Source organism: Algoriphagus aquimarinus (assembly GCF_900112005.1).
GTDB lineage: Bacteria > Bacteroidota > Bacteroidia > Cytophagales > Cyclobacteriaceae > Algoriphagus > Algoriphagus aquimarinus.
The window spans coordinates 170,913-228,583 of record NZ_FOKK01000002.1 but is presented as its reverse complement, the minus strand read 5'-3'; the positions used below and the strand labels follow the sequence as shown (position 1 = coordinate 228,583).

Here is a 57,671-nt window from a genome sequence, read left to right as displayed (position 1 = left end):
GATGCTAATTATATTAGTAGCTGGTAATTACCTCATCATCTATTTCATGCCAGATGCTAGAGTACTTTCTAATGTTGCTGTATTAGGAAGTATTGTTCTCTATCTGATTATACTTCAGTTTTTCAGAAGCCCAATTATCCAATTGCCATCAGACGAAAGTTTGGTATATGCTCCCGTAGATGGGAAAGTAGTGGTGATTGAAGAGGCTTTTGAGGGTGAGTATTTGAAAGAAAACCGTAGACAGGTATCGATTTTCATGTCTCCGATCAATGTGCATATCACTAGATCTCCGATCAAAGGCATTGTGGAGTTTTTTCAATATCATCCAGGAAAATACCTGGTAGCATGGCACCCAAAGTCAAGCACAGAGAATGAGCGTACTACGATGGTGGTGACGCACCAGAATGGCACTAAGCTGCTGGTAAGACAGGTTGCAGGTGCGCTTGCTAGAAGAATTAAATGGTATGTGAAGCCAGGTTCTGAATTGGAACAAGGTGGGGAATTCGGTTTTATCAAATTTGGATCTCGTGTAGATGTTTATCTTCCTTTGGATGCTGAAATCATCGTTGGATTGGAAGAGAAGACTAAGGGCGGTAGAACTCCTATTGCAAGGTTGAAATAGGGTTGCCATTCCTTTATTGAAAATACTTTTAGATTAGTTTGAATTTCTGTAGCGATATTAGTCTTCGTTTCGTAATAGACTTTGTTAGCCAAATTTTTGAATTATGAGATACCTATGCCTACTTGTTATTGCTGCTTGTACAGTGTCCCTTTCTAGTTGTAGCGACGTAGAGGAACCTATATCTCCACTAATAGGAGCTTGGGAAAATAGGGTGTTCGTAGATTCCCTCAATTATTGGATAGTAGAGAGGTATGATTTTGTCAATGATAGCATCTATGATATCAATGTTACAGTCAGAGAGTCAGAAACAAGTAAAGATCTTGGCTATAGGTTCGCGACTCGTGGTTGGTATAATCTGCAGGAAAATGCTTTTACCTTTACGTATTCAGAGATTTATCAAGTAAAGGATTATTATCTCCCTAGTCGCGCTAATTTATACGCCCCTAAAAATGAATTGAGATTTATTGAAATTGACTTTAGCAATACCCCTACTGCCAATTTGACTTTTTCAACAGATCGAAAGCAATTTGAGTTTTTGGCTGAGTGCTTAGAGTATTATTCTGAATGCTCACTCCCAAAAACGTATATTAAAATTAATTAGGAAGTTTTTCTACTTCTATAAATCCAATAGCCTAAGCCCAGCGTGCTTAGAAAAAAAATAGTAGTAGTCCACTCAAATGCCCTTCGTGAACTGAGCATTTTATCAAGTGACTTGTCTCTTTCTGCTACAGCTCTTTTTAGCGCCTGTACATCCTTTTCTTGTTTGAAAGCAATGGCTTTGTAGTCATCTCCAGTTTGAGTAGCCGTGGTGGTCTCTATATCCCCGATCATTCGCAGCTCATCCATGATCAGGTTGTCTTTCTGAATGATTCTCTCCAGCCATTCATTCGTTTCGATCATATCCTTTTTGGTACGATTGCCGAATATTCCAGATTTTCTGCTTTCTGATTGTTTCCATTGCTGCGTGAGGGCATCGCGATCTTTAACCATCTTTTCCAGTTTCGCTTGGCCAGCTTCAGTGAATTGAGGAGAGAATAGGTTTAAAATCAGTAGAATTAATCCAAAGGTCATTTTTGTTGCGGGTATAAGGTGCTATAAGTAAGCGTTTCTTGATGCTCATCAGTTCGCTTGCTTCTAATATAAAGTAAAGCGAAGACAAGCATGCCTACAAAGAAAATCAATGTGGCAGTTTTAGATTTCCATTGATCCAATTCTTGTGTGTAGATCTCATGGTTTTTATGTGCTAGTTGACTCTTTAGCCTTTGAATATCTTTTTCTTGTGAAACTGCAATAGCTTGAAAATTTGCGCTCCTATCTGTAGGTTCGGCGCTAGCGATAAGCTCAGTACTTCCAAGATCCATTGCTTGTGTACTACTCTCTATTCGGTTAGTATTTTGAGTCAAATCTTCCGAGTGACGGGAATCATACCCACTTGCATAAATTTGAAGCGGTAATAAAAATAGCCAAGTAAAAATTGCAGTTTTCATAAGTGTATAATTTGTTTGTAAAGGCCTTATGATATCTCACATGATAAATAAATATGCAAGTGTGTTACACTCGCCATGTTCGATTTCATAAGGCTGGTGGTTTTTTCTATCCACTATCCAAACAGCATTCCACTTGACAAATTATTTTTTCCAACCCCGTGTCATTTCTTTTTTGCCAGGAGGTCCAGGTAAGATTTCCACTTCAAGTCCTACATCTTTCAGGTCTCTTCTCAGCTGCCCAGTAGCGCAGTAAGTTGTTAATATTCCACCGGGGTTTAAGGATGAACAAACCTTGCTTAGAATCTCCTTTGTCCACATTTCTGGTTGTTTACTCGGCGCAAAAGCGTCATAGAAGACGACATCAGTAGGATAGAGGATCACATCTTGAAGGCTTATTTTTTCCTTTTTCATGTTGAAATACTCAGACATAATAAGGCCTTTATCCCAATCGGCTTTGTGCAATCTCTGTAGATATGGCTTGTAATGAAATATAGCATCATCCATATCTCCATAGTTTAACTGGGAATAAATATCCTCAGTTAGTGGAAAGGGCTCAATACTGTGGTAAAGCACTGGAATTTGATTTTGCTCCGCCCAAACTAGGGTGAGCCAAGCATTCAATCCTGTTCCGAAGCCTACTTCGAAAATGCGAATAGGTTTTTTGTTGGGATTATTCATAACCCAAGAGTCTAACCCATAAAGCATACATATATGGATGGATTCTTTGAAAGCTCCACCTGAATTGTGGTAGCTTTCTTTCAGCTCATCGTTGTATAGAGAATGTGAGCCGTCCTCAGTAGTTATAATTCTTAAGTTTCCACTCATACAGAATATATTAAGGCAGAACAATACGCAGAAACACCTTCTTGTCTACCAACAAAACCTAATTTCTCAGTGGTTGTAGCTTTGATTGAAATATCATTTTCAGAAACATTCATCACTTCAGAAAGACATGCCTTCATCGTTGGGATGTGTGGGTTGACTTTCGGGAGTTGCAGGCAGATCGTCGTGTCTAAGTTGCCTACTTCATAACCAGCTTCTCTAATGAGAACCATTACTTCGGCAAGAAGGATTTTGCTGTCTATGCCTTTGAATTTCGGGTCTTGATCGGAAAAATGATGTCCAATGTCACGCAGATTAGCTGCTCCAAGAAGCGCGTCGCAAATCACATGTATAAGAACATCGGCATCCGAATGACCGACAGCGCCTTTTTCATATTCTAATTTGATTCCGCCCAGCCAGAAGTCATAGCCTTCTTTAAGTTGATGGACATCGTAACCGAAACCTATTCTGAATTTGTTCATGCAGGTACAGATTTATAGTATAAGACAGAGGAGTTTTCTTCACGGATCAGGCGATTTGCCCAAGTCATGATTTCTTCTCCTTTTATTTTTGATTTATTTTCGAATTCCTCCCAGTAAAGGTCTGGATTTCCAAGCTGCGCATAATTCGCCAGATTCATTGCTCGATTGAGTACTTGAATAGATTCGTAGGTTTTCATGGCTTCTCCCTGATTCTTCACTTTCTGAAGAGCAAGGTCAGATATTTCCGAAGTTAGGAATTTGGAAACCACCTCGTCTAAAGCCTTTTCGGCTTCTTCCGCAGAAACCCCAGATTCCATTTTTCCTGAGAAGATCAACAACCCGGGATCCACAGATCCTAAGATGTAGGCTCCCACAGATGCGAAAAGCTTCCCGTTTTTTACCAAGGTTTGCTCCAAGAGAGAAGACTTGCCAAAGCCTATGATGTCAGTGATCAGATCCGCTTCCAAATATCCCTCAGCCAGTTTCGCTGGCATTTTATAGGCTTTGTATAGTGCATCAGTTGGGACAGGAGCTTCTACCACCTTGGTGTTTTTGGTAAGTTGGGTTGGCTCGACAGGGATTTGGTGGTTTGATTCTGAAAGGTTCGGTATTGGTTCAAACCATTTCTTCGCCAGTCGTTCTACTTCTGCTTGAGTTACCGCACCAGCAACCACTAATATGGCATTGTCAGGCCTATAATTTGCACGATAAAACTCCCAGACATCTTCTGCTGTATAGTTAATAATGTCATCTAGATTCTGCCCGATGGTAGGCCAGCGGTAAGGGTGGGTATGGTAAGCAAGGTCCCGCAAGTGATGGAACACATCGCCATAGGGCTGATTGATATAGCGCTGCTTGTATTCTTCCATCACTACTTTTCGCTGCGTTTCTATTGTCTTCTCGCTGAGAGTCAATTGAAGCATACGATCAGATTCCAGCCAAAATGCTGTTTCTAAATTCGCTGCCGGAATGGTGATGTAGTAGTTAGTGATGTCGGGACTGGTGAATGCATTGCAAGCACCGCCGACACGTTCTAATTCACGATCGAAAACCGGGACATTGGCAGAACTACCGAACATCAAATGCTCGAAGAAATGGGCAAGACCAGTTTTGCCGAGCTTTTCATTTCGGGATCCGACTTTATATAGCAGGTTGAAAACAGCGATTTTACTGCCGTGATCTTCATGGACGATCACTTCCAGTCCGTTTTCTAGGAAAAATCTTGTGTAGGGTAGCATAATTGTAGCTTGCAAAGCTAAGATAATTGCCAATTCTGGCTAATCGGGAAGGCGTATTTTAAATAAACCTTCTGTCTAAAACTTCAGTTTAACCAGAAACAATCCCATTGATGTAAGCTTACCGGATTTTTTCGAAAAAAAAGCGAACTTTGAAATGATTGCTTAAGTTAGTTACCCATTACAACTCTCCGCTCAGCTTCCTCATGAAATTGAGCATTGCTCAAGTGTCACAAACTATTATGACTAACATGTATGCGAAATTCCATGTGGCCTTTGAAAATCAAATTATAGACACATGAAAAAACATTGCGTAGAACTCCATCAAACGGGACAGTTTTCACAATTTTTTTTGGATTACATAGGAGGGAAGGAAGAGTTGACTCCTTTCTATTCTCATGCTCCGAAGTTGGAAAGTTTCAAGGAAGCAATTGAGCAGAAAACTTTTTCCGAAGGAAATAGAAAAGTACTGGTCGAAGCGCTGCATAGCCAATATGCCAATCAGGAAGTGAGTTATGCGGTATCTTCGAATATTGATTCCTTGGCCTCTGACCGTACGTTTACAGTCACGACTGGGCATCAATTAAATCTCTTCACGGGGCCATTATACTTTATTTACAAAATCGTTTCTACGATCAATCTAGCCAAGAAATTGGCGGAGACTTATCCTAAAAATAAGTTTGTGCCGGTGTATTGGATGGCTACAGAGGATCATGATTTTGACGAGATCAATTACTTCAAGCTAGATGGGAAGAAATATCAGTGGAATTCTGAGCAGACAGGTGCTGTCGGAGATTTTGAATTGGATAAGAGTTTCAAGGAATTTCTAAAGACAGTTTCATTTGCGCCGGAGGTTTTTCAAGAAGCTTATTCCACCTCCAAAACTTTGGCAGAAGCGGTAAGAAAATACGTGGATGCGTTATTTGGAGAGCAGGGATTGGTAATCGTAGATGGTGATGATGAGAATTTGAAAAGAGAATTCTCAGAAGTGATAATTTCCGATTTGTTTGACCATACTCCATTCGTAAAAGCTAGCCAGGCGACTGAGGAATTGGAAGAATTAGGATACAGCAGTCAGATATTCCCTCGAGAGGTCAATTTCTTTTACTTGGAGAAAGGGCTTCGAGAGCGGATCGAAAGAATGGAGTCTGGATTTGGTGTGGTAAATACTGAATTGAGGTTTACAGATGAGGAAATGAAAGTACTAGTGGAGAAGCACCCGGAGCGATTCAGTCCAAATGTGGTGTTAAGACCATTGTATCAAGAAGTGATCTTGCCAAACCTTGCCTACCTTGGTGGGCCAGCAGAAGTGGTGTATTGGCTTCAGTTGAAAGGTGTTTTTGATCATTTTGAAGTTCCTTTTCCGGTCGTTTTGCCTCGTAATTTTGCTTTGCTGATCAACGAGAAAGTACAGCGCAAAATGAAGCAGATGAATTGGGATGTGGAAGACCTTTTCGTGGATATAGAGCATTGGAAAAAAACTTTTGTGAAAGCAGAGGCTAGTATTGATATAGAGCTTGCCAAGCAAAAGGAAGTGATTTCTATGCTTTTTGATGTAAAAGGGAAGGAAGCTGCTCATTTAGAGAAAAGTCTAGAAAATGCTTTTGAAGCAGGGAAAGTACGTTCGCTGAAGATTATCGATCAAATGGCGACAAAGCTTCGCAAAGCTGAAGAGCGCAGATTGCATACGCAGATAGAACGTGCCTGTTGTATTCAGGAGTTAGTGAAGCCAGGTGGTAGTCCACAGGAGCGGGTTGTGAATATGATGCAATTCTATCTGAGTAATCCTGATTTGATATCAGAGTTGTTGGATTGTTTTGATCCGCTGGATTTCAGAATGATGGTATTGGCAAATGAGTCTTGACAAACCACAGCTAAGAACTTTCTATAGGGAACTGCGAGCAGCACTTTCTGATGAAGATCTGGAGAGGAAATCATTAGCGATCACAGATAATGTGATTGTATTTTTAAGTGATAGAAAAGAGCTAACCCAGTTTCATCTATTTTTCCCAATCCCTAAGCAAAGGGAGATCAATACTTATCCGATTAAAGAGTATTTAGAGAAAAGGGGAGATGCTGTTTACACTTCAAGAGTGGAGTTGGATTCCTTGTCATTACAGACTCTACTTTTAAAGCCTAATACAAAATTTCAGTATGATGCATGGGGGATTCCAGTCCCGGAAGAGTTTGAATTGGTGACAAATGAGTCAATTCAAATTGTTTTTGTACCGTTGTTGGCTTTTGATCAAAAAGGAAATAGAATCGGTTTTGGCAAAGGGTATTACGATGTGTTTTTAGCTAGTCTTGATCCTTCGGTATTAAAAGTTGGACTGAGTTTTTTTTCCGCTGAGCTAAGTATTTCGCCAGAATTGCACGATATCCCATTGGATTATTGCATTACGCCAGAAAATATCATTACTTTTTGATCAATTATTAATTGAACATTCCATGCGATTTACTCTTTTTGTGGTTTTTGCCACCCTTTCTCTTGCGTTTTCATCAATCAAAGAATCGAAGGCGCAGATTGTAGATTATAATACCATGATTGGTGTTACAGGCGGGACGAACATTGGAGGAACTGTAAAACAATTTGTGTCAGCACAAGGCGCAGTTGATCTTCTGGTCTATAGAAGATGGAAAGGCTGGGTGGCAGCTGCCCTGTATGAACACCACATGGATATTAGGGAATTCCGAGGTTTAGAGTGGTATTTTGGTGGAGGAGCACACTACGGGATGTGGAAAGATGGAAAGGGAGAGCCACCGTGGGTTTATAAAATTGATCAAGATTATAATGTATATGGGGTAGATGCGATCGTAGGTGTGGAATACAATATCAATCAAAGTAATTTTTATGTAGGGTTATACTGGAAGCCAGCTTATAATTTTAATGAATTCACTAAGGTTTGGGAAGATGACGCGGCCTTTACATTGAGGTATTCCCTTTGATTTAAAGATATTGTAATTCAAAAATGTTTTTTGCAATTGGAGGAAAAGGTTTGCTAAGTCACCGTTTTGATGCAGTCAGTCTTATCTAAGAGGAGATTTTGTCAGTTACTTGCTAGGACATTTCTACGAAACTCGTGGTTTTTTTAGCCTATATCAGGATAGATGAATGGCTGTAGGGAATGACCACAGAAGTTTAGCCCATGAGTTTTACTAATTACAGTGTTATGGCGCAGTAGATCTTTAGTTTATAGGTATTATCTATAAGTCAGATTTGTATATTTGTAAAGGCAAATAGGCAATTTTTTAATATTGATTTAAGAACTTAGCTTTGAATTCTTCTTTAAGAATCAATTATGGATAAGTTTTCTTACATCGCTAACGCTCACGTGTCCTACATCGATGAGCTTTACTCTTCTTTCAAGAGTGACCCAGAATCAATCGACCCAAGCTGGAAAGAGTTTTTTGAAGGTTTTGACTTTGCACTGACTAATTACGGTGACGAAGAAAATACAGCTTTATCGAATGGAAAAGCTACTGCACCTGCGAAGAATGGCGCTCTTGCTACTCCAGGTACCATTATGGACATGGAGCAGCTGCCTAAGGAAATTAAGGTTAGAGCTTTAATCCACGCCTATCGCTCTAGAGCTCACTTGAGATCTAAGACAAACCCAGTAAGAGAGCGTAGAGATAGAAAGGCATTAATTGATCCTCAAGATTTTGGTCTAGGCCAAGAGGATATGAATACTGAATTCCAGGCTGGAAATGAGATTGGAATCGGAAGTGCTAAATTGTCAAAAATTTTAGATTCACTGAAATCCATTTATGAAGGATCGGTTGGATTTGAATATTTATATATAAGAGATCCAGAGATGCTGGATTGGTTTAAAACCAAAGTTGAAAAAGAAGCTTTAGCTTTTAACCCTACTCACGAAGAGAAAAAGAGAATACTTTCGAAGCTGAATCAAGCGGTAGTATTCGAGAATTTTTTGCATACCAAATATCTTGGTCAAAAGCGCTTCTCCCTTGAAGGTGGTGAAAGCACTATCCCATTTTTGGATGCAGTGATTAATACCTCTTCCCAGTTAGGTGTGAAGGAAGTGATGATAGGCATGGCTCACCGTGGTCGACTGAACGTGCTTGCAAACATCATGGGCAAAACCTATGAGCAGATTTTCTCTGAATTCGAAGGAACGGCTAAGCCTGATTTGACTATGGGTGATGGCGATGTGAAATATCACATGGGCTATTCCAGTGATATCGTAACGCATAGCGAGAACAAGGTTCATTTGAAACTTGCTCCAAACCCATCTCACCTAGAAGCGGTGGATCCAGTGGTTGAAGGTTTCCTTCGTGCCAAAATCGATTCAGAATATAAAGGAGATGTAACCAAAGTACTTCCAATTTTGATTCACGGAGATGCAGCTGTCGCAGGACAAGGTATCGTCTATGAAGTGACTCAGATGGAGAGCCTGAAAGGATATAACACGGGTGGTACGATTCACTTTGTTATTAACAACCAAGTTGGGTTTACTACCGATTTTGATGATGCGCGTTCCTCCATTTACTGTACTGATGTTGCTAAAATCATCGATGCACCAGTTATTCACGTGAATGGTGACAATGCGGAGTCAGTAGTTTTTGCTGCTAAACTAGCTGCAGAGTTCAGACAGAAATTCAGTCGTGATATTTTTATAGACATGGTCTGCTACAGACGTCATGGACATAACGAATCAGATGAACCTAAATTTACTCAGCCGGAGCTTTATAATATTATTTCCAAGCATCCAAATCCAAGAGAAATCTACGTGAAGCGCTTAGCAGAACGTGGTGATATTGAAGCAAAATTAGCTTCGCAAATGGATGAGGAATTCAGGCAATTGCTTCAGGATCGTTTGAATCTAGTGAAAGAAAAGCCACTTCCTTACCAAGCTACTCGTTTTGAGCAGGAGTGGAGTAGCTTAAGAAGATCCAAGCCAGAAGATTTTGACCAGTCTCCGGAAACAGGTGTTACTCAGGAGCAAATCGAAAAAGTAGCTGAAGCACTTACTATTATTCCTAAGGGGTTTAAGCCACTTAAGCAGATTGAAGCGCAGTTGAAGCAGCGTAAGGACATGTTCTTCCAGTCCAAATCTTTGAACTGGGCAGCAGCTGAATTGCTTGCTTACGGCTCCTTGACTTTAGAAGGAAAGACCGTGCGACTGACAGGTCAAGATGTGCAGAGAGGTACTTTCTCTCACCGTCATGCTGTTCTTCATGATGCTAATACAAACAAAGCCTACAATTCCTTGAAGGAAATGAAGGAAAGAAAAGGTGAATTCTACATCTATAACTCTCTTCTTTCCGAATATGCTGTACTAGGCTTTGAATATGGTTATGCAATGGCAAACCCTAATTCACTGACTATATGGGAAGCTCAATTTGGTGATTTCGCCAATGGTGCTCAAACTATGATTGATCAGTTTATTTCTTCTGGGGAATCGAAATGGCAGAAAATGAATGGATTGGTGATGCTACTGCCTCATGGCTACGAAGGTCAGGGACCAGAGCACTCCAATGCTCGTCCTGAGCGTTTTCTGCAGCTTTCTGCTGAATACAATATGATCGTGGCAAACATCACAGAACCTTCTAACTTCTTCCACTTATTGAGAAGACAGTTGGCATGGGAATTCAGAAAGCCATGTATCGTGATGTCACCGAAGTCTCTTTTGAGACATCCAAAAGTTGTTTCTCCACTTTCTGAGTTTACCTCTGGTACGTTCAGAGAAGTGCTTCCAGATACTACTGTTGATGCAAAGGACGTGAAGAGAGTAGTGCTTTGCTCTGGCAAAATCTTTTACGACCTTGATGAGGCGAGAGAAAAGGAGAAAGTGAAAGATGTCGCTATCGTAAGAATTGAGCAGCTGCATCCACTTCCTAAGAAACAAATGCTTGATGTGCTAGCAGGTTATCCAGAAGCTGAAATTGTTTGGGTTCAGGAAGAGCCTTCCAATATGGGTTACTGGAATTATATTCTCAGATTGCTTTACAAGGAAATACCAATGGAGGTAATTGCTCGAAAGGCTAGTGCTTCTCCTGCAACTGGATATAACAAAGTCCATGTGGAAGAGCAGAAGAATATTATTGCTCAGGCACTTAAATTGAAATAATCACAGCTCTTTTTTATAAAGACATCCAAAATAATCGTATCATTTTGTTCCTCTCTTTTTGACTAGAAAGAGAAAAAAAGAAAAACTTATGAGCAAAGAAATTAAAGTCCCGGCTGTAGGCGAGTCCATCACGGAAGTTACCATCGGCCAATGGTTTAAAAAAGACGGAGATGAGGTTCAGATGGACGAAGTCCTATGTGAATTGGAATCCGATAAAGCCACTTTTGAGTTGCCAGCTGAAGCTGCGGGCGTACTTAGAATCAAAGCCCAAGAAGGCGATGTATTGGAAATCGGAGCTGTGATCTGCGAAATTGACGAAACTGGAACTCCAGGCAAGTCTGAGCCAGCTGCTGCTGCTCCAAAAGCTGAAGAAAAATCTTCTGGTGCGAAAGCTACAGGAGAAGTAAAAGATATGGTGGTACCTACTGTAGGTGAGTCCATCACTGAGGTTACTTTGGCAAATTGGCTTAAAAGCGACGGCGATTACGTGAAGTTGGATGAGATCATCGCTGAGGTGGACTCTGATAAAGCCACTTTTGAATTGCCAGCCGAGGCATCAGGAATTCTTCGCCATGTGGCGCAAGAAGGTGACGTGCTTGAGATTGGTGGAATGATCTGTAAGATCGAAGTAACAGAAGGCGCGCCAGCTGCAGCTGCTTCTTCTGAATCCTCGACTGCTCCAGCATCTGCTGCGCCGTCAGGAAATACAAATTATGCTACTGGGCATGCTTCTCCAGCTGCTTCCAAGATTTTGGCAGAAAAAGGAGTTTCTCCAGAGTCAGTTCAAGGAACTGGAAAAGACGGAAGAATCACGAAAGAAGATGCACAATCAGCTCAGAAATCAGCTCCTGCACCAGCAAAAGCTGAAAGCAAACCAGCTGCGGCTGCAGCTCCAGCTCCAGTTGCAGGTTCTAGAAATGAGCGCAGAGAGAAAATGTCTTCTTTGAGAAAGACAGTAGCTAGAAGATTGGTTTCTGTAAAAAATGAGACAGCCATGCTCACCACATTTAATGAGGTGAACATGAAGCCGATCATGGACTTGAGATCCAAATTCAAAGAGCAATTCAAAGAAAAACACGGTGTAGGACTTGGATTCATGTCTTTCTTCACCAAAGCAGTTTGCGTAGCACTTCAGGAATGGCCATCTGTCAATGCTAAAATCGACGGAAATGAGATGGTTTTCAACGATTTCTGTGATATCTCTATCGCTGTATCTGCACCAAAGGGATTGGTAGTTCCAGTAATCAGAAATGCCGAAGCAATGAGTTTCGATCAGATAGAAAAAGAAGTAGTTAGACTGGCGATGAAAGCTAGAGACAACAAGCTTTCTATCGAAGAGATGACTGGTGGTACGTTCACATTGACTAACGGAGGAATCTTCGGGTCCATGATGTCCACACCGATCATCAACGCTCCACAATCTGCGATCCTAGGGATGCACAATATCGTGCAACGTCCAATGGCTGTCAACGGTGAAGTTGTCATTCTTCCGATGATGTACTTGGCGCTTTCTTATGATCACAGAATCATCGATGGTCGTGAGTCAGTAAGCTTCCTAGTTAGAGTAAAAGAATTGCTTGAAGATCCGACAAGATTGTTGTTTGGAGTTTAAAAGTATCTAGTCACAAATACAAAGTATCAAGAAAGGGGGCGTTTTCAAAAGAGCTCATTGTTAATGCTCCCAATCCTGACACCCTAGTATTTCAATTATAAGTAAGGGCAAGTCTTGGTACTTGCTACTCACTACTAAAATCTAAAATAATGTACGACGTCATAGTTATTGGTTCTGGTCCAGGTGGATATGTAGCAGCGATTCGCTGTGCACAACTTGGGCTGAAAACCGCCATCGTTGAAAAATACCCTACGCTGGGAGGGACTTGCCTGAATGTAGGCTGTATTCCTTCTAAAGCACTTTTGGATTCATCTGAGCATTACCATAATGCTGCTCATACCTTCGAAACTCACGGAATTAAGTTGAGCAATTTGAAAGTTGATTTGAAGCAGATGATCACGCGAAAGAACGATGTGGTAAAGCAGAATACGGATGGGATCCAGTATTTGATGAAAAAGAACAAGATCGATGTTCATCAGGGAGTGGGTTCTTTTGTAGACAAAACCACTGTGAAAGTGACTAAAGGTGACGGTACTTCTTCTGATATTCAGGGGAAGAATATCATCATTGCAACGGGTTCAAAGCCTTCATCTTTGCCTTTCATCAAATTGGACAAAGACAGAGTGATCACTTCAACTGAGACGCTGAACTTGAAAGAGATTCCAAAACACTTGGTAGTAATCGGTGGTGGAGTAATTGGTTTGGAGCTAGGTTCTGTGTATGCGAGATTGGGAGCCAAAGTTTCTGTGATCGAATTCATGGATTCCTTGATCCCTACTATGGATCGTACGATGGGCAAAGAACTTCAGAAGTCACTGAAGAAAATCGGTTTCGAATTTTTCCTAAAGCATAAAGTAACTGCAGTAGAAAGCAAAGGCAAAGAAGTAACTGTCAAAGCTGAGAACGGTAAAGGTGAAATTATAGAAGTGAAAGGCGATTATGTCTTGGTTTCTATCGGAAGAAAACCTTACACTGATGGCTTGAATGCTGAAGCTGCTGGTGTGAAAATCACCGACAGAGGTCAGGTGGAAGTTAATGATCACTTGCAGACCAATGTGCCAAATATCTATGCAATCGGTGATGTGGTGAAAGGTGCAATGCTAGCCCACAAAGCTGAAGAAGAAGGTGTATTTGTAGCTGAGACTATTTTGGGTCAAAAGCCGCATATCAATTATAACCTGATTCCAGGTGTAGTTTATACTTGGCCTGAAGTGGCTGCGGTAGGATATACTGAAGAGCAACTGAAAGAAAAAGGCATCAAGTATAAAACGGGTAAATTCCCGTTCATGGCTTCGGGCCGTGCGAGAGCTTCTATGGATACAGATGGTTTGGTGAAAGTTTTGGCAGATGCTGAAACAGACGAAATCCTTGGCGTTCACATGATCGGCCCAAGAACTGCTGATATGATTGCTGAAGCTGTGGTAGCGATGGAGTACAGAGCATCCGCTGAGGATATCTCCCGAATGTCTCATGCGCATCCGACCTACACTGAAGCTTTCAAGGAAGCTTGTCTGGCAGCTACAGACAATAGAGCACTACATATTTAGATCAGAATATATATTTTTGAGAAGGAGCCATTCGGAGAGATTCGAATGGTTTTTTCTTTTTGGGGAAAAATAGTTTACTTCCATTATGAAGTTTAAAATTGCCATTATCGGTGCTGGAAATGTTGCTTGGCATTTGGCTCCAGCTTTGGAAGATGCTGGACATGTCATCACAGAAGTCTATGCCCGCACTTTAAAAAGTGCAGGGTTGATCACAGATCGAGTTTATGCAGGTGAACCGAAGGATGATCTTGATTTTTCTACGAGTGAGGCAGAGATTTTTATTCTAGCAGTGAAGGATTCAGCGATCCTTGAAGTAGCAGATGAGATTATTCTGCCTGAGGATAGCATTCTGGTTCATACTTCTGGATCGGTACCCTTGGATATTTTGAACTATAGTTCTGCTACTTATACAGGTATATTTTATCCTTTGCAATCATTTACAAAGGGGCGAAAAATTGAGTTTGACGAAGTTCCTTTTTTGCTTGAATCTGATGATGAGGAAACGTTGCAGAAGCTGAAAAAGCTGGCAAAAAGTTTGACGCCGCTAACTTATACGGTGCGCTCAAAGGATAGGAAAGCCATGCACATTGCGGCAGTCTTTGCGAGCAACTTCTCGAATCATATGATTAGAATTGCTGAGGAAGTGATGCGGAGGCAGGGGCTGGATTTTGAGATGCTCAAACCTTTGATTATTGAAACGATATCCAAAAGCCTCCAAATAGGTGCAAAAGCCGCTCAAACGGGGCCGGCAATTCGTGAAGATTACGAAACGCTGGAGGATCATCATCGATTTTTGAGTTACAATGAAGGAATCGCAGAAATCTATAGACTAGTGTCTCAGGATATTATAGATAGTTGATTAGTGCGTCCAAGTTCCGAATTTACCAGCTTGGTAATCATCGTAAGCCTCGCGGATTTGCTTATGTGTATTCATTACAAATGGACCTTGTGCGACCATAGGTTCCTTGAATGATGCAGCATTTCCAAGAATTAGAATTGAATCTTCACTTGCTTCTACTTCGATTTTTTCACCATTATTTTCAAATTCCACCAAGTGACGAAATTGAATTTCCTGTGCATTTACTTTGAGCTCACCACGAACTATATAGAAGAATATAGCATCTGAAGTAGGAATTGATTTTTCAAATTTGCCACCTTTTCCAAGATAAATCGTACTCATCGTAATCGGGAAATTTCCCTCAAATGCTCCCTTGGTGCCTTCCCACGCTCCAAATAATTGTTGGACTTTTACTTTTCCTCCATCCAATTCGAAAGTAGGAATCTCGGGCTTTTGAAGACCGATATAGCTCGGTTTCATCATCTTTTTATCAGAAAGCAGATTTAGCCAAAGTTGAAGTATTTCCAGATCTCCTCCGTTTTTTTTGAACTCAGCACTGCTCACTTCAGAATGGATCAAGCCGCTGCCTGCAGTCATGTATTGTACACCGCCTGGACCGATTACAGATTCGTGACCAGAGGAGTCCATGTGCATAATGTCTCCTTCCAGTATGAAAGTAACTGTCTCCATTCCTCTATGTGGATGTGGGCCAAAAGGTAGGCCTTGATTATTTGCTGAGTAGGTTTGGAAACCGTGATGGTTCAGGAAAATAAATGGATCAATATGATCAAGTGAACGAGTCGGCATAGGACTGTAAGTCACCAAATCTGCTATTGGTCGGTATTCTGCTTCATGTATTTTCTTGATTGAGCGCATCTTGATCACTAGTTAGGCAGAATTATTTTGGAATGTCTTTTAGCCTAAGTTCGAACAAGTCAGTTCGTCGATCTTTTAGGTTTCGTACACTGCCAAATTGATTTAACTCCCTTAAAAGCGATAGGTCAACATCTGCGATCAGAGTCATTTCATTATTTGGTGTAGCTTCCGCTTTGATACCATTGCTTGGAAAGGGGAAGTCACATGGGGTAATCACCATGGATTGAGCGTATTGCATGTCCATGTTGTGAACCTTAGGCAGATTTCCCACACTTCCAGCCATCGCAACGTAGCACTCGTTTTCTATGGCTCTAGCCATTGCGCAATTGCGGACTCGAGAGTAACCGTTCTGCGTATCAGTCAAAAATGGGATGAATAGGATGTCCATACCTTGATCAGCTAGGATTCTACTCAGTTCGGGAAACTCAGCATCGTAGCATATCAAAATCCCGATTTTACCACAATCTGTGTCAAATGATTTGAGGACGTTTCCACCCTGCATTCCCCATACTTTAGCCTCCAGCGGCGAAATATGAAGTTTCTCGTACGATTCAATTGAACCATCTCTTTTGCAGAGGTAACCTACATTGTACAGCTTGTCATTTTTGACTTTCGGCATGGAGCCGGTGATGATGTTGATATTGTAGGATACAGATAGCTGCGCAAAACGTTTTACAATCTCATCGGTGTATTTCGCCAAGCCACGAACTGCCTGCGCTTCACTTAGGTGATTGAATTCCGCCATTAGCGGTGCATTGAAGAGCTCTGGGAAAAGGGCGAAATCAGAACGATAACCGGAAACAGCATCGATGAAGTATTCTGCCTGTTGCATCAGTTCATCCAAGTCATCATATAAGCGCATCTGCCATTGGATCAATCCAAGGCGCACGATGGTTTTATTTGTTGATGCTTTTTTGTTTGGCTTTTCGTAGAAAATATTATTCCATTCCAGCAATACTGCAAACTCACTGGAGGCAGAGTCGCCTTCCAGGTAATTCTTCATAATACGAGCAGGGTGAAAGTCATTTGCCAGCTGAAAATTCAAAACAGGATCATAAATTTCCTTAAGCTTAACTTTTTCCAAGTACTCTTTTGGCCCCATCTGATCAGCATACTTATGGTAATTAGGGATTCGTCCGCCAAACACGATTCCTTTCAGATTCAGTTTTTCACAAAGCTCTTTTCGGTAATCATATAATCTCCTACCTAGTCTCAATCCCCGAAATTCCGGTTTGATAAAAACGTCAATACCGTAAAGCATATCACCAGTGTCGTTGTGATTTTCGAAAGTGAAGTTGGTCGTAATATCTTTGTAAGTATGTTCTCCCTCTAACTCCACATCATTTACAATGATAGAAAGCGCACAACCAGCCAGCTGATCATTGATTTTGATGACCACTTGCCCAGCAGGAAACTTAGTAATCAACGTTTCGATTTGGCTTTCAGCCCAATATGATCCAGGCATGCTTCTGTATGCTTCGATCATTGCTGCCTTGAGGTCCTTGTAATCAGATGGCTGAAGGTAGGATAATGATATATTTTCTGCTTGGGTATTATCCATTGGTTAAGGTGATTGCGTTGTTGTTTTGGGAAAAGTGTAAGGGGAGTTAATTGCTTTAGCTTTATAGATGCAGGAATTAATCATAAGATAAGCATAGTGCTTTCAACCAAAAAAATCCTTTCCGAAATGGAAAGGATTTGAAATGGTTTTTGTGTTAGGCTATTTAAGCCAAGCTAGTTTTACTTCTTCAGGAGCTTTCATCCTATCTGCTAGCCTCATATATCTATCAGCTAATTTCACGAGGTAATCCTGCGCTTTGGAGGCTACGTCATTTAATCCTGTCAAGCTTTCTATTTTCCATAGATCGACTAGATGTTCTATAATTCTAGCATAATCCCAGCCAGTGTATATACCTACTTTTTGTGTAATAGCGGAGAATTCAGTGAATAGAGAAGGATTTGAACCACCTTCACCCATTAATACCGCTGGCATGACGATCTGCTTTCTCATCAATTTCTCAAACGCTAGAATTGCTCCATTTGGATCAATTTCAAAAATAGCCGACATAAAGCTCTTGTAAGCTTTTTCGTGTCTAGCTTCATCTCCAGCAATTTGCTTACAGATTCTTCCTAAAACAGGGTCTCCAGCGATATCTGCCAATTTCCCCGTATTAACGTGAGAAACTTTGGTAGCTCGCTCTTGAAATGAAGTGTAGACAATCGCCTGATATGGGTCACCGCCAGTATTTGGGTCAAACCCATTGGTAAGCAATCTGTGGATTGTTTGCTCTACAGCTTTCATGTCTACTCTACCAGTCATGTAGAGGTATTTGTTCAGAAGGTCACCATGACGGTTTTCTTCTGCAGTCCAGGATTTGGACCATCTGACCCAACCTGAAGGTGAAAGAAGATTTCTTTCCGGATTGATTCCTTCCAAAAGATTGAAGTATGTCTGATAACTTGGAAGAGCTTCCTCTGTAATCATATTCCCGACTAAGGAAGTTAAAACTGTGTCAGGAATGCCTTCTGATCTTTGTTGAAGTAACTTTACTTGGTCATGAATATCTGGATCTCCAAAATCTGGTAGGAAATCTGATGGTTGCCAGCACTTGTCCGGATCAACGAGGATATTATCTACGGCCTCGCCAACAAGACCATCCAATTGTGAGATGACCTCTATGTTCTTTTCTAGTTCGTAATTTATTTCTCCTGATTTCATCATGGATAAATTTAGGCCCGAATTATAATAACTCGGTCGGATTTTGAATTAGGACAAATTTACTCACAAATAGACAAATTACAGATAGAATGTGTCTATCAATGATTCAAGATTCTATAAGTGACCAACATACAGTTAATTAGAGGGGCAAACAGTTGAATATATCGAGTGAGGTTATCAAATTTTGCCCTTTGCGGCCCCAATTTGGTGATAATTCTGTTGGTCGCTTGCCCATTAATATAAGGAAATTTATGTCCTCTCAGTTCATTAACTAATAAAAAGCCTTCGTATGAAGGCTTTTTTATGTATGGATAAACCTATTCTTAGTAGTCTAATTTGTAGGCTACTACTTTATTTTTGAAGAAAGTTGGGACTAAAACTATGTTGTCTCCAGGAATGAATCCAATATCTGCGGTGTTTGATTCAGCGTCTTTGGTGTCTAACAGAAGCGTCTCGCCACCATCGCTATTTACAAAGTAAATCTCTCCTGCCCATCTTGACGCAACGTAATTACCATCTCCTAAAATCACAAGGCCATCTCCGCCAGTGACAGTTTTATTCAGGTTTGTGGAAGTGCCGTCTTCATTAAGCATTTTCAGTCCTGATTTATCCAACATATAAAGGCTGCCATTCTCAGCGATAGCTATACCATTAATAGATTCATGCCCTTCAGTTACAGTTGAGATTTTACCTCCATCAAGTAGATGAACTTTACCCGTGTTCATATCAGTGAAATATACTTTTCCATTACTGGTGGCAAGATCATTCAAAAAGCCAGCTCCTTCAACTTTGTATTTATTGCTGATTTTTCCTGATTCAAGGTTCACCTCTATGAGCTGATCAATGTCTGTTACATATAAGTTACCATTAGTAATACCCATTCCTTTAGGAGCATTTAGACCAGTAACCCAGTTTTGGTTAACTACTTTTCCGTCCTTGTCAATGATAGAAATAGAGCCTTTTCCGTCTTTACCTCGAGGGTCTCCTTCTATGTTTGATACATATATTTTACCTGATTCAGCATCATACAATACCGACTCGTTGGTGGTTAAAGTGGTGTCTGTCTCCCAGATTTTAGTCAAAGTCGGTGTTTTCACTTCTTCGGCCACTACTACTTCAGTCGTTTCTTCAGTTTTTTGTGGACTACATTGAGCGAATAACAAGGTGGATGATATACCGAGTAGGATCAGTTTTAAATTAGATTTCATGAGTTTAGATTTAGGATTGTCAAAGGTTGATTTTTAGCAGTGAAGATTAATAAATGCTGCGCAAGTAACTTCTATTCACTATGAAAAGTTACGACAAAAGAATCTTGGTGTCAAAGAAATGGGAGTAATAGAGAACGACTTTTAAGTGCTGAAAGTCAAGTTCGCGCCATAAACACAGCTATCTCTTATTTGTGTAAGTTTATATATTCCGGCCAAAAATTGTCATGTATCTGTCTTTCTAATCCAAAGTTTTGTGTTTCGGGGGCATTATTCTTTCATTAATACGTCGATTTTTTGCAACAACTACCAGTGATGGATTTTTTTTACTTCCAAAAAGAAAAAGCACTTATCTTGGGATTAATACTAACCCACCAACTTATGAGAAAATATTTTAACGCTGCATTGCTAGTCACTTTGGCATTTGCATGTGCGCCCAAAGAACAGGGGGCAACAATTGATTACACGACCATGTCTGATGCAGAACGGTTGGAAGTGGCTACCAAAATGGCGCAGGAAACGATTATGGTAGATGGACACGTGGACTTGCCTTACCGTATGAAAGTAGGAGGTTTTACTTTGCAGCGAGAAGTTTTGGACGTTTCGGTTCGTACGCCAGATGGCAACTTTGATTTTCCTAGAGCAAAAGAAGGCGGATTAGATGCGCCATTTATGTCTATATATATTCCTGCTGGTCTTCAGCAGACTCCTGGCTCTTCGAAAGCATTGGCAGATTCTCTGATCCTGATGACAGAGCGTTTGGCGGAAACTTTTCCTAGTCAATTTGCGATGGCCTATAGCCCAGCGGATGTGGAAGCTAATTTTGCCGCAGGCAAAGTCTCACTTCCTATGGGAATGGAAAATGGATCAGCACTAGAAGACGATATATCAAATGTGGCCTATTTTCACGAAAGAGGGATACGTTACATTACACTTACTCATGGTAAGGCAAATCTGATTGGAGATAGTAGTTATGACACAGTAAGGTTATACAATGGTCTGAGTGAGTACGGTGAGAAAGTAGTGGCTGAAATGAATCGAGTAGGAATAATGGTCGATTTATCTCACGTTTCTGATGATACTTTTAAGGATGCTTTGGCCTTGACGAAAGCGCCAGTAATTGCTTCTCATTCTTCAGTGAGAAAATTCACTCCAGGCTTTGAGAGAAATATGAGTGACGAGTTGATTCAGGCAATGGCCAAAAATGGCGGAGTGATGATGATCAATTTCGGAGGGACTTTTATTGATTCAGCTTATGCTACAGGTGCGGATAAGGTACGTGAGCATCTGATTAACTATATGGCTGAAAATAATTTGAGTAGACGGGACTCTGCTGCTCAAGCTTACATCGCTGAATATTCATCGGCAAATAACCCTTTCCCAACAGTACAGCGAGTAGCAGATCATATTGATCATGTGAAGAATTTAGTTGGGATTGATTACGTAGGCTTAGGATCTGATTTTGATGGTGTGGGTGATTCCTTGCCTACAGGATTGAAAGATGTTTCTATGTACCCTAATTTGATTGCGGAGCTATTGAAGCGTGGTTACACGAAAGAAGAGATTGAGAAAATATGTTACAAAAATGTATTCAGAGTTTGGAAAGCAGTCGATGATTATGCTGCTTCTCAAAAGGGATAACATTTGATATAGCTATTTTTTTAGACCCTGCTTCAGTAAAATGGAACAGGGTCTATTTTTTTAATCCAACTTTTCCCGTCTTTCCCAGACTTGGCTTTAAAGTTCTTCTATCATTTGATAGATATAATTGATGTGCTGGTTTTGGTTGGATTCGGCATCTTTCAATGCCTGAATTTTGTCCTGTAATTCTGAATAATTTAAGGCCCATTCCCTGATCCTGACGAATGTCCGAATAATCGAGATGTTTACCTGAATGGCTCGCGTATTATTCAACACTGAAGATAACATCGCCACTCCTTGTTCTGTGAAAACAAATGGAAGAGTTCGTCGTCCTCCCCATCTTGAGGTCACATTTTGTGACTTTAAGTTTTGCCTCTCTTATTCAGAAATTTGAAACATGAAGTCTAAAGGGAATCTGTCAGGGTTTCTCTTGACAGATTGATTAAGAGCTTTGGTCAGACTTAAGAAAATAAAAGAACGATTTTATATGCACAAAATGTCGTAAACCTTTCCTGTTCAGAATATAATTCTGTCAAGTTTTCCGTTTTCGTGTAATTTAAGGAGCTTATTCGGTCATTATGGCTGTTATATGTGATTGGATGTAGTTTTGATAGTAGAGTGGAAGTTGGGTGATGGGAAGTTGCTCTTAGGGCCCAACTAATAAAAATTGAAACCACTAATAACCAACCATACAATGGACTTTAAACAATTCACTATAAAATCTCAGGAGGCAATTCAAAAGGCTGTGGAATTGGCATCATCGGCAGGACAGCCGAATGTTGAGCCAGCGCACTTGATGAAAGGGATTATCACTGAGGATGAAAATGTGATTGAGTTTTTGTTCAAAAAGCTCGGCACCAATAAACAGCTCATTTCTCAAAAGCTTGATGAGCAATTAGCGCGTTTGCCAAAAGTGACAGGCGGACAGCAACAGCCATATTTGTCGAATTATTCGAATCAGGCATTGACGAAAGCCAAGGATTATCTCAAGACTTTCGGTGATGAATATGTTGCAATTGAGCATTTGTTACTAGCTATACTAGCTGGCGGCGATGCTACTTCACAACTTTTGAAAGATCAGGGGATTGCTGAAAAGCCTTTGATTGAAGCTATCAAAGAACTTAGAAAAGGAAATAAAGTGACAGATCCAAACGCAGAAAGTAAGTACCAGGCATTGGAGAAATACTCCAAAAACCTAAATGAAATGGCTAAGAAGGGTAAAATTGACCCTGTAATTGGCCGTGATGAGGAGATCAGGAGAGTACTCCAGATCTTGGCTCGAAGAACCAAAAACAATCCGATTCTGCTTGGTGAGCCTGGTGTAGGTAAGACTGCCATTGTTGAAGGGCTTGCTCAAAGAATCGTTTCTGGTGATGTGCCCGAAAACCTGAAGTCAAAGACTTTGATTTCCCTAGACATGGGTCTATTGGTAGCTGGAGCTAAATACAAAGGTGAATTTGAAGAGCGCTTGAAAGCAGTCATCAAAGAGGTGACAGATGCTGAAGGTGAGATCATCCTTTTCATTGATGAGATACACACGCTGATAGGTGCAGGTGGAGGCGGAGAAGGAGCGATGGATGCGGCAAACTTGCTGAAACCTGCTTTGGCACGCGGAGAACTCCATGCCATCGGTGCTACTACACTTAAGGAATATCAGAAATACATAGAGAAAGATAAAGCGCTTGAACGTCGATTCCAGACTGTAATCGTGGACGAGCCAGATGCTGCGGATGCGATTTCAATTCTAAGAGGAATTAAAGATAAATATGAGTTACACCACGGTGTGCGAATTAAAGATGATGCGGTAATTGCAGCTGTAGAGCTTTCTCAGCGATACATTTCTGATCGATTTTTGCCAGATAAGGCGATTGATTTGATGGATGAAGCTGGCGCAAAATTGCGGATGGAAATAGATTCCTTGCCGCAGGAGCTAGACGAATTAAATCGTCGAATCATGCAATTGGAAATCGAACGCGAAGCGATTCGTAGAGAGAAAAACAAAGACAAAGAAACTGTCCTAAGTAAAGAGCTAGCTGAGCTCGCCGAAAAGCGGGATAGCGTGAAAGCCAAGTGGGAAAGTGAGAAAGCTGTAATCACAGGAATCCAGCGTGAGAAAGAGCGAATCGATAATTACAAACTGGAAGCGGAGCAGGCTGAGAGGGCTGGTGATTTTGGTAAAGTTGCTGAGATCAGATACGGTAAAATCGTGGAGGCTGAGAAGAAACTTGAATCCTTCAAGTCTCAGTTGGCAGAAATGCAGGCAGGGTCTCCTTTGTTGAAAGAGGAAGTAGATCAGGAAGATATTGCTGCGGTAGTGTCTAAATGGACTGGTATTCCGATGAATAAAATGATTCAGTCTGAGCGCGAAAAGTTACTGCATTTAGAATTGGAACTTGGGCATAGAGTGGCTGGTCAGAAGGAAGCGATTACTGCTTTGTCTGATGCTGTACGTAGAAGTCGAGCTGGATTGCAAGATCCAAAGCGTCCGATTGGTAGCTTTATCTTCATGGGAACCACAGGCGTGGGTAAAACCGAGCTAGCGAAAGCTTTGGCAGAATACCTCTTCAATGATGAAAATGCCATGGTGAGAATAGATATGTCAGAATATCAAGAGCGACATTCAGTAAGCCGCTTGGTAGGAGCGCCTCCAGGTTATGTAGGTTATGATGAAGGAGGGCAATTGACTGAGGCAGTTCGTAGAAAGCCGTATTCTGTGATCTTGCTAGATGAGATCGAGAAAGCACACCCCGACGTGTTCAATATTCTCTTACAGGTTCTGGATGATGGTAGATTGACTGATAACAAGGGTCGTGTGGCTAATTTCAAAAACACCATTATTATCCTGACTACTAATATTGGGTCGCATTTGATCCAAGAGCGTTTTGCGGAGATGGAAGAATGGAACAAAGATGAGATACTCGATAAGACCAAGAAAGAGGTTTATGAGCTTTTGAAAAAGTCCGTTAGACCTGAATTCTTGAACAGAATAGACGAGACGATCATGTTTGAGCCGCTAAATAAAAAGATCATTCGTAAGATCGTGGATATTCAGTGGAAGGAAATTCAGAATAGATTAGCTGAGTCTGGAATTGAAATCGAAGCGACCAAAGAGGTGTTAGATCACTTAGGAGAAGTTGGTTTTGATGCAAACTTCGGAGCTAGACCACTGAAGAGAACTATGCAGCGATTGGTTCTGAATGAACTTTCGAAGCAGATTTTGTCTGGATATATAAAAAATGATTCTGCAGTGATGGTAGACTTGGATGCTGATAAGCAGGTTTACTTTAAAAATGTAGGTACAGAAATAGAAGTGTAATTTAGGTTAATGGTTAGAGTTAAAACCTCGGAGCGAATGCTTCGAGGTTTTTTTGTGGGAGATTACCCTCCGATCCAATCTAAGTAATTCCCCGTATGAATGGTTTCGTAACTGGCGTGGGGATACGCTTTTGCCCATGCTCCAGGGACTTTGGACCCTTTGCTGTTTTGATATTTGAATTCAAAAGCTCGGAGCTTATCTCCTTCTTCTTCCACCCAGTCGATTTCCTGCTGGTCGTATGTTCTCCAGAAATAGTTATTGCAATGCATCTGGCTGTAATTCTGAAATTTCATTCGTTCTACCGCAAGGTAATTTTCCCAAAGTTCGCCTACGTCGGCTCGAAGATCCAGTCGGTTGAAGTTCTGAATGATCGCATTTCTCACACCATTGTCATAGAAATACCAGCGACTGTTTTTTACGATTTCCTTGCGGAGATTTCTACTATATCCTCCGATTTTGAATACCACAAATACTTTCGAAAGTAGATCCAAATAGCGCTCCACTGTGTTTTTGGACATTCCTAACTGCTTTCCGAGTTCTTCAAGTGAAACTTCCTTGCCAACTTGGAAGGCCACTAAGCGAAGTAATGAGTAGAGTTTGTCTGAGTTTTTTACCCCATCGACCATCAGGATATCTTTCAAAAGATAATCGTTCATGATCTGGTAGAGGTAATCTTCCTTGTCCTTCCAGTCCGAGAAGTGGATGAGTTCTGGGTAGCCTCCGAAAATCAAACGTTCTTCACGTTTTTCTATAGTAGCCTTGAGATCTTCGATTTTAGCAAATTCCATCTGCGCCAGTGGATAAAGGAAAAGCGTGTTTTTCCTCCCTACTAGAGGTTCACCAACCTGCTGATGCATGTCAAATGAAGATGAGCCAGTAGCTATGACTTGTATGCCGTCGATGCTGTCTACGATCAACTTCAGTATAAGACCAATGTCAGGAATGTGCTGAGCTTCGTCGATAACAAGAAGCGTTTTGCCAGCAAGCAATCGACTGTAGTTGGCAACTGATCTTTCTTGTAAAAGCGCAGCATCGAGCACGTCTTCTCCATTTAGAATCAAGCATTGCTGATGATCTACATCTTTTGTAAACTGACGAACGAGCGCAGTTTTCCCAGACCGCCGTGGGCCTAATATCATCAATACCTTGTTAGGCTTGAGTTTTCGATCAAAATCGGCTTGTAAAGCTCTTGGGATATTTTGCATCTGCTATCTTGTTGAACTACAGTGCAAAGTAAATTTTTTTCTTTCAATTAAAAAATGGGACTGACGGAATTAATGTAAATACCGTCAGTTGACTGACTCAATTAACGTTAATACCGTCAGTATATTGACGTAATTGATGTGAATTCCGTCAGTTGAAGAGTATTGTGTATTTGATTACCTTGAAGAATGCTTGAGCACTACTTTCAATGTCCTTACTGTTTAGCTGAGATAACTATGTTGATTGACTCATCAATCTCCTCCCAGCAGTATATCGAAGACTGTGAAGTTTGCTGCAATCCTATAGACATTAGGGTTGATATTGAGGAAGGAGAAATTGTTTCTTTCGAAGCGAAATCAATTGAGCAATAAGTTATTCAGCTTCGCTATTCAAAATGAAATAATCCTAATATTTAAGTTGTTTAATTGACTGGAGTGTGGGTCATTAGATAATTTGTGAGTAGCGTGTATAAATGTAGACTAGTCCCAGCTCCTTCGTTGATCCCATGCGAGCGATTTGGGTAGGGCATCATCTGGAATTGCTTGTTATGCTTGATCAGTTCATTCATGAGCATTTCTGCTCCTTGGTAGTGAACATTGTCGTCGCCTGTGCCATGCACGATCAAAAGATTACCTTCCAACTTTTTAGCATAAGTGATCGGAGAACCATTAACGAAATCTTCCATGTTTTCCTGAGGAAGTCCCATGTAGCGCTCTTGATAGATATTATCGTAAATCAGTTGATTTGAGACAGCAGCCACAGACATTCCTGTTTGATAAACTTCAGGGAATTTGAACATCAGATTAAGTGTCATCGAACCACCACCACTCCAACCCCAAACAGCTACTCTACTTTCGTCCAAGTAAGGGAGCTTCAGTAATTCCTTTGCTGCCAAACCTTGATCCTGCGCATTGATTACGCCGATTTTTCTATAAATGCTTTTCCTCCAAGCGCTTCCTTTCAAGGTCGGTGTGCCTCGGTTATCCATGTCAATGATGAAATAACCTTTTTGCGCAAGCATAATATTGTAAAGTCCAACTTGAGTATCTGTTGCGACAGTACTCCAAGGTTCTCCATAAACATGGAAAAGAACTGGATACTTCTTCGATTCGTCAAAATCAACTGGGTAAATAACCCGAGCATCCAGAGATACTCCTTCGGAAGTAGTCACGGTAGTGAATTTGATTTCAGGAGTTTTCAATGATGCTAGCTTTTGGGTATAAGCTGTGTTTTCGACCAAGTTTTTGACTATAGTGTGTTTTGGTAGGCTGATGAGGCGCACCGTTGATGGCTTCTTCGTACTCTGATTCGTATGTATTGCAGCTAGACCATTTGGAGTGATATCATAGGTGTTTACACCTTCGAAAGCTTCTGGAGTTACTCTACGGAGTTTTCCTTTTCCTACCAAATCAATGGCATAGAGGTATCGTTGAGTAGCATTTTCTGGCGATGCAATAAAATAAACTTCCGTGTCAGTTACTCCACCGAATGAAGCTACGTCAAATTCACCTGGAGTAAGTAATGTCTTATTTCCTGAGGCTATTTCGACTTTGTAGATATGTCTCCAGCCATCATTTTCTGTCATTCGTAGGAAAGCTTTTCCTCCATCTACTAACGGCAAGCTGTTGTCACTCCAGCCATTTTTGGATAAATCAGGATAGGCAAGGTCAACCCAAGTTTCTTCTGATTCGGTATAGACTTTCTTTAGCGCAGCAGAGGAAGGTTGGTATGTCCATATTGTCAAAAGATTTTGCTTGCGATTCATCTGCTGGATCAAAAGTAAATCAGCATTGATCCATTGCATCCCGGGGAGATAATTTTCCTTTTCGCGTCCAGGGACAGCAACCCAAATCTTCTCGTTAGATATCAAGTTAATCAAGCCGATTTTAGCTCCAGCTGGCTCCTGACCCACTTTTGGGTATTGCAGTGGAATAGGTTTTGAGTAAACGGAGTCCGTATTATTGATCATGTAAAACGTCCGAATCTTGGATGCGTCGATCTGCCAAAATGCAATGAGGGCTGCATCTGGGCTCCACGCAAATCCATCTCGTTTTCCAAATTCCTCTTCATAAGCCCAATCAAACGTGCCGTTGATGATTTTGTCCGTGCCGTCGCTGGTGAGCTGAGTAATTTCTCCTGTCTTGAAATTTTCTTTGTACAAATTGAATTTTTGGACGTAGGCTACATATTCATTGTCCGCTGAAAATTTTGCAAACATCAGTGAAGAAGCTTCGAACTTGCTCCCAAGCTGCTTGAGCTCTCTGGAAGCTAGATCATACACCCAGTAGTCGCCTTTAGTATTTGATCTCCAAACTCTGCTAGAGTTAGTGAAAATCAGAACTTTTGAACCATCATCTGATAGTGAAAATGATTCAATTGAAATTGGTTTTCCGCCACTTTGCAATGCTGATCCGGGCACAAAAACACTTTTTTCCAATGTTTTGGAATCCCAGCGACTCAATTCATTTCCATTTTCCACAGTCACATAGGCTTCTCCGTTTTCTATCCATTGGATTGGTTGGAGTCTTTCCTGTACAAATTCTTTGGAGTTGTAAATTCTATCAAGGGAGAGAAGTTCTGGAGCTGAAGTCTGTTGTGCAACTACAGTGAAGATTTGAAAACATACAAAAAGTAAACTAGCGAATAAGTGGAAGCTCTTCATTTTTTCTTAGGATAAATCAATCTTAGTGAGTAATTCCTGAACGGAAATTGCAGGAATTGATGAGGTTTTGAAATCTTTCAAATTCCGGCTAACAATGTAATCAATGTCGCTCTTTGACTCAGCGCATCCTATTTGAATGGCATCCTCAAAGTCTCTATGAGCAGATTTGAGAGATGTTCTTGCGATAGTTTGGGTGATGTCAAGAACTGTAACGATCTCGGAAATTTCAGAAAGTAAGTGTCTTAAATGATTTTCAGAGACTTGTTTTTTTAGAATGTAGTGCGTTGCGGCGATAGAATGTGTGGAAGTGAAAAGTTGAATTTTTCCTTCCTCGCTTAACGCGAAAATTTCTAATGCCTCAGAAGAAAACGGAGGACGATTGGTGAGAAAATCGATTAATATGTTTGTATCAAGAAAAACTTTCATTTCAGATGCTTCTCCTCCATAGCTTTCCGTAACTCTTCCTCATCTTCAAAATTGGGGGGAAGCTCAATTTTGCCCGCAATTGCCTGAAGTCTTTCAGAAATAGTATGGCGTGCGTATGAGCTGGTTATTTTTTCAAAATAATCTTCCACTAAACCTGAGAGGCTATTCCCAGTGTTTTCAGCATAAAGCTTTGCCTTCTTTATGACTTTCTCATTAAGTGATAATGTGAGCTTTTTATTCATTGCACGTGTGGTTTATTTAAATGTACGTACAAATCTACAGATTGATCATTTTTTTAAGATTAATTCAAAGCTGAAATACTGACTATCTTCTGTCTACAAATTCCACCAATAGGTAAACTTCAGCACCAATGATCTGTTTTTAGTGTAAAATGGGGCGGGAAGGTAATTGTCTGTGTAAACCAAAAACAGATCGGAAGCAGGCTTGAATCGCCACTGGAAGCGGGTGTTCAGGTTAATATTTTCTATCTGTTCGTTATACTGAACAAAAGCCGTGAAGAAGAGCGTATTTGTCATAGTGACATCTACCCTAGGACCCACTAACCAGAAGCTGGTCGTATTCCAAGGTTCAGGCAAGTGTATTTCGTTATAGCCAGCATTCATCGTAATGCTTACGTATGGCTGAAACCTATAGCCGAGCTCAGCTGTCACATTGTATCGCTCGCCATTTGCATAGTATCCACCCAAACGTGTGGTGAATGCATAGGTAAATACACTTTGTGGTTTTGATGTGAATTCAGCTCCCATGGCGTACCATTGATGTTCCGTCCCTGTAGCTAGTGTGTCTCCGCTGTAGTTTGTGGGGTCAAAAGGTCGCTGTAGCCTCACATAATCGGTACTCGTCCACATCATGAAAGTGCTTTGACTTCGCCATTTCAAGTTATAAGCCAAGAATGTAGTGTTGTCAGTTTTCTCTCCGTTTTTGTTGAAAAAGAAGGTTGTGCTTACGTCTGGCCCATGGCTTAGGATTTTTTCGCTTTTAGGAAACCAGCGGTAGCCTACCTGTGGATTGGCTTTGTAAAAGCCCCTTCTCGGCACATAGCCTACTTCTGCGGTATAGTTTTCAGATACATATTCATGTTGCCAGCTCCATGTGAGATTTCCGGCGGTGTATTTCAGATTGGCAGCATGGACAAATCCATTGCCTACATTGTCTGGCCCAAAGCTTTGAAGCATCATCGCTTTTCCTGTCCAGAGGTTGTTGGACGAAGCTAGGTTGTATTCCAAGCCTACATTTCTATTGAACTGAGAATAAATTGGTGCTTCTGCGTCTGGGTCAGGATTGTAATTCAGTGATTGCTTATTGATAAAGAGTCCTGTGATATTTGAGCGTGCGCCTACTTGCCGCTGAAGTGCCAAGACAGTGAAGTTTTGAGCTGGTAGTTCATCTTCTTTCACTTTTCCAGTTTGCATATTCATTGCCCCAACGCGCCAGTTTTTATTGATTTTGCCGCTAAGTCTAGCTCCAAATTGTATTGGAGCATTCAGACCTATTCTTCTGGAGAAAAATGGTCGGATAGTGCTGTAGCCAAAGCCTGCGAATAAATCTCCATTTTCAAGAAAAAACTGCCTTCGCTCAGGGAAAAACAATTCAAATCGATCCAGATTCGTCACCTGCCGATCCACTTCCACTTGGGAGAAATCGGGGTTTACCGTAAGATCCAGATTCAAGGAAGAAGTCAAGCCTATTTTAGCATCCAAACCAACTTCTTTTCTATATACAGCTTCTTCGCCTGACGACACGTCTTTACTAAACCCTCCCAATGCGTAAGGGATCACAGAGATATTTGCGCCAGTTTGTGGAGGAGCTTCGTCCCAAACCAAGATTCCTGTATAAGCTAAGGAAGCAGAGGGGAATTGTCGTGGGACTGGAGCCCAGCCTGATTTCTCAGTGGTTTTAAGATCAAGTCGGGAAAAATTAATTCCCCATTCGGTAATCCCTTTTTTGTAGCGGATGGATTTGAAAGGAATTTTGGCTTCAAAAACCCACTTGTCATCATAGTTAGTGACTTTGGATGACCATTTATTATCCCAACTGAGGTCCACACTTCCGCCATTATACATGATTCCATCCCATTGCGCACCTGCAGCATTGGCACCAAAAGAAAATCCATTCGTCTGGTCATCGAATGGATCCATGAAGAGTAAGAAGTTGTCATTTTTGCCAAAGCTGAAATCTCTTCGAAGTGATTCGACCATATATGGGCCTTCAACGGCATGAAAATTCTCAACAAGTAAATAGAGATTTTCATCATCATAGGTCATTCTCACATCAGTTCTTACTCGCGCAAAACTCGTATCCATCGGAGTAATCATGAAGAAATCTGTGGCAACTTCTGCGTCTAACCAGGCTTGTTCATCTAGCGCGCCATCAATAAGGATTTCTGAGCTTGCTTTTTGGATATGTAGTTGATAATCCGAATTGATCTTTTGGGCTGACAGAGATGCCGCTAAGAATAAATTTAGAAAGAGAAATAAGAGGAGTTTGGACATGCAAAAGGAGACTTTCAAAGGTATTTATGGAATACTTGAAGGCGCTGAAATTCATTTTAAACGTACAAGCGTCTCACTTCCAGCAATAAGTTACTGCTTTAGGCGGTAATTCATGGTCAGGTTGATTTGTCTCATTTGACGTTGTGAGCTGCCTTCAGTATAGAAGTTTACTCCCTCCGTGATGTACCTGTTTTTACGGGAGTTTAGGATGTCGATCACATTTAAGGTTAAGGTTCCACGATCCTGGATGATGCCTTTACTTGCAGATAAATCCATGAAGAATATGCCTTTACGGATTCCTTGAGCTGTTTTTTGACGTGCTTCGTAATTCATTCTAAGTTGTAGATCTAGACCGTTGTTCAAGGTGAATCTTGAAGTTTGACGGAGCAACCAGGAATAAGTTTTTGCAGTATAGCCCGCTTGAATATTACTTCCATCAATGTTTGCATGGAAGAAATTCAAATTCATGTCGATTTTCCACCATTCCTTAGGACGGTAATCGCCACTCAGTTCCACGCCAAAAGAGTTCTCACCATTCAAGTTGTAAGGTTTTGTGACCGAATTTCCTTCTTCGTTTACCGTACGAAGTCGTTCGATTTTATCATCTGTGCTTCGGTAGTAAACTGTAGTGAAAAGTGTTCCATTGTCAAAATACTTAATGTGGCCTAGTTCGAAGGCATTAGTGTATTCAGGGTTCAAATCTGGATTTCCACTGAAGAAATTTCTAGAATCAGAGAAGGTAACATAGGGACTTAAATCATTATAAACAGGTCTCTGAACTCTTCTGCTGTAGCTAAGCTGAAAGGCATTTTCTTGCGTAATGTTATAGGTCAAATGTGCACTTGGGAATAGGTTAGTGTAATTCCTTGGATTTTCCTCGTTCGTCTCTTCCAAAGTCGTTTTGACATCGGTGTACTCCGCACGTAAACCTGCCTGATAACTCCAGTTTTTCGTTTTATTTCCTACAATCCCGTATGCGGCCATGATATTTTCATCGTAGAGAAAAATGTTGTCCAAGCCTGGGATCGGTGTAAATTCTCCATCCTCGCCTTTTTCCTTCACGATGTAGTCATTTTTCATTCTTCGAAAGCTTGTTCTAAAACCAGTCTCAAATTTCCCCTCTTTTGCAAAAGGCTTCACATAATCCAACATTGCTAAATATTGATTTTCGTACTCGTCATTTAGCGAAGTTTGTACTTGTCTGAGCGCTGTTTGTTCTATTCCTACTGGTGAAAAAGTATTCTGTGTGAAGAGTTGATCTGAATTCTCCCAGTAATTTAGGTAGGTGAAAGTTGTCGTGAGTTCATGTCCTTTTTGCTCAAAGGTCCGCTTATAATTTGCAGATATTTCTGAGTTTGGCTCCTCTTCGGTTTCATCTTGCCTTCTTAGCGTGTAGCTCTGTAGGTTTTCAGATGTATTCCAAGAATCCTCGTATCGAATGTCTGTAATGCGATGTGCATCGCTTCTTCGCCATAAGTAGGATAGGGTAAGGATACTTTTTTCATTGAAGTAGTAGTCCAATCCACCCCGAATATTGTTGTTTAGGCTAGTAACGTTCCCTTTATTTGACTGATTAAGAATGAAAGTCGTGTCCTGCCCATAAACTTCCTGATACAACTCTCCCACATTTGGGGATCTGCGGTGAGACAACCCGTAATTGATGAACCAATTGATTTTTTTATGACGATAATTCAAATTAGCAGTAAAACCAAGGTTAGTTGGTGTGCCAGCGATTACCTCGAAAGAGCCGTTGAAGCCTTGATTGTTTTCCTTTTTTAGAATGATGTTGATGACTCCCGCCATTCCTTCTGCTTCGTAGCGGGCGGATGGATTCGTGATGATTTCCACGCGTTCTACCATATTGGCGGGAAGTTGACGCAGTCCACTGCTGCCTTTGAAGCTCACCAGTCCGGATGGCTTTCCATCAATGAGGATTCTCACATTCGCAGAGCCTCTCAAGCGAACATTTCCTTCTGGATCTACCGATACTGAAGGCAAGTTCATTAAAATATCATTTGCATTGCCTCCTGCATTTGCAAGATCTTTTCCCACATTGAAAATCCGCTTATCTAGGGAAAGCTCCATAATCGTCTTTTCGCCACGAACAACAACTTCGTCCAAATCACCAGCGGTAGATTTCATTTTAATCTGACCGAGATTATATGAGGGAGAATCTTTTGTGGTAGAAAAGAGATCAGTTCTAAAGGGTTCGTACCCCATGAACTCCACCAACGCATAGAATTGTCCGTTGGTAATTTCGATTTTGAATTCACCGTTATCATCCGATAAACCTCCCGAGATCAAACTATCCGCACTGGTGTAAATACCGATGGAAGCAAAAGGAAGTGGTGAGTCTGTGCCTTCTTCTAGGATAATCCCTGTAAGTGTGATTTTTTTTGGACCTTGCTGAGCTAGGAGGGGAATAGACAAAAACAGGCTTAGGATAAGCACAACGGAACTCTTGCCATAAGAGCGATGTAAGGCAGTAGACATTAGATGTCAGTTAAGTTTAGGTTTGAGGTGATTTTACATCCAAAGCAAATCTTGCTGGGAATTAAAATCATGGAAAGATATTTTGATTTTGCGTAAAAATCAGTTAAAAAATGATCAAAGGTGGATTTATACAGACGAACAGCTTGGGGCTAGTCCAGCTGTTGTAATACTTATTTTCTTTTCAAAAGACTAGCAACTGTTCTTCCTATCCAATCCAAACGCTCAATTGGCCCAATCAACGAACCGTGCATCATATCCATTATTGGCATCCTGCCAGCTTTGGGTTGATTTGGATAGATGAGAATAAAGCTGTGGTTTTTAAGCCAAATATTAATCAATTGAGGTACTCGCTCTAGTCGAGGATGGTAAGACGCTTCTCCTTTGCGACTGAGTACCATTATCAGATTGTCGTCAGGCTTGAGCAATATATTCAGATTCCCAAGTTCATCCCACTCAGGAAAAGGCCTGAAATCTACTCGTATTGGATGCTTTTGGAGAATGTCTCCTAGGTATTCTCTAGTTTCTTCGGAAGCATAAAAGATCATTCTAGCTCCAGAGTTTCTCGCGATGTTCCATACTTTAACTAACCAAAAAGGGAAGCCAAGCTCCTTTTCAGCATAAGGAGGTATAAAAACCAAATGTCGCTTATGCGTGTCAAAAGGCTGATGAGGCTTATAAATAAACGTTGTTGTATTACACCTGCTTAGCAGCCCTTCAGTGAGATTACCAAGAAAACTATCATCCATTTTTGACTTTTCGTGTAATCCTAGTACCAAATCTGTGATTTTGTTTTCATGAATCACTCCTGAAATTCCATGTTCTACATTAGTGTCATAGCGTAGCAGTTCGTATAGGAAATGATCTGTTGATCCGGCTGTTTTGCTAGCTTGATTGAGAGTCTTCTGAGCTTTCATTTCAGCATTAGTATCTTCCAAGTCTGGATTGATAATGCTGAGTGCATACAGATTAGATTGTTTTTGAGGTGATTTTAGCATGATGCTAAGATGAATCAGCTCATCGGAAGTTTCCTGATTTCTCACTGGAATGAGGATCCGTTCTTGCACGTCTTCGTTGGTGTCTTCATCCAGTGGTGAATCGGCCATTACCAATCGTTTGGCCCCTTTTTGCGCTTCTAAGGAAGCAATAGTGCAGGTCACAAGGATCATGATGATAGTACCATTTAGCACATATTCCGAGAGAAGTCGAATCGGTTCTCCATTGGCATCAGTTCCTATAATAATTTTATAGCCTACAGTCACAGCTGCCAAAGTCGCTGCAGCCTGAGCATTGCTTAATCCGAAAATGATTCTTCGCTCATCTTTCGAAAAGCCATAGGTTTTCTGAGTAGCCAATGCAGCCAAATACTTGGAGAGCGTGGCTACCACTGTCATAACTATCGCTACTAAGATGGCTTCCCAACCATTGATGAACACTGAGAAATCAACTAACATCCCTACACCAATCAGGAAAAAAGGAATGAAAATTGCGTTTCCGACAAACTCTATCCTATTCATCAGGGGAGAAGTGTGCGAGATTAATGGATTTACTGCCAAGCCTACGAGAAATGCGCCGATAATTGGTTCCACGCCTGCCAATTCTGCCAAGGCTGCCCCTAGAAAAACGAGAACCAAACAAAATACATATTGGGAGACGCTGTCTTCATACTTCTTGAGAAACCAACGGGCAATCATTGGGAGCAGAAATAAGATGATGCAGGTAAAGATTATTAAAGACACAACTAACTTGGTCCAGAAAATGGTGTTTACTTCACCTTGAGTGGCGCCAACAACTATCGCAAGTACTAACAAGGCAAGTGTGTCTGTGATCAGCGTGCCTCCAACTGTAATGTTGACAGCCTTATTTTTTGCGATGCCCATCTTTGAAATCATTGGGTAAGCAATGAGTGTGTGAGAAGCAAACATACTCGCAAGCAAAATTGAGGTGAGTATCCCGAAATTTAAAATATACAATCCAGTGATCATTCCCAGAATCATAGGAATCAGGAAGGTGTACATGCCAAATACAATGCTTTTTTTACTGTTTTTCCGAAAATCTGCTAGGTCAATTTCCAATCCTGCCAGAAACATAATGTAAAGCATTCCAGCAGTACCCGAGAGGATTATGCTACTGTCACGTTCAATCCAATTTAGTCCCTTCGGGCCTACAACAGCCCCTGCTATAATTAGCCCCAGAAGTGGAGGGATTTTTAATCGATTAAGGGCAATCGGTGCAAGCAAAATGATCAATAAAATCAATAGGAATTTGAGCACCGGATTATCGATGGGCAAGATTAATTCCGAAAGTTGATCTAGGTGCATATTTTATAAATTTAAGCAGGAAATCAGATTTCTCCGCTAACTAAATAAACGGTGTAGCCCAAGTATGAAACTAAAAGTATGGCAGCTTCCCAGCGGTCTAATTTTTTGCGCTTTCCGGTAAACATAGCGACAAACAAAAAAAGCGTTCCTGCACCTAAAATGGCAAGGTCAGTATTGAATGTGAGCGTATAGTCCAGAGGGGTGATAAGCGAACTCACCCCAAGTATTAAGAAGATGTTGAAGATGTTGGAGCCAATAATATTGCCGATAGCTATGTCATTATTCTTTTTCATCGATGCGACTACAGAAGTGGCAAGTTCTGGAAGGGAAGTTCCAGCAGCCACGATGGTAAGTCCGATGATTTTCTCACTCACACCAAATGATTGAGCCATCGCTACTGCATTATCTACAACCAGCTTTCCACCTAAAACTAGTCCTGTCAAACCTGCGAGAATGAACATCCAAATCTTAAGATTGGAGTAATCCTTTTGAATAATATCATTATTGTCTGGCTCGGATTTTAGCTGGGTAAAGACGTAGTATAGAAAACCCGCAAATAGGGTTAGGAGGATAATTCCATCTACAGCTGATAGACCAGGAGTGTCAGAACTGAAGAAGTTGTTTGCTAAAAATAGCAGGATAATGGCTGCTAGGAATGAAAATGGAATTTCCTTCCAAACAGAACTTGACTGCACAGTAAGAGGAGTGATCAGGCCAGCTATCCCTAAGATGATAAATAAGTTGAAGTTATTCGAGCCAATTACATTGCCAAAAACAATGTCAGGATAGCCTCCCATGGAAGCAACAGAATTAACGACCAATTCTGGTGCGGAAGTACCAAAAGCAACTATCGTTAAGCCAATAGCTAGATCTGATACTTTGTGTTTTTTTGCCAATACGGAGGCACCATCAACAAGCCAATCAGCGCCTTTTACAAGAAGTAGCAGGCCGACAATTAAGAGAATAATAGGTAAAGTCATTTCAGTAGCTCGGTTGGAATAAGTATGATTTTATAACCAAATAAATCTGTCAAAAGTAGTGGGAAAAGGTGCTCCGAAATTCAGCACAGAAGTAATTATTTTTTGGAATAAAATATATTTATGTATGCACTGCTTTTATCCTGATAAAGTAGGTTTTGCTTTCCCATGAAATATCTCTATTTTTCCTAATACTCTTTAAACCAAAATGTTATGAAACGTTTTTTTTATCCATTATTCTTACTGATTATTTTAAATTATTCAGGAGCAATGGCACAAGGGCAAATGCCTGATTACATCAAAGAGAAAATAACCTATCCGGTCTTTGATTTCCATCCTTGGGTAGGGGTAATGCCCGTATCTAATGGGGCTTTGCCTTACGATTCGACGCTTGATTATAAGGTTGCCTTAGATCTCTATGGTAAAATGAAAGATTCCACAGCGATTCATCCTACTATTTTGGAAGTGGCAAGGACTTACAATCTCAATATTGCGAATGGTGTTCCTGCCGAAAAAATTCAGATTGTAGCAGTTATTCATGGGGGGCTAGTACAAGCAATTCTTTCGGAAGAGGAGTATCAGAAAAAGTATCAAACTACCAATCCAAACATAGCGGCAATAAAAGCCTTAGAAGGTGCTGGAGTTAAATTTTACGTCTGTGGACAGAGTATGGCTTTTTATAAACTTGGAAGTGAGAATATTACCCCAATGGTTAAAATGGCCATTTCTGCCAAAACTACTTTCATCACATTGGACCAAATGGGATACTCTTATCTCAACGTCAGTGATGATTAACAAATTGACGTAGATTATAATAGAATCTAGATATGCTAAATACCTGCTGAATTGGGGTTCGATTCCTATTTGACTTATCAGGTTTAGGATTCTACTATCCTATAGCATCTGGAGGCTACTATCTATTAGGGCTTTACGGATTACTGGTTTTTGTTTTATTAGCAAGACAATTTTTCAATCAGTGGTAGTTCAATTGAGAATCCTCATTGCATGATGGGAGTTGCTTTCAAAGTCCCTGTGAAAAATCGATAATCCTCAATTTATAGCAGTAGGAGGTGTGCTTTTAATAAGGCTTAATTCATTTCAGTTCCGAGCAATGGTTGTTTAGCCGTCTACTTTTCTAACAATAAAAATTTCGATCTAAGTAGCCAGTATGTACTAGCTCACCAGCAGAAGCAGCATTAAGCAGTCAAAAAGTGTGAGACTTTAAAGCAAAGTAATATTTGCAAGAAAATTTAAGGCAATAAAAAAGAGCTCGATATAATATCGAGCTCTTTTTATTATTAGTATGTCGGGTGAATTACTTCACTTCGAAGCTAGCTCTTCTAGCCAACTGTCTTGCGTCAGCAGAAGATTTGTCAACACTAGTATCTTCGCCATATCCTTTGTAAGATAATCTAGAAGCATCAACTCCAGAAGCAACTATGATGTCATATACTGACTTAGCTCTTCTTTCAGAAAGCTTCATGTTGTAATCTTCAGGGCCGATTTCGTCAGCATAACCTTTAATCTCAACACTTACTCCTGGATTCTTTTTCAAGAAGTTAGACACATAGCTAGCAGCGCTAGTAGAGTATCCAAGAGGCTTAGCGCTATCGAATGCGTAGTAAACGTTTACATAACCGTCATTGATCGCTTTCTTGAAGAAATCAACCTGCTCTTGTACTTCCTCAACAGGACATCCGTTTGTAGATGCTGGGCCAGGAAGGAATGGACACTTGTCCATGTGATCAGGAGTTCCGTCACCGTCAGAATCCAAAGTCATACCAGAAGAGTTAACTCTAGCTCCAGCTGGAGTATTAGGCTCTTTGTCCAAGTAATCAGGAACGCCATCACCATCAGAATCTTTCAACATGTCTTTGATACCGTTGATCTGAGTAGCAAGCTCCTCTTTAGTAGCATATTTATCAGCTGCGATGAACCAATCAGCATGCTCTTCATTTTTACCTAGGTAAAACTGAACTCCAAGAGTTCCAGTCCACCAAGTACCATTAGCTCCGTAGAAGCCATTGTTTGATTGAGGAGTGATTGCTGAAGCGCCATCAAATGCAACAGTCTGACGACCATTTAGGATAGTAGAGATGTCACCTACAAGTGCAACTCCTTTACCCAACTTCAATTGTGGGGTTACTCCAAAAATTAACGTGTAAACATCATCTTTGAAGCCAGCATGAAGATTCTCTTCAGGCTTAACTTGGCCAATGCCTGCTCCACCATGTAGTAACAATCCAAATGATCTTGTGAAAGATTCAAAATTCATGATACGACCAATGTTTGCAACACCTTGAAGATCTAATCGGTTGTATTTTGTACTAAAAGTACCAGTCGAAGGGTTTCCGTTTTCAGCTTCTTTAAAAGAACCAAAACCGTAGTCTACTTTGACACCGAATTTTTCATTGAACATGTAACGAGCACCAAAGTCAATGTGACCAAGGTTAAGGGAAGGCGAAAGAAATCCAGGGGTCAAAGGAGCCATTGGTTTGTTAAAACCGCCGTTTACTTCAAGTGACCACTTGTCGAATTCTTGGGCGTTGGCTCCAAATGCCAAAGCTCCTGCCATTAGGGTAGATAGTATTAGTTTTTTCATAACAAAAAATTTTTGTTCAAATTTTAAGTGTTGATTGATGTGAATACAAATTTATTAACTTTTAATTTACTACAAATCTAGCTGAATTATTTTAAACCCAATTCCGGGAAAAAAATAATTCCTGTCTTTGTTCAAATTTATCGAAGAAATATTAACATAATTTATGCCAAAATGAAATTTCTATACGAAATCCTCAAACAAAATAGTGTTTCGGGTGATGAGTCTGAAACGTCAGATTTTCTTTTACAATATATAGACCAACGAAAGAATTATTGGAATGTTTTGCCTGAAATCTATTCTGGTGAAGATTTTCATGATTGTATTTTATTGAAATTTGGAGTGCCTAGAACTGCTGTTTTTGCGCATATGGATACCATTGGTTTCATGTCAAGGTATAATAATCAGTTGATTAGCGTTGGTGGACCCGAGATAATTGAAGGTACTAATCTAGAGGGAAGAGATTCTTTAGGTGAGATATCTTGTAAATTAAAAGGTGACGAAAACGCTATTTCTCATGATTTTCCTCGTGGAATTGATCCAGGGACACGACTTTCTTTTGCCCAAAACGTCAGAATTGACGAGGAATTTATTCAGGCAGCGTACCTAGATAATAGATTGGGGGTATATACTGCGATGGAATTGTGTGAAACTATTACCGATGGTTGGGTGATTTTTTCCACATATGAGGAACATGGGGGCGGTAGTATGCCTTTTTTGCTCAAGTTCATCCAAGAAACTTCTCCTATAAAGCAGGCGTTGATAGCAGATATCACGTGGATTACTGAAGGAGTACAGTTCCATAATGGGGTGGTGATCTCTATTCGGGACAAATTTATTCCGCGAAAGAAGTTTATTGATAAAATCATTGAGCTTGTAAGCGAAAGTGGGATTCCTTATCAGCTTGAAGTTGAAGAGTACGGCGGCAGCGACGGTAGAGAAGTTCAGTTTTCTCCATATGCCATTGATTGGTGTTTTATCGGTGCGGCTGAGGAGAATGTCCACACGCCTGATGAAAAAGTCTCCTTAGCTGATTTGGAAGCAATGATTAAGATTTATCCTTATTTATTGGAAAGACTCTAATTATATAGAATGAATATAGTAGTAAAAGACAAAGAATTTGAAATATATCTCAGCGCTGAGAAAATTAATCAACGGAATTCCCAGCTTGGGCAGGCAATCACCGCAGACTTTACAGGGGAGGAATTAATTGTTCTTGGAATTTTGAATGGCTCATTTGTATTTATGGCAGACCTGTGTAGGTATATCGACCTACCTCTCTCCACTTCTTTTATAAAGGTAAGTAGCTATTCGGGTACAGAATCTACTGGAAAAGTACGTTCTATATTGGGTTTGGAAGAAAAAATTGAAGGCAAAAGTGTTCTGATCGTAGAAGATATAGTGGATACAGGAATCAGCATGGATTATTTGTTAAAGGCACTTTCCGAATTCAATCCTGCCAAACTTTCCATAGTCACACTGCTGCATAAACCTGACGCTTTTCGTTTTAATTACGCTTTAGATTATGTCGGTTTTGAAATTCCCAATAAATTTGTGGTTGGTTACGGCCTTGATTACGATGGTTTGGGTAGGAATCTATCCGATATTTATCAACTCAGTACTCCTTAAATAATAGACTTACGAATGTATAATATTGTATTATTTGGCCCTCCGGGTGCAGGCAAAGGCACTCAAAGTGAAAAGCTTATCGAGAAATACGGACTCACGCACTTATCTACAGGAGATCTTTTTAGAAAGCATCTAGGAGAAGGTACGGAACTCGGTCAGCTCGCAAAAAAGTACATGAACGAAGGCCGTCTAGTACCTGACGAAGTAGTAATCGGTATGGTAGAGGACAAAATCAATGAAACTAAGGACGCTCGCGGATTTATTTTTGATGGGTTTCCACGTACTACCGCTCAGGCTGAAGCGCTGGACGAAATGCTATCTCATCACAAGCTACAGATCAATGGAATGATAGCGTTGGATGTCCCTGAGGAGGTGTTACGAGTTAGAATCAAGGAAAGAGGTAAAACCTCTAATCGTGTGGATGATCAGGATGATGAGAAAATCAATACAAGGATAAAAGTGTACTTAGACGAGACTCTTCCTGTGGCTGACTATTATGCTTCGCAAAGCAAACTTCAGAAAATCAATGGTGTAGGAGAAATCAACCAAATCTTCAATGACATCACTTCGGTGATTGATAGCTACTGATTCCCTTTATTTTCCTAATTTTGCAATTCATATTTGGCTAGGCTTTTAAGCTTAGCCTTTTTCTTTATCAAAAAATGGCTGATTCAAATTTCATAGATTACGTTAAGTTCTGCTCCCGATCAGGCGCAGGTGGACCTGGGTCGACTCATTTTCGAAGAGAAAAGCACGTTCCAAAAGGTGGTCCCGATGGTGGTGACGGTGGAAGAGGTGGACACATTATAGTAAGAGGTACTACCCAAGTGTGGACGTTACTCCATCTGAAATATAAAAAACATGTGATAGCTGATGCTGGTAAAAGCGGAGAAGGTGGAAGAAGAACTGGAGCGGACGGAAAGGACATGATCCTAGAAGTACCTCTTGGAACTATTGCCAAAGATGCTGAGACAGGAGAGAAGCGATTTGAAATCACCGAAGATGGACAGGAAATTATTCTGACCAAAGGTGGAAGAGGTGGTTTGGGAAATGACCATTTCAAAACATCGACTAATCAAGCGCCACATTATTCTCAGCCAGGTGAAGAAGGAATAGAAGAGTGGATCATTCTAGAGCTAAAGCTTCTCGCTGATGTTGGTTTGGTAGGATTTCCAAATGCAGGTAAATCAACTTTGCTTTCATCCATATCAGCTGCTAGACCAGAGATAGGGGATTATCCATTTACTACACTGGTTCCTAATCTAGGAGTAGTTGGCTATCATGGTGATCAGTCCTTTGTCATGGCTGATATTCCTGGGATTATTGAAGGAGCAGCGGAGGGGAAAGGTCTTGGTATTCGATTCCTTCGTCATATTGAGCGTAACTCGATTTTGCTTTTCATGGTACCTGCCGATGCACCTGATATCGCAGAGCAATACAAAATTCTTCTAGGTGAATTGGAGAAATATAATCCCGAACTTCTTGATAAAAGAAGACTCTTGGCTATATCTAAGACAGATATGCTGGACGAGGAACTAATCAAAGAAATGGAGAAGGAAGTGCCAAAGGGAATTCCTCACGTTTTTATTTCATCTGTCTCTCAGTACAATCTTGACAGGCTCAAGGATCTAATCTGGCAGGCTATTCACGAAGGTTAAGGTTAAGGTGTCAGTTTGTCAGAGAAAGTGCGCTGGCAACAATATTGATAAGCTCATAGCTCCAATTATTGTCTATTTCAATTATGAATAATAACGAACAAGTGGATCAAGAAATGAATTTTAAGGACGAGAAACTTAATGAAGACACAGTTGAGAACACTTCTTCTGAAGTGGATTTCGAGGGCTTAGAATCTCAGGCTGTATCTGAAGAGAATAAGCTTGAATACGAGGTCGCTGATCTGAAAGATAAATATTTACGTCTATACTCAGATTTTGAGAATTATAGAAAAAGAACCGCTAAGGAGCGTTTGGATTTAATTACCACCGCTTCTGAAGATATGTTGAGGGATTTGATTCCAGTAGTCGATGACTTTGAACGTGCCTTCAAGGCGAGTGAGAATGATACAGAAGGTTCAAAAGTGAGAGAGGGTAACCTTCTTATTTTTCAAAAATTAGTAAAAATCCTAGAATCGAAAGGTTTAAAACCAATGGATAACCTGATTGGTAATGCGTTCGATGCAGAAACTCAAGAAGCAATCACTCAGATCCCAGCACCAAGTGAGGCGCTGAAAGGAAAAGTGGTCGATGTAATCGAAAAAGGTTACGTCCTAGGAGGTAAAGTAGTACGCTACGCAAAAGTAGTGATAGGAGCATAAGATTATGGCTAAAAGAGATTATTACGAAGTACTTGGAGTAGCGAAATCCGCTTCCGCAGACGAAATAAAGAAAGCTTACAGGAAATTAGCGATTCAATATCACCCTGATAAAAATCCTGATAATCCTGCAGCTGAAGATAAATTCAAGGAGGCAGCCGAAGCTTACGAGGTTCTAAGTAACTCAGAGAAAAAACAACGTTACGATCAATTCGGTCATCAAGGTGTAGGCGGTGCTGGAGGATATGGCGGCGGTGGAATGAATATGGATGATATCTTTTCCCAATTCGGCGATATTTTCGGCGGCGGCGGAGGAGGTGGCGGATTTGGTTCGTTCTTCGGTGGCGGCGGCGGTGGCCGACGTACTAAGAAAGGAACAAATCTTCGCGTGAAGATGAAAATGACCCTTGCCGAGATTGCAAATGGAGTAGAAAAGAAGATAAAGGTTAAACGCCATCTGATAGCAGATGGAGTGACGTTTAAGACCTGTTCTACTTGTCAAGGTGCTGGACAAGTGAAGAAGGTTGTCAATACCATGCTTGGCCAGATGGTTTCAGCTAGCACATGTGGAGTTTGTGGAGGTAGTGGTCAGATTGTCGACAAAAAGCCTGCAGATGCAGATGCTAGAGGCCTGATAGTAAAAGAGGAGGTAATCTCTATAAATATCCCAGGAGGTGTGGCTGAAGGAATGCAGCTAAGTATGTCTGGAAAAGGGAATGAGATTCCTGGTGGAATCGCTGGTGACCTGCTTATTGTAATTGAGGAAATTGAGGATAAGCTTCTTCAGCGTGATGGGAACAATGTGATTTATGATCTATACGTTTCCTTTATAGATGCAGCTCTAGGTGCTTCGGTAGAAGTACCTACTATTGAAGGAAAAGTGAAGATAAAAATTGATCAAGGAACTCAAAGCGGTAAGATGCTCCGCTTGAAAGGAAAAGGGATCAAAGATATCAATGGATACGCTAAAGGAGATCAACTCATCATGGTAAATGTGTGGACACCTACGCATTTGTCAAGGGAGGAAAAAGAAACGTTGGAGAATTTCAAGGACTCGGATAATTTTAAACCTGACCCTGGAAATAGCGAAAAATCATTCTTCGATAAGATGAAAGAGTTCTTTTAATATAAAATAAGCCGGAAGTAATTCTGGCTTTTTTTATATTTTTAAAAAACCTTTTTAAAGACGCCTCGTAACCTTACCGTATGCTTAGAAAATTGTGTCTGCTTTTTCTGATGATGATTGGATGGGTAGCTGTGAGTAAGGCGCAACTAGTCAAAGAGTTCAAAGCGACAGAAAAAGACGGTTTTGATATGGTTGCTCTTGAGTTCACTACTTATAAGAGTGCCACTCAGATGAGGCGAACCAAATCTTCCGACCCTGTCTATATTCATGGACATCTAGAAAAGGCGAATATACTTCCTGTATTTTCCCATAAAATCTCCAATAATATCCTACAGACTTCTTTAATTCATAAGAATGTGGAGTCTGAAAACTTAGGGAAAAGTATCACGTCCAAATTATTCTCAGGTTCTGGCGATGACTTTGACCATAGCTGGAATGTGGGCTTGAGTACTAATTACCTCTATCATCTTGATTTTAATTTGGGAATGGGCAAGTCGGATTTTGACTTGGCGAATTTGACCATCAATCAGCTGAAGGTGAAAAGTGCCAGTGCCGACGTGACTATTCGTTATGGAAGTAATTCTCCGAACCAAGTCCAGATGGATACGCTGCTTGTTACCTTGAACATGGGGACAGTAGTGATTGAAAATGCCAATTTCACGAATGCTAAAAAGATGATTTTTGAGGTGAATTATGGCAAGATTGATTTGACTTTCTCTGAAGGAATGCCCAATGGTAGTCAGGTAATTGCTGCTGTAGGAGCGGGTTCACTCCATTTGAAACTACCTTCGGATTCATTTCCTATCAAAATAAAAATGAGAACAACGGCTATGTGTAAAACTACCTTGCCGAAATATTTAAAATCATTAGAAAAAGGGACCTACGTCACTAAAGGCTATGATGCCACGGACCCTAGATTAATGGAATTGATCATTGATGTGGGAGTCGGTTCATTAGTTGTAGAATAATCCCTATTTTTTGGATCATGCTAAAAATAGAAAAGCTTAATAAGTCTTACGGAGTCAATAAAGCGCTTACAGATGTAGATTTGAATGTGTCTGAAGGAGTTGTGTTTGGACTACTTGGTCCGAATGGAGCAGGTAAGACTACGTTGATCCGGATTATCAATCAGATTATTGATGGTGATAGCGGTGAAGTCTACATAGGTGGAGAACTTCTGGCTCCAAAGCATATTGAATTAATCGGATATCTACCTGAAGAGCGAGGCCTTTATAAGAAAATGAAGGTCTGGGATCAGATGCTTTATTTTGCCAGACTCAAAGGATTAAGTCCACAGGAAGCCAAGATAAAAATCAAATACTGGCTGGAGAAGCTAGAAATGGAAACTTGGAAAGACAAGAAGATTGAAGACCTCTCTAAAGGGATGGCTCAGAAAGTCCAATTTATTTCCACCATTATTCACAATCCCCCGCTTTTGATTCTTGACGAGCCATTTTCAGGCTTTGACCCAGTAAATGCTGAGATTATCAAAAATGAGATTTTGGAACTTAAAGAGAAGGGCACAACTGTGATCCTAAGTACTCATCGTATGGAGTCAGTCGAACTCCTGTGTGATCAGGTAGCAATGATCAATCGCTCCAAAAAAATACTTGACGGCACGATCAAAAAGCTTAAATCCACTTATCGGCCAGAGGTCTATTCCGTCACATTAGATCAACTTAAGAAAGATTTGCCTACAGAGTGGATATCTAAAGAAGATGAAGGTAGTTTCAATTTCACACTTCCGCTCAGCGGAAAGAAGCCGAACGATCTGCTTAATGAATTAATGCAATACGGGCAAGTGAGTAGATTCCAAGAGCTTATACCAAGCATGGAAGAAATTTTTATTCACCAGGTAAAGTCAACAGAGAATGGATAAGATCTGGTTAGTGATTCAACGTGAGTATGTATCACGTGTCAAAAAGAAGTCTTTTTTACTCGTTACTTTATTAACTCCATTGATTTTTCCGGCTATCATGGGAGTCTTTGTCTGGATAGCTTTAGAAGAAGAGGATAATCAAGCCCTTCGAATTATAGAAGTAGTAGACGATAATAAGCTGTTTTTCTTGGAGAGCTCAGAGCAATATGCTTTTTCCTTTTCCGATTTAAGTTCTGAAAAAGCGAAGAAGCTAGTCCAGGATGGGGATCGCTATGGTTTCCTGCATATTCCAGAATTTGATATAGAAGATCCAAGTGGGATTTCCTTTTATGGAGAGGAGAATCCAAGTATGAGTTTGATCAGTTACTTGGAAAATAATTTGCGAAAAAAAATCGAAGAGCAACGGCTTTTCGAAAGTGGGATTGATCCCAAAATCATCAATGATGTCCGAACAAAAGTAGCAATCAAATCGATCACCTTAGATGATGAAGGTACCGAAACTGTAAGTGATGCTACAGTGAATTATGCCATAGGATTTGTAGCAGGAATACTGATCTACATGTTTATTTTCATTTATGGAAATCAGATAATGCAAGGTGTTATTGAGGAGAAGTCCAGTAGGATCGTCGAGATTTTAGTTTCCTCACTGAAGCCATTTCAGCTGATGCTCGGCAAAATTATTGGAATCGCTGGAGTAGGCCTGACTCAACTGTTGATTTGGATTGTGTTAATCGGAACCCTTACCACTATCGTTACGGGTTTCCTTGGTATGCAGATGCCTCAGCAGCAGGCGATGGAGCTCGCTAATCCTGAATTGGCTCAAGGGTTAGCCCAAAACACTGACATGGGCGATATTCTACTAGTGCTTTCAGGTATCAATTACATTCAAATTGTATTAAGTTTTGTCTTTTACTTTTTGGGAGGATATTTACTTTATGGGGCCTTGTTTGCAGCAATTGGTTCGGCTGTAGATGCTCCCTCAGATGCTCAACAGTTTATGTTGCCTGTGACTATACCTTTGATAGTTGCCTACATGGGCTTGTTTGTGTTTGTTTTGAATGATCCTAACAGCACTACCTCATTTTGGCTTTCGGTCGTACCCTTAACCTCGCCAATAGCAATGATGGGAAGGGTTAGCTATGGTGTGCCAATTTGGGAGCTTATGCTTTCAATGGGACTTTTGATTGTGGGTTTTCTCTTTACTACCTGGGTAGCTGGAAAAATCTACAGAATCGGGATTCTAATGCATGGCACTAAGCCAAGTTACAAGACGCTTTGGAAGTGGATCAAAACCAATAATTGATTCGATGCTTTGTTAAAATCTAGGTAGAAAGAAGCTTTTGACAAAGCATCGAAATTTAATGACAATATAAACTGGGCTATCAGCCCGAGTTTTTATTTTATCTTCGCAGCATGTTTGTTCTATCTGATACACCATCACTAGCCAATCGCTTCCTGCGTGAAATGAGAGATATCCGCATTCAAAATGATAGAATGCGCTTTCGAAGAAACCTGGAGCGGATGGGTGAAATAATGGCTTATGAAATATCCAAGTCATTTGAATATGTTTCCGAGGTAATAGAAACTCCCCTTACATCATCTTCGGCACTGAATCCAATAGAGCAACCTGTAATCATATCCGTGATGCGGGCATCGTTGCCATTTTACCATGGTTTTTTAAACTATTTCGATCAGGCAGACAGTGGGTTTATAGGTGCTTTTCGAGATGAGAGTGAGCCTGGAGAAATCACCGTTCAGTTGGGGTATCACGCTAGTCCAAGCGTAGAGGGTAGGACAATAATTCTTGCTGACCCTATGCTCGCTACTGGTAAGTCTCTAGTAGAATCGATTCAATCTATTCTTTCTTACGGCACACCAAAGCACATTCACATTGCTTCTGTAATTGCAGCACCTGAGGGCATAGAATACCTCAGTAAAAACATCTCTTGCTCTTATTCACTTTGGCTGGGAGCGATTGACGATAAATTAAATCACCAATCCTACATCGTCCCTGGACTAGGTGATGCTGGAGATCTTGCTTTTGGCCCAAAACTTTAATTACTACATGCTACCTTATTTCCTATTATTTCTTGGTTTGGTCATTTTACTTTATGGCGGTAAAATTCTTGTAGATGGTGCTTCCGCTATGGCTGTAAAGCTCGGGATGAGTGCAGGACTAATTGGGATGACTGTGGTAGCTTTTGGTACATCTGCACCGGAGCTATTAGTAAGTGTGAATGCCGCCCTCAAGGGAAACAGTGATATATCTATTGGAAATGTGATTGGATCCAATATTGCCAATATTGCTCTGGTGCTAGGAATAAGCGGGATATTTTATCCCATTCTAATCCGAAAAACTCACATCCGATTTGATTATTTAGTTACGTTACTAGTTTCAATACTTTTTTACGGTTTAAGCTATAATGGGCTCATCGGATTTTGGGAAGGCATTCTACTATTTGGCTTGTTCATCACATTTAACATCTACCTGTTCAAAAGTCCGACAGCAGATTTAGTTGATAATACTGAAGTGGAAGAAGAAATAGAGCAGGTGAAGAGCTATACATGGTTTACATCCATTGCTTTATTTGTTGGAGGCGTGATAGGTTTGTACCTAGGATCTGAACTATTAGTCAATAATGCAGTGAAAATATCCAGGGAGTTCGGAGTTTCTGAGCGCATAATTGGTGTGACCATTATTGCCATTGGCACAAGCTTACCTGAACTTATTACCTCTATAATCGCTGCATTATCGAAGCGAACGGATTTAGCCTTAGGTAATATCCTAGGAAGTAATATCATGAATATTCTATCTATTATTGGGATTACGGCGATCATCAAGCCGATTGGCGTGTCGCAAGCATTTATAGATTCTGATTTCTTATGGATGCTTGGAATTACTCTCTTTCTATTCGTGTTGATGCGTACGAAGATGAGGGTTTCAAAAGTTGAAGGATCTCTTCTCTTACTAAGCTACTTTGCCTATTTGTTCTTCCTGTTATAATGGAATCTATTCTGACCTTACTGGGAATCTACTTTTTATGTTGGTTCAAGTTTCTTGCGGGACCAGTATTAGGATCAGCTGCGGGGTATAGTGTATGGCAGAATGTGCTAGTAACAGTCGCAGGAATGATGACCAGCGTTGTGATTTTCACTTTAGTAGGTACAAGGATAAAAGATACTTTAGATGAAAAAATATTTACAAAACCAAAACTAGTTTTCTCAAAGAAGAATAGGAGGATAGTTCAGCTTTGGAAAAAATACGGTGAAATAGGTATCGCTTTATTTACCCCAATACTACTTTCTCCAATAGGAGGAACGCTAATCATGGTTTCTTTTGGTGTCAAGAAAAGACACATTTATTTTCATATGTTTTGGAGCGCCTGCTTCTGGGCGGTTGTTTTCAGTTTGAGTATAGATCATCTTTTAGCGGTTCCGTTTATTAAGAATCTATTCCTCTAATTCTTCGTCGGGTAAGATTTCTATGTCTTTTATGAGTACCCGATCAGCAATGGCCTGACCTGTCAAGGTAGCAGCCAATCCACCCATAGCGGTTTCCTTATACCTACTTTCCATTGAGGCGCCTACCTCACCCATCGCGTCTATACATTCATCAACTGGGATCACGGCACTTACATTTGCCAAAGCTATTTGAGCTGAACTGAAAGCAATCGCAGCTGCACTTGCATTTCGTACCACACAAGGAACTTCTACTAAGCCTGCGACAGGATCACACACTAATCCCAGCATACACTGAATTGTAATAGCGACTGCATTATAAATCTGATCAGTATTTCCACCTAAACAGTATACAATAGCACCTGAAGCCATAGCTGCTGCAGAGCCTGTTTCAGCTTGACAACCACCAACAGCACCAGCCAAACTTGCTTTTTCTTCTATGATCAAAGCAATGCCAGCACCTACTAACAGTCCATCTACAATTTGCTCATCAGTTAAGCCGTGAATTTCTTGAAGTGTCACCAACGTGCCAGGGAGGATGCCGCTTGCACCTGCTGTAGGCGCGGCTACCACTCTGCCCATGCAAGAATTCACTTCTTTGGCAGCCAAAGCCCGGGAGATCAACTTCTGGAATTCAGGTGATAGGACTGACAAAGGGTGATTGAAAACTTTCTTAGCTCCGTTATTAATCATTCCAGAGCGAGAAGTCATTTCTTCTTCCAACCCAGTCTTCACCGCATCTTTCATCACGCCATATGCCTGAAGAAGTCCCGCTTTAATCTTTTCATCTGTTCCATTTTTCTGATCTACTTCATATTCGATGACAGATTCTGGTAGGGTTAGATTCTTCTCTTCGCAATAGCTTTTCCAGCCCTTGAAGGATTCAAATAAATAGCTCATAATAGATGGGTTTATATACTTTTACAGTGTTCTAAATAATACTAGCAAACTTAATTTCTTTAGTTTGAAGGTTGGAGGACCGAAGATAGATGTAACATCCTTGATAGAGACTAGTCATTCTAGATTTCGATTTTCCTTTACTTTTGCATTCAGAAATTGAAATTCAAAGTCTGCTTAATTTCCGAATCCAAGCTTAACGCAACTGGACAAGTTTTTGCAGCATTTTTCAATTTTTGGATCATCGACGTGTCAGTTATTGGGTTATCCCAATTAAAATCAACAATGATTTCATTTATTTTTCTAGGTGATCCTTGCATTATTTTGGTTACTTCCCAAGTTAATCCATCCAATGAAACTGAATCCCGATTCGCGACAATTCCCATGATTGTAACCATGCAGCTTCCTAAAGCGCTAGCTACCAAGTCGGTCGGAGAAAAAGCTTCTCCTTTTCCGTTATTATCCACGGGAGCATCAGTCAGTATTTTCACGCTTGATTGCAAGTGCTCAGATTCTGTTCTCAAATTCCCTAAATATGAACTTTTTATAGTGGGCATAAACTCTTATTTTTAAAATCAGTTAAAATACTAACACCCAAAAATAGGGCTATATTTTCGACCAATTCGAATGACCAAGCTGAAATTCATTTTACCACTTCTATTACTTTCCTTTTCCATAGAATCTTTTGCCCAAAGAGAAGATATAGGCAACTATGAATACGATAAGGAATACATGTTTGGCGGCAACAAAAACACTAACGGCGGACTGATCGGAGGTTTTGTGTTCAAAGTAGGAACGCGAATCGACGATACCCAGTTTAGTTTTTTGGCGTTGGAGCTTTCCAATGTCAAAAACCCTAAGGAAATCCGATACAACACAGTTCTGGGTAACAGCTATATTTTCGGGAAGTCCAACTACCTCTATTCGATTAGACCTCAATATGGTCGTGAGATAATTCTTTTTAAAAAAGCACCTAATCAAGGTGTTCAAGTTTCTGCGTTAGCAGCGATTGGACCATCCTTTGGTATAATCGCACCTTATTATATAGAGTATGCGCTAAACCGTGTAGAAACGGTTCGCGAGCAGTACAATCCTGAAGTTCATCAAAGCCGATTTAATATTTTGGGCACTGGTAGGCTTTTCGAAGGTATAGGACAATCAGAGTTTGCGTTCGGAGGTAATTTAAAAGCAGCTCTTAATTTTGAATTTGGGGTTTTTCGCTCAAATGCAATGGGATTGGAACTTGGATACATGCTTGAAGGTTTTACCAAAGAAATCCCGTTGATCCCTACTACAGAAAACCGACAGTTGTTCCAGTCCGCGTACTTCACGTTTTTCTACGGGTTCAGACGGTAAGTCAACTTGGGTTTTGACCTTGGCTGAGTTACCTTTGCATCAAATCAGAAATCAATGATCGAATTACCTGTAATTTCCCAAGAAGCCACTCGAAGAAAAAAGCCTGATTGGCTTAGAGTTAAACTTCCGGTAGGAAAAGAATACGCCAAAGTCCGCAAATTAGTCGATGAGCATAAGCTTCATACGATATGCGAAAGCGGCAATTGCCCGAACATGGGTGAATGCTGGGGCGCAGGCACCGCCACCTTTATGATTTTAGGAAATGTATGTACGCGTTCCTGCTCATTTTGTGCAGTAGCGACTGGCCGACCGCCTGAGTATGATACTGACGAACCTAGAAGAGTTGCCGAAGCTATTAAACTCATGGGAGTAAAACATGCGGTTTTAACTTCCGTGAATAGAGATGAGTTGAAAGATAAAGGAGCTGAAATATGGTATCAAACCGTCGTTCAGACCAAAGAGCTTTCTCCTGAGACTACTATTGAAACTTTGATCCCAGATGTAAAATCAAATTGGGATGCATTATATCGTATGATCAGCGCTGGACAGGAAGTTGTTTCTCATAATATGGAAACAGTGGAAAGTCTTTATAGAAGAGTTCGACCACAGGCAAAATATGCTCGTTCATTAGAACAAACCAAATTGACCAAGGAGTTTGGTAAAAGAACCAAAACAGGTATGATGCTTGGTTTGGGAGAGAAAAAGGAAGAGGTGTTAAAAGCCATGGATGATCTAGCTGCGCATGGTTGTGATATCCTGACCCTAGGACAATACCTTCAGCCTACCAAGATGCACATAGAAGTTGCTGAGTTTATACATCCGGATCTTTTCGCAGAATATAGAGAAGAAGGACTGGCAAGAGGTTTGAAATATGTAGAGTCTGGTCCGCTAGTAAGATCATCTTATCATGCAGAGAGACACGTTAATGTCTAGATTTTACGCTAATTGATACTGGTCCCTATTTCCTTTGGTTGACCGGACAGAAGACCGAAGACGGGTGGCCGAAGTATCGAATTCGCTACTGTCAATCAATTCGTTTGACTCTTTTTCCTCTTTGTAAAAAAGAATCTATTCATAAATTTCATAGACGAATAGTATAAGCACACTTTCGGGTGTGCTTTTTTTATGCCTAATTTTTTAATATTTTGAGGAAGTATATCTCACACTAAACTTTTAACCAAATGGTAAAAATTGAAAAAATAGGAGTTTCTTCCGCTGCCAAAATCTATGGTCTGACACTTGGCATTCTTGGCTTTGTGATAGGCATATTCTATGCATTGTTCCTATCTGCATTCTCTGGCTTACTAGGAAACTCTTTTCCTATCTCCAGTGCAGGTGGTTTAGGGATAGTAATGGTAATCGCTTTTCCAATTATGTATGGAATAATGGGCTTTATTATAGGAGCACTGGGATCAGTAATCTATAATTTTGTGGCTTCGAAAATTGGCGGACTGGAAATCCAGCTTTCAAAGGATGATGAAATTCCTTTATGAAAAGATAAATGAGGATTATAGCGTGTGCTCCAACTATAAAGAATTACGTTGAAACATATCTCATAGAAAAGTAGGCCAAGAGCGTAAATTGCGATAGGTCCAAAACTGAAGTCTTGAGCTAAATAGATCTATTTGTGAGTTCTTTTTGCCATGCTGAGAAGGATGACTAAGTGATTTTTCTTCGCCAATTTCACAAGCACACTTTACTGGTGCGCTTTTTTTATGCTTAATTTTTCAATATTTTGATGTCTATTAAAACTGGTCGAATTCACATTAAACTAAAAGCAAATGGTAAAAATTGAAAAAATCGGAATTTCTTCCGCAGCAAAAATTTACGGCTTGACACTTGGTGGTTTAGGCTTTGTGATTGGAATATTTTATGCGCTTTTCTTTTCCATATTTTCAGGACTCTTAGGGAATGAAATGTATTCTTATGGCCTAGGATTAGGTGTTGGAATGGCTATTGTCTTCCCGATTTTGTATGGAATCATAGGTTTTATAGTAGGGGCATTAGGGGCAATAGTCTATAATTTTGTGGCTTCAAAAATCGGAGGTTTGGAAATTCAACTTTCTGAAGAAGATAAGATGCCGTTACTCTAAGCCAAAAAAAAGGCTACCTAATTGGTAGCCTCTTCACTCTTTATCTTAAGCTAATTAAGCTTCTTCACTTGCGTAATCTTCTACTGGTATACAGCTACAGATCAAATTTCTGTCTCCGAAGGCCGAATCAATTCTTCTTACGCTTGGCCAGAATTTATTTCCTTTCACATACTCAAGAGGATAAACGGCTTTTTCTCTAGAATAAGGCAATTCCCACTTATCTGTAAGAACCATCATTGCCGTGTGAGGCGCATTTTTCAAAACGTTTTCTACTCGATCAGCTGCGCCATCTTCGATCTCTTGGATCTCCGCACGGATAGAAAGTAATGCATCACAGAATTTATCCAATTCAGCTTTAGTTTCAGACTCAGTTGGCTCGATCATCAAGGTGCCAGCTACTGGGAAAGAAACTGTAGGCGCGTGGTAACCATAATCCATCAATCGCTTAGCGATATCTTCTACTTCCACTCCTACTTCCTTAAAAGCTCGGCAATCGACGATCATTTCGTGAGCCGCTCTTCCCTGCGTTCCTGTATATAAAATAGGGAAATGATCTTTCAATCTTTCCTTAATGTAGTTAGCATTTAGGATTGCCATTTTCGTAGCATTTGTCAAACCATCTCCTCCCATCATTGCGATGTAAGCATAAGAGATTGGCAAAATGCTCGCACTACCATAAGGTGCTGCCGAAATAGAAGAAACTGCCTGCTCACCACCAGCTTTCACCACTGGGTTTCCTGGAAGGAAGGGAGCCAAATGACTTGCAACACAGATTGGGCCCATGCCTGGTCCACCACCACCGTGAGGAATACAGAAGGTTTTGTGAAGATTCAAATGACAAACGTCAGCTCCAATTCTGCCTGGGCTAGTCAATCCCACCTGAGCATTCATATTAGCTCCGTCCATGTAAACCTGTCCACCGTTTTCGTGAATGATTTCGCAGATCTCCTGAATAGCCACTTCAAATACTCCGTGAGTAGATGGGTAAGTCACCAAAAGAGACGACAACTCATTTGCATTAGCTGTTGCTTTTGCTCTCAAGTCTTCGATGTCAATATTTCCTTTTTCGTCACATTTCACTAAAACCACTTTCATTCCAGCCATTACAGCAGAAGCAGGGTTTGTACCGTGAGCGGAAGTAGGGATCAAGGCCACATTTCTGTGGTGATCGCCTCTGCTTTGGTGATAGGCACGAATTACCATTAGTCCAGCAAACTCACCTTGTGCGCCAGAATTTGGCTGAAGTGAAGTATCTGCAAAACCAGTGATTTCATTCAACCAATGTCTCAAGTTTGCAAAAAGCTCCTGGTATCCAGCAGTCTGATCGGTTGGAGCAAATGGGTGCATTTGTCCAAACTCAGGCCAAGTGACAGGGATCATTTCCGCTGTAGCATTAAGCTTCATTGTGCATGAGCCTAGAGAAATCATAGAGTGTACCAATGACAAATCCTTATTCTCCAAACGCTTAATGTAGCGAAGCATCTCGTGCTCACTCTGGAAATCATTGAATACTGGGTGAGTCAAATACTCAGAAGTTCTTACTAATCCTTCTGGCAAATCCAATTCAATTTCTGAAGCCAGAGCCGAAAGATCTGGAGCTTCCACTCCTTTTGCTTTCGCAAAAACCTCAACTACTGAAGCGATATCTTCTAAAGTCTTCGCTTCGTCAAAAGTCAAGAAAACTGTATCGTAATCGTAACGGAAATTCATTTCCGCAGAAAGAGCCAAAGATTGGATTGCATTAAGAGATTTAGCTTCTATGCTTACTTTGATGGTGTCAAAATAATTCTTGGAAGTAACCTCATAGCCTAACTGCTCAAGAGACTTAGCAGTAAGTTTCGCTAGTCCATGAGTTCTAAGTGCAATGTTCTTCAGTCCTTTTGGACCGTGATAAACTGCATAGAAACTAGCCATGACAGCCAATAGTACTTGTGCAGTACAAATATTTGAAGTTGCTTTTTCTCTTTTAATGTGCTGCTCACGTGTTTGTAAAGCCATTCTGTAGGCTTTATTACCTTCGCGATCCTGAGAAACACCGATGATTCTTCCTGGGATCTGACGCTTGTAAGCTTCCTTCGTTGCGAAGAAACCAGCGTGTGGTCCACCGTAACCCATTGGCACACCAAAACGCTGAGAAGAACCGATCACGACATCCGCTCCCATTTCACCCGGGGCAGTCAAAAGCGTCAATGCTAAAAGATCAGCAGCGAAAGCTGTTGTTACATTATTTTCTTTGGCAGCGGCGACGATAGCAGAGTAATCACGTGCTTCACCGTCTGCATCAGGATATTGGAAGAGCACTCCGAATAGATTCTCATCTGTCAAGTCCAAGGAATCAATAGATCCGTATACCAACTCAATTCCTACTGGCTCAGCTCTAGTTTCTAGAACAGCTTTAGTTTGAGGGAATACTTTTTCGTCTACAAAGAATTTCGTGGCGTTCTTTTTTTCTCTAGGTTTCACTGCAAAAAGCATATTCATCGCTTCAGCTGCAGCAGTACCTTCGTCAAGAAGTGAAGCATTCGCAAGTTCCATTCCTGTCAATTCCATTATAACAGTTTGGAAATTGATCAAAGCTTCTAGTCTACCTTGAGCTATTTCAGCTTGGTAAGGAGTATAAGCAGTATACCATCCTGGATTCTCAAGTACATTTCTCAAAATCACCCCTGGCACTAATGTGTCATAGTAACCCAAGCCAATAAATGACTTGAATACTTTGTTTTTAGAAGCAAGTTTTTTGAAATCTTTCAAAAACTCAGATTCCAATTTTGCAGCAGGAAGATCCAACGGGCGATCCAATTGGATAGACTTTGGTACAGTCTGGTTGATTAATTCCTCTAAAGATGAAGCTCCGATTTTCTCCAGCATTGCTGAGATTTCTGCATCTGTCGGGCCATTGTGTCTGCTCTCAAATTTGACAGCATTAGAAAGATTGATCTTCATATAAGAACGTTAAGACGATGAACTATTTGGGTTTGAAATCCTCTAATTTTTCAAGGTGCGAAGGTACAATTTATTGAAAGATAAAGCTTTCATGATCCCCATTATTTCGGGTGAGTTACATCAAAATATATAAGCGGTTTATTGTTGGGTAGAAAAATTCTCTAGTTTAGCGCCTGAAATGCAAATAGATTGAAATTAGCCTATAGTTGCTCTTCTTCGTAATAGAGTGCTTGCAATTGATTTCTTTCTGAATTAAAACCTAACTATAAACTGATGAATAAAAGTCTGTTATT

The 57,671-nt window shown here is 40.6% G+C and carries 51 protein-coding genes and 1 pseudogene (2 of these 52 cut by a window edge); 30 read left to right on the top strand and 22 right to left on the bottom strand.

What is annotated here, in order from left to right; translation table 11 throughout:
• Together BM291_RS03430 and BM291_RS03425 are read left to right on the top strand one after the other, a co-directional pair.
• On the top strand, nucleotides 1-622 hold the 3' portion of the coding sequence (locus BM291_RS03430; RefSeq protein ID WP_092894766.1) for a phosphatidylserine decarboxylase family protein. 38 nt of this gene lie to the left of the window's left edge; 622 of the gene's 660 nt are visible here — the last part of the coding sequence; its start codon lies beyond the left edge, outside the window; the stop codon is at nucleotides 620-622.
• 103 nt (nucleotides 623-725) lie between these two features.
• Nucleotides 726-1,223 carry a hypothetical protein gene (locus BM291_RS03425; protein ID WP_092894765.1) on the top strand — a complete coding sequence of 166 codons (498 nt, stop codon included), beginning with the start codon at nucleotides 726-728 and terminating at the stop codon, nucleotides 1,221-1,223.
• On the opposite strand, the gene BM291_RS03420 is transcribed toward BM291_RS03425, so the two are convergent.
• The 5 genes from BM291_RS03420 to BM291_RS03400 all read right to left on the bottom strand — a co-directional run bounded on the left by BM291_RS03420 (nucleotide 1,220) and on the right by BM291_RS03400 (nucleotide 4,651).
• Nucleotides 1,220-1,693: a Clp protease ClpB gene (locus tag BM291_RS03420; RefSeq protein WP_092894764.1), complete on the bottom strand. Its 474-nt coding sequence runs from the start codon at nucleotides 1,691-1,693 to the stop codon at nucleotides 1,220-1,222. The genes BM291_RS03425 and BM291_RS03420 overlap by 4 nt on opposite strands.
• Nucleotides 1,690-2,109, bottom strand: a complete 420-nt coding sequence (locus tag BM291_RS03415) for a hypothetical protein (protein WP_092894763.1) — start codon at nucleotides 2,107-2,109, stop codon at nucleotides 1,690-1,692. The genes BM291_RS03420 and BM291_RS03415 overlap by 4 nt, the downstream gene beginning before the upstream one ends.
• A 141-nt stretch (nucleotides 2,110-2,250) precedes the next feature.
• Nucleotides 2,251-2,934, bottom strand: a complete 684-nt coding sequence (mnmD, locus tag BM291_RS03410; protein WP_092894762.1) for a tRNA (5-methylaminomethyl-2-thiouridine)(34)-methyltransferase MnmC2 — start codon at nucleotides 2,932-2,934, stop codon at nucleotides 2,251-2,253.
• Nucleotides 2,931-3,413 carry a 2-C-methyl-D-erythritol 2,4-cyclodiphosphate synthase gene (gene ispF / locus BM291_RS03405; protein ID WP_092894761.1) on the bottom strand — a complete coding sequence of 161 codons (483 nt, stop codon included), beginning with the start codon at nucleotides 3,411-3,413 and terminating at the stop codon, nucleotides 2,931-2,933. Before ispF ends, mnmD begins: the two co-directional genes overlap by 4 nt.
• A complete protein-coding gene (locus BM291_RS03400) occupies nucleotides 3,410-4,651 on the bottom strand; it encodes a M16 family metallopeptidase (protein ID WP_092894760.1) in 1,242 nt (413 codons plus the stop codon). Before BM291_RS03400 ends, ispF begins: the two co-directional genes overlap by 4 nt.
• Nucleotides 4,652-4,946: 295 nt before the next feature.
• Here BM291_RS03400 and bshC point away from each other — a divergent pair, with 295 nt between their 5' ends.
• The 7 genes from bshC to BM291_RS03365 all read left to right on the top strand — a co-directional run bounded on the left by bshC (nucleotide 4,947) and on the right by BM291_RS03365 (nucleotide 14,758).
• Nucleotides 4,947-6,512 carry a bacillithiol biosynthesis cysteine-adding enzyme BshC gene (bshC, locus tag BM291_RS03395; RefSeq protein WP_092894759.1) on the top strand — a complete coding sequence of 522 codons (1,566 nt, stop codon included), beginning with the start codon at nucleotides 4,947-4,949 and terminating at the stop codon, nucleotides 6,510-6,512.
• Nucleotides 6,502-7,074 (top strand): 5-formyltetrahydrofolate cyclo-ligase, encoded by a 573-nt coding sequence (locus BM291_RS03390; protein ID WP_092894758.1) that lies wholly within the window; start codon nucleotides 6,502-6,504, stop codon nucleotides 7,072-7,074. Before bshC ends, BM291_RS03390 begins: the two co-directional genes overlap by 11 nt.
• A gap of 22 nt (nucleotides 7,075-7,096) precedes the next feature.
• Nucleotides 7,097-7,594: a hypothetical protein gene (locus tag BM291_RS03385; protein WP_092894757.1), complete on the top strand. Its 498-nt coding sequence runs from the start codon at nucleotides 7,097-7,099 to the stop codon at nucleotides 7,592-7,594.
• A gap of 353 nt (nucleotides 7,595-7,947) precedes the next feature.
• Nucleotides 7,948-10,740 carry a 2-oxoglutarate dehydrogenase E1 component gene (locus tag BM291_RS03380; RefSeq protein ID WP_092894756.1) on the top strand — a complete coding sequence of 931 codons (2,793 nt, stop codon included), beginning with the start codon at nucleotides 7,948-7,950 and terminating at the stop codon, nucleotides 10,738-10,740.
• An 88-nt stretch (nucleotides 10,741-10,828) separates the two neighbouring features.
• The gene (gene odhB, locus BM291_RS03375; RefSeq protein ID WP_092894755.1) at nucleotides 10,829-12,352 is read left to right on the top strand and encodes a 2-oxoglutarate dehydrogenase complex dihydrolipoyllysine-residue succinyltransferase; all 1,524 of its coding nucleotides are present in this window, start codon (nucleotides 10,829-10,831) and stop codon (nucleotides 12,350-12,352) included.
• Between the two features lie 149 nt (nucleotides 12,353-12,501).
• A complete protein-coding gene (lpdA, locus tag BM291_RS03370; RefSeq protein WP_092894754.1) occupies nucleotides 12,502-13,899 on the top strand; it encodes a dihydrolipoyl dehydrogenase in 1,398 nt (465 codons plus the stop codon).
• A gap of 85 nt (nucleotides 13,900-13,984) precedes the next feature.
• A complete protein-coding gene (locus BM291_RS03365) occupies nucleotides 13,985-14,758 on the top strand; it encodes a Rossmann-like and DUF2520 domain-containing protein (RefSeq protein ID WP_092894753.1) in 774 nt (257 codons plus the stop codon).
• Here the strand turns inward: BM291_RS03365 and BM291_RS03360 are convergent, their stop codons facing one another.
• The 4 genes from BM291_RS03360 to BM291_RS03345 form a co-directional block, all read right to left on the bottom strand.
• Nucleotides 14,759-15,613 (bottom strand): pirin family protein, encoded by an 855-nt coding sequence (locus BM291_RS03360; RefSeq protein ID WP_092894752.1) that lies wholly within the window; start codon nucleotides 15,611-15,613, stop codon nucleotides 14,759-14,761. It abuts the gene before it with no gap.
• A gap of 22 nt (nucleotides 15,614-15,635) precedes the next feature.
• Nucleotides 15,636-17,174 carry a carbon-nitrogen hydrolase family protein gene (locus BM291_RS03355; RefSeq protein ID WP_092894751.1) on the bottom strand — a complete coding sequence of 513 codons (1,539 nt, stop codon included), beginning with the start codon at nucleotides 17,172-17,174 and terminating at the stop codon, nucleotides 15,636-15,638.
• A gap of 159 nt (nucleotides 17,175-17,333) precedes the next feature.
• Nucleotides 17,334-18,335, bottom strand: coding sequence for an acyl-ACP desaturase (locus BM291_RS03350; protein ID WP_092894750.1), 1,002 nt, complete (start codon nucleotides 18,333-18,335; stop codon nucleotides 17,334-17,336).
• A 320-nt stretch (nucleotides 18,336-18,655) separates the two neighbouring features.
• Nucleotides 18,656-19,540, bottom strand: coding sequence for an SMP-30/gluconolactonase/LRE family protein (locus BM291_RS03345; RefSeq protein ID WP_092894749.1), 885 nt, complete (start codon nucleotides 19,538-19,540; stop codon nucleotides 18,656-18,658).
• Nucleotides 19,541-19,918: 378 nt separating this feature from the next.
• Here BM291_RS03345 and BM291_RS03340 point away from each other — a divergent pair, with 378 nt between their 5' ends.
• The gene (locus BM291_RS03340; protein ID WP_092894935.1) at nucleotides 19,919-21,178 is read left to right on the top strand and encodes a dipeptidase; all 1,260 of its coding nucleotides are present in this window, start codon (nucleotides 19,919-19,921) and stop codon (nucleotides 21,176-21,178) included.
• A 96-nt stretch (nucleotides 21,179-21,274) separates the two neighbouring features.
• Here the strand turns inward: BM291_RS03340 and BM291_RS03335 are convergent.
• A pseudogene (locus BM291_RS03335) lies at nucleotides 21,275-21,577 on the bottom strand (ORF6N domain-containing protein).
• Between the two features lie 295 nt (nucleotides 21,578-21,872).
• Between BM291_RS03335 and clpB the strand changes: the two are divergent.
• Nucleotides 21,873-24,494 carry an ATP-dependent chaperone ClpB gene (gene clpB, locus BM291_RS03330; RefSeq protein WP_092894748.1) on the top strand — a complete coding sequence of 874 codons (2,622 nt, stop codon included), beginning with the start codon at nucleotides 21,873-21,875 and terminating at the stop codon, nucleotides 24,492-24,494.
• Between the two features lie 62 nt (nucleotides 24,495-24,556).
• Here clpB and BM291_RS03325 read toward each other — a convergent pair whose 3' ends face one another.
• Nucleotides 24,557-25,699 carry an ATP-binding protein gene (locus BM291_RS03325; RefSeq protein ID WP_092894747.1) on the bottom strand — a complete coding sequence of 381 codons (1,143 nt, stop codon included), beginning with the start codon at nucleotides 25,697-25,699 and terminating at the stop codon, nucleotides 24,557-24,559.
• 186 nt (nucleotides 25,700-25,885) lie between these two features.
• Between BM291_RS03325 and BM291_RS03320 the strand changes: the two genes are divergently transcribed.
• Nucleotides 25,886-26,068 (top strand): CPXCG motif-containing cysteine-rich protein, encoded by a 183-nt coding sequence (locus BM291_RS03320; protein WP_092894746.1) that lies wholly within the window; start codon nucleotides 25,886-25,888, stop codon nucleotides 26,066-26,068.
• 50 nt (nucleotides 26,069-26,118) lie between these two features.
• Here the strand turns inward: BM291_RS03320 and BM291_RS03315 are convergent, their stop codons facing one another.
• The 7 genes from BM291_RS03315 to BM291_RS03285 all read right to left on the bottom strand — a co-directional run bounded on the left by BM291_RS03315 (nucleotide 26,119) and on the right by BM291_RS03285 (nucleotide 37,089).
• Entirely contained in the window at nucleotides 26,119-28,359 is a 2,241-nt protein-coding gene (locus tag BM291_RS03315; RefSeq protein WP_092894745.1) for a S9 family peptidase, read from the bottom strand.
• Between the two features lie 6 nt (nucleotides 28,360-28,365).
• Nucleotides 28,366-28,785 (bottom strand): type II toxin-antitoxin system VapC family toxin, encoded by a 420-nt coding sequence (locus BM291_RS03310; protein ID WP_092894744.1) that lies wholly within the window; start codon nucleotides 28,783-28,785, stop codon nucleotides 28,366-28,368.
• Nucleotides 28,782-29,027, bottom strand: coding sequence for a DUF6364 family protein (locus BM291_RS03305; RefSeq protein ID WP_092894743.1), 246 nt, complete (start codon nucleotides 29,025-29,027; stop codon nucleotides 28,782-28,784). The genes BM291_RS03310 and BM291_RS03305 overlap by 4 nt, the downstream gene beginning before the upstream one ends.
• A gap of 93 nt (nucleotides 29,028-29,120) precedes the next feature.
• Nucleotides 29,121-31,298 carry a DUF5916 domain-containing protein gene (locus BM291_RS03300; protein ID WP_175499638.1) on the bottom strand — a complete coding sequence of 726 codons (2,178 nt, stop codon included), beginning with the start codon at nucleotides 31,296-31,298 and terminating at the stop codon, nucleotides 29,121-29,123.
• A 90-nt stretch (nucleotides 31,299-31,388) separates the two neighbouring features.
• Entirely contained in the window at nucleotides 31,389-33,791 is a 2,403-nt protein-coding gene (locus tag BM291_RS03295; RefSeq protein ID WP_092894741.1) for a TonB-dependent receptor, read from the bottom strand.
• A gap of 170 nt (nucleotides 33,792-33,961) precedes the next feature.
• The gene (locus tag BM291_RS03290) at nucleotides 33,962-36,109 is read right to left on the bottom strand and encodes a cation:proton antiporter (protein ID WP_092894740.1); all 2,148 of its coding nucleotides are present in this window, start codon (nucleotides 36,107-36,109) and stop codon (nucleotides 33,962-33,964) included.
• 23 nt (nucleotides 36,110-36,132) lie between these two features.
• A complete protein-coding gene (locus BM291_RS03285; RefSeq protein ID WP_092894739.1) occupies nucleotides 36,133-37,089 on the bottom strand; it encodes a calcium/sodium antiporter in 957 nt (318 codons plus the stop codon).
• 210 nt (nucleotides 37,090-37,299) lie between these two features.
• Between BM291_RS03285 and BM291_RS03280 the strand changes: the two genes are divergently transcribed.
• Nucleotides 37,300-37,881 (top strand): DsrE family protein, encoded by a 582-nt coding sequence (locus BM291_RS03280; protein WP_092894738.1) that lies wholly within the window; start codon nucleotides 37,300-37,302, stop codon nucleotides 37,879-37,881.
• A 520-nt stretch (nucleotides 37,882-38,401) separates the two neighbouring features.
• Here the strand turns inward: BM291_RS03280 and BM291_RS03275 are convergent.
• Nucleotides 38,402-39,688 (bottom strand): OmpA family protein, encoded by a 1,287-nt coding sequence (locus tag BM291_RS03275; protein ID WP_092894737.1) that lies wholly within the window; start codon nucleotides 39,686-39,688, stop codon nucleotides 38,402-38,404.
• Between the two features lie 171 nt (nucleotides 39,689-39,859).
• Here BM291_RS03275 and BM291_RS03270 point away from each other — a divergent pair, with 171 nt between their 5' ends.
• The 12 genes from BM291_RS03270 (at nucleotide 39,860) to BM291_RS03215 (ending at nucleotide 50,092) form a co-directional block, all read left to right on the top strand.
• Entirely contained in the window at nucleotides 39,860-40,768 is a 909-nt protein-coding gene (locus tag BM291_RS03270) for a M20/M25/M40 family metallo-hydrolase (RefSeq protein ID WP_092894736.1), read from the top strand.
• 9 nt (nucleotides 40,769-40,777) lie between these two features.
• Complete coding sequence (gene hpt, locus BM291_RS03265; RefSeq protein ID WP_092894735.1) at nucleotides 40,778-41,314, top strand: hypoxanthine phosphoribosyltransferase; 537 nt, start codon at nucleotides 40,778-40,780, stop codon at nucleotides 41,312-41,314.
• 15 nt (nucleotides 41,315-41,329) lie between these two features.
• Nucleotides 41,330-41,902 carry an adenylate kinase gene (locus BM291_RS03260; RefSeq protein WP_092894734.1) on the top strand — a complete coding sequence of 191 codons (573 nt, stop codon included), beginning with the start codon at nucleotides 41,330-41,332 and terminating at the stop codon, nucleotides 41,900-41,902.
• A gap of 74 nt (nucleotides 41,903-41,976) precedes the next feature.
• Nucleotides 41,977-42,972: a GTPase ObgE gene (gene obgE / locus BM291_RS03255; RefSeq protein WP_092894733.1), complete on the top strand. Its 996-nt coding sequence runs from the start codon at nucleotides 41,977-41,979 to the stop codon at nucleotides 42,970-42,972.
• Between the two features lie 83 nt (nucleotides 42,973-43,055).
• Entirely contained in the window at nucleotides 43,056-43,628 is a 573-nt protein-coding gene (locus tag BM291_RS03250) for a nucleotide exchange factor GrpE (RefSeq protein ID WP_092894732.1), read from the top strand.
• 4 nt (nucleotides 43,629-43,632) lie between these two features.
• Nucleotides 43,633-44,751, top strand: coding sequence for a molecular chaperone DnaJ (gene dnaJ, locus BM291_RS03245; protein ID WP_092894731.1), 1,119 nt, complete (start codon nucleotides 43,633-43,635; stop codon nucleotides 44,749-44,751).
• A gap of 80 nt (nucleotides 44,752-44,831) precedes the next feature.
• On the top strand, nucleotides 44,832-45,719 hold the full coding sequence (locus BM291_RS03240) for a hypothetical protein (RefSeq protein ID WP_245786760.1): 888 nt from the start codon (nucleotides 44,832-44,834) through the stop codon (nucleotides 45,717-45,719).
• Nucleotides 45,720-45,736: 17 nt separating this feature from the next.
• Nucleotides 45,737-46,630 carry an ABC transporter ATP-binding protein gene (locus BM291_RS03235; RefSeq protein ID WP_092894730.1) on the top strand — a complete coding sequence of 298 codons (894 nt, stop codon included), beginning with the start codon at nucleotides 45,737-45,739 and terminating at the stop codon, nucleotides 46,628-46,630.
• Nucleotides 46,623-47,933 carry an ABC transporter permease gene (locus BM291_RS03230; protein WP_092894729.1) on the top strand — a complete coding sequence of 437 codons (1,311 nt, stop codon included), beginning with the start codon at nucleotides 46,623-46,625 and terminating at the stop codon, nucleotides 47,931-47,933. Before BM291_RS03235 ends, BM291_RS03230 begins: the two co-directional genes overlap by 8 nt.
• 110 nt (nucleotides 47,934-48,043) lie before the next feature.
• Nucleotides 48,044-48,688, top strand: a complete 645-nt coding sequence (upp, locus tag BM291_RS03225) for a uracil phosphoribosyltransferase (protein ID WP_092894728.1) — start codon at nucleotides 48,044-48,046, stop codon at nucleotides 48,686-48,688.
• 7 nt (nucleotides 48,689-48,695) lie between these two features.
• The gene (locus tag BM291_RS03220) at nucleotides 48,696-49,634 is read left to right on the top strand and encodes a calcium/sodium antiporter (RefSeq protein ID WP_092894933.1); all 939 of its coding nucleotides are present in this window, start codon (nucleotides 48,696-48,698) and stop codon (nucleotides 49,632-49,634) included.
• The gene (locus BM291_RS03215) at nucleotides 49,634-50,092 is read left to right on the top strand and encodes a small multi-drug export protein (RefSeq protein ID WP_317045637.1); all 459 of its coding nucleotides are present in this window, start codon (nucleotides 49,634-49,636) and stop codon (nucleotides 50,090-50,092) included. The genes BM291_RS03220 and BM291_RS03215 overlap by 1 nt, the downstream gene beginning before the upstream one ends.
• Here BM291_RS03215 and sdaAA read toward each other — a convergent pair.
• Together sdaAA and BM291_RS03205 are read right to left on the bottom strand one after the other, a co-directional pair.
• A complete protein-coding gene (gene sdaAA, locus BM291_RS03210) occupies nucleotides 50,081-50,989 on the bottom strand; it encodes an L-serine ammonia-lyase, iron-sulfur-dependent, subunit alpha (RefSeq protein ID WP_092894726.1) in 909 nt (302 codons plus the stop codon). The genes BM291_RS03215 and sdaAA overlap by 12 nt on opposite strands.
• 149 nt (nucleotides 50,990-51,138) lie before the next feature.
• Nucleotides 51,139-51,543 (bottom strand): OsmC family protein, encoded by a 405-nt coding sequence (locus BM291_RS03205; RefSeq protein WP_092894725.1) that lies wholly within the window; start codon nucleotides 51,541-51,543, stop codon nucleotides 51,139-51,141.
• A 70-nt stretch (nucleotides 51,544-51,613) separates the two neighbouring features.
• Here BM291_RS03205 and BM291_RS03200 point away from each other — a divergent pair, with 70 nt between their 5' ends.
• The 4 genes from BM291_RS03200 (at nucleotide 51,614) to BM291_RS03185 (ending at nucleotide 54,435) form a co-directional block, all read left to right on the top strand.
• Nucleotides 51,614-52,342, top strand: coding sequence for a hypothetical protein (locus BM291_RS03200; RefSeq protein WP_092894724.1), 729 nt, complete (start codon nucleotides 51,614-51,616; stop codon nucleotides 52,340-52,342).
• A gap of 54 nt (nucleotides 52,343-52,396) precedes the next feature.
• Nucleotides 52,397-53,275: a lipoyl synthase gene (gene lipA, locus BM291_RS03195; protein WP_092894723.1), complete on the top strand. Its 879-nt coding sequence runs from the start codon at nucleotides 52,397-52,399 to the stop codon at nucleotides 53,273-53,275.
• Nucleotides 53,276-53,523: 248 nt separating this feature from the next.
• Nucleotides 53,524-53,835, top strand: a complete 312-nt coding sequence (locus BM291_RS03190; RefSeq protein ID WP_092894722.1) for a hypothetical protein — start codon at nucleotides 53,524-53,526, stop codon at nucleotides 53,833-53,835.
• Between the two features lie 288 nt (nucleotides 53,836-54,123).
• The gene (locus BM291_RS03185; protein WP_092894721.1) at nucleotides 54,124-54,435 is read left to right on the top strand and encodes a hypothetical protein; all 312 of its coding nucleotides are present in this window, start codon (nucleotides 54,124-54,126) and stop codon (nucleotides 54,433-54,435) included.
• 54 nt (nucleotides 54,436-54,489) lie between these two features.
• Here the strand turns inward: BM291_RS03185 and gcvP are convergent, their stop codons facing one another.
• Nucleotides 54,490-57,378, bottom strand: coding sequence for an aminomethyl-transferring glycine dehydrogenase (gene gcvP, locus BM291_RS03180; RefSeq protein WP_092894720.1), 2,889 nt, complete (start codon nucleotides 57,376-57,378; stop codon nucleotides 54,490-54,492).
• 273 nt (nucleotides 57,379-57,651) lie between these two features.
• On the opposite strand from gcvP, the gene BM291_RS03175 reads away from it, so the two are divergent.
• Nucleotides 57,652-57,671, top strand: the 5' end (the start) of a protein-coding gene (locus tag BM291_RS03175; RefSeq protein ID WP_092894719.1) for a M28 family peptidase. 1,477 nt of this gene lie beyond the right edge of the window; 20 of the gene's 1,497 nt are visible here — the first part of the coding sequence; the start codon lies at nucleotides 57,652-57,654; its stop codon lies off the right edge, out of view.

Excerpts from the sequence above, each read along its gene's own strand:
- BM291_RS03425 (WP_092894765.1), top strand. The coding sequence starts at position 726 with ATGAGATACCTATGCCTACTTGTTATTGCTGCTTGTACAGTGTCCCTT.
- BM291_RS03420 (WP_092894764.1), bottom strand. The coding sequence starts at position 1,693 with ATGACCTTTGGATTAATTCTACTGATTTTAAACCTATTCTCTCCTCAA.
- BM291_RS03415 (WP_092894763.1), bottom strand. The coding sequence starts at position 2,109 with ATGAAAACTGCAATTTTTACTTGGCTATTTTTATTACCGCTTCAAATT.
- mnmD (WP_092894762.1), bottom strand. The coding sequence starts at position 2,934 with ATGAGTGGAAACTTAAGAATTATAACTACTGAGGACGGCTCACATTCT.
- ispF (WP_092894761.1), bottom strand. The coding sequence starts at position 3,413 with ATGAACAAATTCAGAATAGGTTTCGGTTACGATGTCCATCAACTTAAA.
- BM291_RS03400 (WP_092894760.1), bottom strand. The coding sequence starts at position 4,651 with ATGCTACCCTACACAAGATTTTTCCTAGAAAACGGACTGGAAGTGATC.
- bshC (WP_092894759.1), top strand. The coding sequence starts at position 4,947 with ATGAAAAAACATTGCGTAGAACTCCATCAAACGGGACAGTTTTCACAA.
- BM291_RS03390 (WP_092894758.1), top strand. The coding sequence starts at position 6,502 with ATGAGTCTTGACAAACCACAGCTAAGAACTTTCTATAGGGAACTGCGA.
- BM291_RS03385 (WP_092894757.1), top strand. The coding sequence starts at position 7,097 with ATGCGATTTACTCTTTTTGTGGTTTTTGCCACCCTTTCTCTTGCGTTT.
- BM291_RS03380 (WP_092894756.1), top strand. The coding sequence starts at position 7,948 with ATGGATAAGTTTTCTTACATCGCTAACGCTCACGTGTCCTACATCGAT.
- odhB (WP_092894755.1), top strand. The coding sequence starts at position 10,829 with ATGAGCAAAGAAATTAAAGTCCCGGCTGTAGGCGAGTCCATCACGGAA.
- lpdA (WP_092894754.1), top strand. The coding sequence starts at position 12,502 with ATGTACGACGTCATAGTTATTGGTTCTGGTCCAGGTGGATATGTAGCA.
- BM291_RS03365 (WP_092894753.1), top strand. The coding sequence starts at position 13,985 with ATGAAGTTTAAAATTGCCATTATCGGTGCTGGAAATGTTGCTTGGCAT.
- BM291_RS03360 (WP_092894752.1), bottom strand. The coding sequence starts at position 15,613 with ATGCGCTCAATCAAGAAAATACATGAAGCAGAATACCGACCAATAGCA.
- BM291_RS03355 (WP_092894751.1), bottom strand. The coding sequence starts at position 17,174 with ATGGATAATACCCAAGCAGAAAATATATCATTATCCTACCTTCAGCCA.
- BM291_RS03350 (WP_092894750.1), bottom strand. The coding sequence starts at position 18,335 with ATGATGAAATCAGGAGAAATAAATTACGAACTAGAAAAGAACATAGAG.
- BM291_RS03345 (WP_092894749.1), bottom strand. The coding sequence starts at position 19,540 with ATGAAATCTAATTTAAAACTGATCCTACTCGGTATATCATCCACCTTG.
- BM291_RS03340 (WP_092894935.1), top strand. The coding sequence starts at position 19,919 with ATGAGAAAATATTTTAACGCTGCATTGCTAGTCACTTTGGCATTTGCA.
- clpB (WP_092894748.1), top strand. The coding sequence starts at position 21,873 with ATGGACTTTAAACAATTCACTATAAAATCTCAGGAGGCAATTCAAAAG.
- BM291_RS03325 (WP_092894747.1), bottom strand. The coding sequence starts at position 25,699 with ATGCAAAATATCCCAAGAGCTTTACAAGCCGATTTTGATCGAAAACTC.
- BM291_RS03320 (WP_092894746.1), top strand. The coding sequence starts at position 25,886 with ATGCTTGAGCACTACTTTCAATGTCCTTACTGTTTAGCTGAGATAACT.
- BM291_RS03315 (WP_092894745.1), bottom strand. The coding sequence starts at position 28,359 with ATGAAGAGCTTCCACTTATTCGCTAGTTTACTTTTTGTATGTTTTCAA.
- BM291_RS03310 (WP_092894744.1), bottom strand. The coding sequence starts at position 28,785 with ATGAAAGTTTTTCTTGATACAAACATATTAATCGATTTTCTCACCAAT.
- BM291_RS03305 (WP_092894743.1), bottom strand. The coding sequence starts at position 29,027 with ATGAATAAAAAGCTCACATTATCACTTAATGAGAAAGTCATAAAGAAG.
- BM291_RS03300 (WP_175499638.1), bottom strand. The coding sequence starts at position 31,298 with ATGTCCAAACTCCTCTTATTTCTCTTTCTAAATTTATTCTTAGCGGCA.
- BM291_RS03295 (WP_092894741.1), bottom strand. The coding sequence starts at position 33,791 with ATGTCTACTGCCTTACATCGCTCTTATGGCAAGAGTTCCGTTGTGCTT.
- BM291_RS03290 (WP_092894740.1), bottom strand. The coding sequence starts at position 36,109 with ATGCACCTAGATCAACTTTCGGAATTAATCTTGCCCATCGATAATCCG.
- BM291_RS03285 (WP_092894739.1), bottom strand. The coding sequence starts at position 37,089 with ATGACTTTACCTATTATTCTCTTAATTGTCGGCCTGCTACTTCTTGTA.
- BM291_RS03280 (WP_092894738.1), top strand. The coding sequence starts at position 37,300 with ATGAAACGTTTTTTTTATCCATTATTCTTACTGATTATTTTAAATTAT.
- BM291_RS03275 (WP_092894737.1), bottom strand. The coding sequence starts at position 39,688 with ATGAAAAAACTAATACTATCTACCCTAATGGCAGGAGCTTTGGCATTT.
- BM291_RS03270 (WP_092894736.1), top strand. The coding sequence starts at position 39,860 with ATGAAATTTCTATACGAAATCCTCAAACAAAATAGTGTTTCGGGTGAT.
- hpt (WP_092894735.1), top strand. The coding sequence starts at position 40,778 with ATGAATATAGTAGTAAAAGACAAAGAATTTGAAATATATCTCAGCGCT.
- BM291_RS03260 (WP_092894734.1), top strand. The coding sequence starts at position 41,330 with ATGTATAATATTGTATTATTTGGCCCTCCGGGTGCAGGCAAAGGCACT.
- obgE (WP_092894733.1), top strand. The coding sequence starts at position 41,977 with ATGGCTGATTCAAATTTCATAGATTACGTTAAGTTCTGCTCCCGATCA.
- BM291_RS03250 (WP_092894732.1), top strand. The coding sequence starts at position 43,056 with ATGAATAATAACGAACAAGTGGATCAAGAAATGAATTTTAAGGACGAG.
- dnaJ (WP_092894731.1), top strand. The coding sequence starts at position 43,633 with ATGGCTAAAAGAGATTATTACGAAGTACTTGGAGTAGCGAAATCCGCT.
- BM291_RS03240 (WP_245786760.1), top strand. The coding sequence starts at position 44,832 with ATGCTTAGAAAATTGTGTCTGCTTTTTCTGATGATGATTGGATGGGTA.
- BM291_RS03235 (WP_092894730.1), top strand. The coding sequence starts at position 45,737 with ATGCTAAAAATAGAAAAGCTTAATAAGTCTTACGGAGTCAATAAAGCG.
- BM291_RS03230 (WP_092894729.1), top strand. The coding sequence starts at position 46,623 with ATGGATAAGATCTGGTTAGTGATTCAACGTGAGTATGTATCACGTGTC.
- upp (WP_092894728.1), top strand. The coding sequence starts at position 48,044 with ATGTTTGTTCTATCTGATACACCATCACTAGCCAATCGCTTCCTGCGT.
- BM291_RS03220 (WP_092894933.1), top strand. The coding sequence starts at position 48,696 with ATGCTACCTTATTTCCTATTATTTCTTGGTTTGGTCATTTTACTTTAT.
- BM291_RS03215 (WP_317045637.1), top strand. The coding sequence starts at position 49,634 with ATGGAATCTATTCTGACCTTACTGGGAATCTACTTTTTATGTTGGTTC.
- sdaAA (WP_092894726.1), bottom strand. The coding sequence starts at position 50,989 with ATGAGCTATTTATTTGAATCCTTCAAGGGCTGGAAAAGCTATTGCGAA.
- BM291_RS03205 (WP_092894725.1), bottom strand. The coding sequence starts at position 51,543 with ATGCCCACTATAAAAAGTTCATATTTAGGGAATTTGAGAACAGAATCT.
- BM291_RS03200 (WP_092894724.1), top strand. The coding sequence starts at position 51,614 with ATGACCAAGCTGAAATTCATTTTACCACTTCTATTACTTTCCTTTTCC.
- lipA (WP_092894723.1), top strand. The coding sequence starts at position 52,397 with ATGATCGAATTACCTGTAATTTCCCAAGAAGCCACTCGAAGAAAAAAG.
- BM291_RS03190 (WP_092894722.1), top strand. The coding sequence starts at position 53,524 with ATGGTAAAAATTGAAAAAATAGGAGTTTCTTCCGCTGCCAAAATCTAT.
- BM291_RS03185 (WP_092894721.1), top strand. The coding sequence starts at position 54,124 with ATGGTAAAAATTGAAAAAATCGGAATTTCTTCCGCAGCAAAAATTTAC.
- gcvP (WP_092894720.1), bottom strand. The coding sequence starts at position 57,378 with ATGAAGATCAATCTTTCTAATGCTGTCAAATTTGAGAGCAGACACAAT.